The 47,285-nt window shown below is 56.8% G+C and carries 27 protein-coding genes and 1 pseudogene; 12 read left to right on the forward strand and 16 right to left on the reverse strand.

All coding sequences use genetic code 11. The annotated features are described in order from the left end of the window. Window positions 1-563: 563 nt before the first annotated feature. Window positions 564-1,184 carry a hypothetical protein gene (locus HDF16_RS26490; protein WP_184223350.1) on the reverse strand — a complete coding sequence of 207 codons (621 nt, stop codon included), beginning with the start codon at window positions 1,182-1,184 and terminating at the stop codon, window positions 564-566. Window positions 1,185-1,367: 183 nt separating this feature from the next. Between HDF16_RS26490 and HDF16_RS26495 the strand changes: the two genes are divergently transcribed. Both HDF16_RS26495 and HDF16_RS26500 read left to right on the forward strand, forming a co-directional pair. Continuing rightward, window positions 1,368-2,129 carry a class I SAM-dependent methyltransferase gene (locus HDF16_RS26495; protein WP_184223352.1) on the forward strand — a complete coding sequence of 254 codons (762 nt, stop codon included), beginning with the start codon at window positions 1,368-1,370 and terminating at the stop codon, window positions 2,127-2,129. Next, complete coding sequence (locus HDF16_RS26500; RefSeq protein ID WP_246410226.1) at window positions 2,126-2,698, forward strand: tyrosine-type recombinase/integrase; 573 nt, start codon at window positions 2,126-2,128, stop codon at window positions 2,696-2,698. Before HDF16_RS26495 ends, HDF16_RS26500 begins: the two co-directional genes overlap by 4 nt. Before the next feature lie 65 nt (window positions 2,699-2,763). On the opposite strand, the gene HDF16_RS26505 is transcribed toward HDF16_RS26500, so the two are convergent. Then, window positions 2,764-3,875, reverse strand: a protein-coding gene (locus HDF16_RS26505) for an IS3 family transposase (protein WP_432432292.1) whose coding sequence is annotated in 2 segments (ribosomal slippage) — window positions 2,764-3,629 and window positions 3,629-3,875 — 1,113 coding nt in all. Because the reading frame shifts where the segments join, the coding sequence is not laid out codon by codon here. Between the two features lie 729 nt (window positions 3,876-4,604). After that, window positions 4,605-5,507, reverse strand: coding sequence for a hypothetical protein (locus HDF16_RS26510; protein ID WP_184223356.1), 903 nt, complete (start codon window positions 5,505-5,507; stop codon window positions 4,605-4,607). Window positions 5,508-5,619: 112 nt separating this feature from the next. Between HDF16_RS26510 and HDF16_RS26515 the strand changes: the two genes are divergently transcribed. Both HDF16_RS26515 and HDF16_RS26520 read left to right on the forward strand, forming a co-directional pair. Next, window positions 5,620-6,525, forward strand: coding sequence for a hypothetical protein (locus tag HDF16_RS26515; protein ID WP_184223358.1), 906 nt, complete (start codon window positions 5,620-5,622; stop codon window positions 6,523-6,525). Between the two features lie 8 nt (window positions 6,526-6,533). Then, the gene (locus tag HDF16_RS26520; RefSeq protein WP_184223360.1) at window positions 6,534-6,698 is read left to right on the forward strand and encodes a hypothetical protein; all 165 of its coding nucleotides are present in this window, start codon (window positions 6,534-6,536) and stop codon (window positions 6,696-6,698) included. Here the strand turns inward: HDF16_RS26520 and HDF16_RS26525 are convergent. Then, window positions 6,695-7,630 (reverse strand): IS1595 family transposase, encoded by a 936-nt coding sequence (locus HDF16_RS26525; protein WP_184223362.1) that lies wholly within the window; start codon window positions 7,628-7,630, stop codon window positions 6,695-6,697. The genes HDF16_RS26520 and HDF16_RS26525 overlap by 4 nt on opposite strands. Before the next feature lie 356 nt (window positions 7,631-7,986). Between HDF16_RS26525 and istA the strand changes: the two genes are divergently transcribed. Next, on the forward strand, window positions 7,987-9,486 hold the full coding sequence (istA, locus tag HDF16_RS26530) for an IS21 family transposase (RefSeq protein ID WP_184223364.1): 1,500 nt from the start codon (window positions 7,987-7,989) through the stop codon (window positions 9,484-9,486). After that, window positions 9,483-10,283, forward strand: a complete 801-nt coding sequence (gene istB / locus HDF16_RS26535) for an IS21-like element helper ATPase IstB (protein ID WP_184223366.1) — start codon at window positions 9,483-9,485, stop codon at window positions 10,281-10,283. The genes istA and istB overlap by 4 nt, the downstream gene beginning before the upstream one ends. 127 nt (window positions 10,284-10,410) lie before the next feature. On the opposite strand, the gene HDF16_RS26540 is transcribed toward istB, so the two are convergent. The 3 genes from HDF16_RS26540 to HDF16_RS26555 all read right to left on the reverse strand — a co-directional run bounded on the left by HDF16_RS26540 (window position 10,411) and on the right by HDF16_RS26555 (window position 18,673). Next, on the reverse strand, window positions 10,411-13,179 hold the full coding sequence (locus HDF16_RS26540; RefSeq protein ID WP_184223368.1) for a TonB-dependent receptor: 2,769 nt from the start codon (window positions 13,177-13,179) through the stop codon (window positions 10,411-10,413). A 1,505-nt stretch (window positions 13,180-14,684) separates the two neighbouring features. After that, window positions 14,685-14,882, reverse strand: a complete 198-nt coding sequence (locus HDF16_RS26550; protein WP_184223372.1) for a hypothetical protein — start codon at window positions 14,880-14,882, stop codon at window positions 14,685-14,687. An 842-nt stretch (window positions 14,883-15,724) separates the two neighbouring features. After that, on the reverse strand, window positions 15,725-18,673 hold the full coding sequence (locus HDF16_RS26555) for a bifunctional YncE family protein/alkaline phosphatase family protein (protein ID WP_221313227.1): 2,949 nt from the start codon (window positions 18,671-18,673) through the stop codon (window positions 15,725-15,727). Between the two features lie 667 nt (window positions 18,674-19,340). On the opposite strand from HDF16_RS26555, the gene HDF16_RS26560 reads away from it, so the two are divergent. The 4 genes from HDF16_RS26560 to HDF16_RS26575 all read left to right on the forward strand — a co-directional run bounded on the left by HDF16_RS26560 (window position 19,341) and on the right by HDF16_RS26575 (window position 28,482). Further along, complete coding sequence (locus HDF16_RS26560; protein WP_184223374.1) at window positions 19,341-22,439, forward strand: TonB-dependent receptor; 3,099 nt, start codon at window positions 19,341-19,343, stop codon at window positions 22,437-22,439. Window positions 22,440-22,532: 93 nt separating this feature from the next. Next, complete coding sequence (locus tag HDF16_RS32225; protein WP_432432293.1) at window positions 22,533-23,756, forward strand: heavy metal response regulator transcription factor; 1,224 nt, start codon at window positions 22,533-22,535, stop codon at window positions 23,754-23,756. Next, on the forward strand, window positions 23,753-25,198 hold the full coding sequence (locus tag HDF16_RS26570) for a heavy metal sensor histidine kinase (protein WP_184223376.1): 1,446 nt from the start codon (window positions 23,753-23,755) through the stop codon (window positions 25,196-25,198). Before HDF16_RS32225 ends, HDF16_RS26570 begins: the two co-directional genes overlap by 4 nt. 251 nt (window positions 25,199-25,449) lie before the next feature. Next, entirely contained in the window at window positions 25,450-28,482 is a 3,033-nt protein-coding gene (locus tag HDF16_RS26575) for a PD40 domain-containing protein (protein ID WP_184223378.1), read from the forward strand. Window positions 28,483-29,159: 677 nt separating this feature from the next. Here HDF16_RS26575 and HDF16_RS26580 read toward each other — a convergent pair. After that, window positions 29,160-30,449, reverse strand: coding sequence for a ComEC/Rec2 family competence protein (locus tag HDF16_RS26580; RefSeq protein WP_221313228.1), 1,290 nt, complete (start codon window positions 30,447-30,449; stop codon window positions 29,160-29,162). Between the two features lie 89 nt (window positions 30,450-30,538). After that, entirely contained in the window at window positions 30,539-33,907 is a 3,369-nt protein-coding gene (locus HDF16_RS26585) for a TonB-dependent receptor (RefSeq protein WP_184223382.1), read from the reverse strand. A 385-nt stretch (window positions 33,908-34,292) separates the two neighbouring features. On the opposite strand from HDF16_RS26585, the gene HDF16_RS26590 reads away from it, so the two are divergent. Further along, complete coding sequence (locus HDF16_RS26590) at window positions 34,293-36,467, forward strand: PD40 domain-containing protein (RefSeq protein ID WP_184223384.1); 2,175 nt, start codon at window positions 34,293-34,295, stop codon at window positions 36,465-36,467. A 68-nt stretch (window positions 36,468-36,535) separates the two neighbouring features. Here HDF16_RS26590 and HDF16_RS26595 read toward each other — a convergent pair. From HDF16_RS26595 to HDF16_RS26605, 3 genes and pseudogenes are all read right to left on the reverse strand, one after another. Further along, window positions 36,536-37,241 (reverse strand): annotated as a pseudogene (locus HDF16_RS26595) (IS6 family transposase). A gap of 282 nt (window positions 37,242-37,523) precedes the next feature. Further along, window positions 37,524-38,543 carry an ABC transporter substrate-binding protein gene (locus HDF16_RS26600; RefSeq protein WP_184223386.1) on the reverse strand — a complete coding sequence of 340 codons (1,020 nt, stop codon included), beginning with the start codon at window positions 38,541-38,543 and terminating at the stop codon, window positions 37,524-37,526. 163 nt (window positions 38,544-38,706) lie between these two features. Continuing rightward, on the reverse strand, window positions 38,707-40,767 hold the full coding sequence (locus HDF16_RS26605) for a phospholipase C (protein WP_184223388.1): 2,061 nt from the start codon (window positions 40,765-40,767) through the stop codon (window positions 38,707-38,709). A 199-nt stretch (window positions 40,768-40,966) separates the two neighbouring features. Between HDF16_RS26605 and HDF16_RS26610 the strand changes: the two genes are divergently transcribed. Beyond that, entirely contained in the window at window positions 40,967-41,563 is a 597-nt protein-coding gene (locus tag HDF16_RS26610) for a helix-turn-helix domain-containing protein (RefSeq protein ID WP_221313229.1), read from the forward strand. Between the two features lie 353 nt (window positions 41,564-41,916). Here the strand turns inward: HDF16_RS26610 and HDF16_RS26615 are convergent, their stop codons facing one another. The 4 genes from HDF16_RS26615 to HDF16_RS26630 form a co-directional block, all read right to left on the reverse strand. Beyond that, window positions 41,917-43,722 (reverse strand): tetratricopeptide repeat protein, encoded by a 1,806-nt coding sequence (locus tag HDF16_RS26615; RefSeq protein ID WP_184223392.1) that lies wholly within the window; start codon window positions 43,720-43,722, stop codon window positions 41,917-41,919. Between the two features lie 117 nt (window positions 43,723-43,839). After that, window positions 43,840-44,403, reverse strand: coding sequence for a hypothetical protein (locus tag HDF16_RS26620; RefSeq protein WP_184223394.1), 564 nt, complete (start codon window positions 44,401-44,403; stop codon window positions 43,840-43,842). Window positions 44,404-44,779: 376 nt separating this feature from the next. Further along, window positions 44,780-45,154 (reverse strand): hypothetical protein, encoded by a 375-nt coding sequence (locus tag HDF16_RS26625; RefSeq protein ID WP_184223396.1) that lies wholly within the window; start codon window positions 45,152-45,154, stop codon window positions 44,780-44,782. A gap of 122 nt (window positions 45,155-45,276) precedes the next feature. Beyond that, complete coding sequence (locus tag HDF16_RS26630; protein ID WP_184223398.1) at window positions 45,277-46,980, reverse strand: ankyrin repeat domain-containing protein; 1,704 nt, start codon at window positions 46,978-46,980, stop codon at window positions 45,277-45,279. Window positions 46,981-47,285: the final 305 nt, after the last annotated feature.

Below are 47,285 nucleotides of genomic sequence, written 5' to 3' on the forward strand. Positions count from 1 at the left end.
AAGCCCATGTTGTCTCTCTCGTCTCATCAACACCACCTCTGAGAAATGATCTAAATCAGATGGTGTTGCATCGACCGGTTGAGACCGCCCCGTTTTTCAGGAATGAGAGAAAGAAAGCCCGTAACTGCCATCAGGCTCCGTGAGAATATCGCTCAATGCCTCTCTACACATACATCTTGAGCTATAAGGGTTCTCTCCATGCTGCACAGGGGCGACATAGCAACTTCAAAGGATTCGTCTCCAGTTGGGCGACGAACATCCCTGATGGTGCTCTTCCCAGTCTCACCCCGACCTTGAAAAAGGAATTCAACCCATATAGCGGTACATGGGAAGAAGTTCCAAATAGAACTCATGTCTGGAGGAAAACGGTAAAGATCGGTGGCGAGGATTTGGTCGTCTATGCAGTCCAGACGGAAAGCTGATTCCTCTGGTTGCCGCAAAGTCGATGTTATCGGCAATCACGCCTTCGGCGACCGTCCGGGCGGGTCGAAGTTTCCCAGAACACCGTTTTCAAGGAGCTTGGCTTGGTCTGGCCAAACCGAGGCGCTGCGACCTGACCAGATCTATGGCGCTGTCCAGCCGATTCCAGCGACGTAAGAGTCGCCAACTATAAGAGCCTTGCTTTCTTTCCGAAGCCTGTTCTGAACTTCTGCAGAGCTCATCATGCCGCCTGGCGGATAGGGGCCGACGATCTCGACTTCAACCGAATACTGGCTCAGCACATCCTTGTACGCGGTCAGAAGTGGGATTGGGCCTCGTGCAAGCAAACCGTTACCAGCGCTCAGCAATTGGCTGAGTTTCAATCCTCCATTGAGTTGAGTTTCAAGACCGAACCAGTCGTCTGTAGCGTGTCGATGCGCCTCATAGAGGGCTCCTGTTGCGGCGTATACGTCCGGAGGTGTCCCTTTGAAGAACGCTGAGGCAGTATCGTAAGTGAACCTCCAGAGCAACGGGTGGTTGCTCGTCAGGATGATGGATGAGGCAACCTCGTTCCTGACAGCGTAATCAAGTACCTCTTCACAACGAACTTCAATCTTTCGGGTGTTCTCCCCCAAATCGAAGGTCGATAACTCCAAATGGAGTTCTAACCCTTTGCCAATCGTCGTGACTGTCCCGATCCGAATGACGGTATCGTCATCGTCGGCGTCTCCGATCTCAGCGATGAGGTCTAGCAAGCTATCCATGCTTTCAGGATAAACGGGCTCAGCACACGTGAGTTTTCATCACGTTGATGGATGAAGGAATCTCGTTGTTCCTCGAAAGTCGGCGTTTTCGGCAACCTCGCCGCTAGCGCATCTGAGCCAGAGCTTCAATGCTTTTTCACGCATGATAATGCGCATTATCATGCGTGGTAGGGGATCTCGAAAATGACAATAACGGCGTTCTACGACGACCTGGCTGAGCACTACCATCTCATGTTTGAGGACTGGGATCGCAGCATCGTGCGGCAAGCGTCGATTCTGGGTCCGCTCTTAGAGCAGTACAGTGGCACCAAAGCTCCCCAGGTTCTCGATTGCTCCTGCGGCATCGGAACACAGACTCTGGGGCTGGCGCTCAGAGGTCACCGTCTAATAGCGTCCGATCTCAGTCGGAGCTCGGTAGCTCGCGCCCAACGTGAAGCCCGCAGACTTGGAGCGGAAGTACAGTTCCATGTGGCAGACATGCGCGGCCTCCGACTCATCCCCTCTCAGGGTTTTGATGTCGTTCTTGCCGCCGACAATGCACTACCCCACCTTCTCTCGAATGATGATCTCGACCTTGCGTCGCGGCAGATGTTTGGCAAACTGAGACCGGGCGGCGTCGTCCTTGTAAGCCTTCGGGACTACGACAGGCTGATTGAAACGAAGCCGACGATGCAGGCCCCCTCCTTTTTCGGCGAAGCACGCACTCGGAGGATTGTTCACCAGGTCTGGGATTGGGACGAAGGTGAGTACGACCTGCATCTTTATCTCTCTTTCCAGGCTTCTCGTTCATGGCTTTCTAAGCATTATGTTTCACGGTATCGGGCACTCCTGCGAGAGGACCTCAATACGGCGTTCAAAAAAAGCGGGTTCGTCGAGATCGAATGGTTGGAGTCAGATATGACCGGCTACTACCAGCCGATTGTGGTCGCTAGGAAACCGCTATGAGTACCGGACTTGTATTAGGAGCCGCTTCTCTGCCCTCTGTTTTTACGGGGCGGCCCGAAGCCCGGACGCGGATGCGCGATTTCTTCAGTTCGCACATCCGTAACCCCAACACCCGACGCGCCTACCGTGAGGCGGTTCGGCAGTTCTCGGCTTTCTGTGCCGAGCACGCCATCGTTGATCTCCCCCAGGTCGAGCCGGTCCATATCGCGGCGTTTGTCGAGGCGCAGCTTCAGCTCCACTCCAAACCTACGGTGAAGCTGCGGCTGGCCGCCTTGCGGATGCTCTTCGATTGGATGGTCGTCGGCCAGGTCATCCCCACGAATCCGGCCCACGCGGTGCGGGGTCCGAAGCACTCGCAACGCCGCGGCAAGACGCCAGTGCTACAGGCGGATGAAGCCCGCACGTTGATCGACGCGATCGATGCCACTTCCCTGCCCGGTCTTCGTGACCGCGCCCTGATCGGACTGATGGTCTATACCTTCTCCCGCGTCGGCGCAGCCATCTCGATGCGCGTTGAAGACTTCTATGTGCAGGTGGACTGCCCGATCTTTTGTGCCGCGGAGTGTTAGTGTAGCGCAGCTTCTTGAAGGGCCCAGCATTTCTATACCAAGGTCAGAGTTAGTCTTCGACCGGTTTAGGTTCCAGCCAGTACGCGGCTAGCCGCGTACTGGCTGGCGAACTCGCTTGGCGTCCTGTCCGCGAGAGATGCGTGAGGACGACTGTCACTATATTCGCGCCTCCAGGCTTCGATCAGATGCTTTGCCTCCTTCGGGCTCATGAACCAGTGGGTGTTCAGGCACTCGGCCCGGAAGGTCCCATTGAAGCTTTCTACGAAGGCGTTGTCAGTCGGCTTGCCAGGCCTTGAGAAGTCGATCTTTGCCCCGTTCTGATAAGCCCACAGGTCCATCGCATGACTGGTGAACTCGCTCCCGTTGTCACAGAACAAGACCTTAGGCACACCACGTTCGAGCTTCAGCTTGTTCAGTGTGCGCACTACATCGTCTCCCTCTAAGCTCTGGCCAACTTCGATCGCCACCGCTTCTCGTGTGTAGACATCGACGATAGTTAGCGACCGGAAGCGTGTGCCATCCTGTAACTGATCCGACACGAAGTCCATGCTCCAAGCTTCATCTGGTGCGGTTGGCTTGACCTTCTCTTCGCGCAGACGAGCAGCCTTGCGCTTGCCCGCCGGCTTCATCCTCTTCAGCATGAGCCCTTCTTCCTTGCACAACCGGTACACCAAATACTTGCCTACATCCCAGCCTTCGCGATTCAACAGCACGCGGATCTTGCGGTATCCGTAGCGCACTCGTGCTTGAGCGATCTCACGGATACGCATCCGCAGTTCAGTTCGTGGATCGAGGCAGCTCCGGTAGCGATACGTTCCGCGCGTCACACAAAGAACCCGACACGCATGCCGCTCACTCGCCCCATAGCTGCTCATCAGCCGATCGACCATCGGTCCACGCCGCGAAGGCTTCACCATTTTTTTGAGAGCACATCCTGCAGCATCGTCTTATCCAGCACCAACTCGGCCACAAGCTTCTTCAGACGAAGGTTCTCTTCCTGCAGTTGCGCCATATGCCGGACCTGATCCACTCCCAGGCCCGCATACTTCGCCTTCCAGCGGTAAAACGTCTGTTCGCTGATCCCCGCCTTGCGGATCACCTCCGCCACAGGAACTCCCACCTCAGCCTGCTTCAACACGCCGACCATCTGCTCAATAGAAAAACGCTTCTTCTTCATCCAAAAGCCTCCACCCTTTCAGGTCAGGTTTTGGTCGAAGACTAACATTTCACCTGGTACAAAAATACCGAGGCCGATCAGTCACAGGTCCTCCAGCATTGGTGAGCCGGAGAGAAGGGCCGACAGAATTCACAATCTATGTGCGAAAGCCCGGTGTTTTGTAAACGCATAGTTATTCTTTACCCGTTGTTGCTTCGTTCAGCGAAAACATCGGCTCTTCTTTAGAGTCAAGTTGTCCCTGCTTTTCGATCCTGAGGCCATCCGATCGCTTCAAGCCCCGAAGTCATTGCGGGATAAACCCTTCAACACTATTGCCCGTGTCTGACGACTTAAGGAACAACAGTTATCCTCCTAGGATCTCGCCACTCAATCGACTTCTTATGAACTGTGATCTCAGGCAAATACCGTCACCTCGAAACCGGTCGCGTTTCGGCGACTTCGTAATCTGTGCTGGATTCCGGACTCACTATCGTCCGCTGCGAGATGTGTAACAATCGACCAGGGACCATTTCCGTGGGCCTGGCTTCGTAATGTTTAAGCTGCGTCTCCTTAAAGCAAATTAGGGCAACTATATACAAGACTCACCTGAACCCAAGAAGTCTCCAAGGATGAGCAAGTTGTAGCCAACCAGAAAAGCCCCGAATCTCTCCGCGAACCCGAACGTGGAGAAATTTGAATGTCAAGAGTAAAAGTGTTGTTACAGGGTGTGGGGCTGTGAGGGGACTTGCCCTAGTCGGCATTCTCGTAGTCGGGATTGTCCACGGGTTCAAAACGTCTTCTAGCGGGAATGTACCTTCTACAAAAGTGAGTTGTGCGGACTATGCCGAGTTCGTCGACGTACACAACCTTCCCCATAACGTGCATCTTGAGGGTCTCCATGCTCATGGCCAATCTATAGGCTTCATCATGAGTAAGAGGATTCTCCATCCGAAAGAAGTATGGGATGGACGATCCAGGATGCAAGACAGTGTCTTCTGCACTACCGATCATCCCTTCATACGGGCGCTCTCCAGCAAGATTGTCTCCTCCTTCCAAGTGAACGATGCAAAGAACCTCTCTAATCTTGGCATCAGTGCCACCACTGTTTCCAATGTAGAACTGTCCGGCGGCCTCAGAACCTTCAGAGATGCCGTTTGGAACTTGTCTTCCAATGGCCGTCATCTTACTGAAGTAGAAATTTCGGGCGGAGATTCTGGGGCGCTGCGTGAACACAATCGTCTTCTCAGCAATCCTCAACTGATCTTCAGTGGCCTTGGTTTGCCGCTCAAGTTTAAGCAGGGTGGCGATAGCGACACCAATTCCTCCAAGTCCAACGATAGCTACGGCAAGGTTGCCACCCCAGACAGTCCATTCGCGCCAACCCCACGGTATAGGCACGGGAGCAGGATTGGTGATGTTTATGGTGGGTTGATTGAGGTCGGTGGAATGCTGATCGGAATGGGTTTCGAGGCTTGGGCCGTTCTTATCTTTTGTGATGGAGGCAAGAGCAGGAACGGATGGCTTCTCACCTGTATTAGCGTTCTGATTTTGAGTGTGACCATCACGAACGCCGTGGTTGGTTGCTTTCCCGGAAGTTGGCACAGGTGCCTGTGTGACGGCGAGGAGCACAGCGAGCGTACAGAGCAGGTTCATAGGGGTGTCCATACTCTACAGGACATCAGCAGGGTGCAGGTATGACCCTCAAAACAAAGCGATATCAAGAGTTCGTTGACTGTATAGCCGTCAACCTGCGACCATCTGGGTTATGGGCGACGACCAAGCGACAAACGACGGAATTCAAAAATCAGAAGGCTTCGTCAAGCCTCTCTCGTTTGAGTTCATCATTGCCGCCGTCCTTGCCCTCATCAATTTCGCTCTTGACCAAGCCGACATACACATCATGCTGATCACTTGGGTAAGCTTGCTAGCTTGTGTTGCCTTACTCATCGATGGACTTCGGAGAACTCAATGGGCAGTTCGTATTGGATGGAAATCAAAGTCGTTCGGATTTTGTAGCTTCGTAATTCTCCTCATTTTTTCTTTGTTTGGTTATTACTTGTCATCCCGAAAGAAGGCATTAGGTGACACACAGGGTAGTTTGGCCATCTCTAAATCTAGTGTTAGTGGCCAATCATCTAAGCGGCCTTCGTCTAATGATTCGGCCGAGACCGCCCTGCCTGCGTCTACTGCCCTCGTACGCAAAATAAAGTCTGTCTCTCCACAACACGAGCAAATTGCTCCGAGAGTGACTGATAGTAAAAAGCCCTCAAAGAATGGCTCATTATTTGCTAAAGACCCAAACTTCGACTGGTGTCCCGTTGGAGTCATGATTACAGGGCCTCGGAATCACATTTCGGATGTAACAGCAGTGGGATCAAAAATATCTATTGATGACACAGATGGTGAAATCAGCGGCCTGCATCAGGACTGCGATGTCAGGAACAGCGAACCAAGGCAGCAATACCTAGAACTTGCTAATGACCCGGCTAAGCTTGACGCATTCATGGCTAAGCGCAAGCGGGATCTCCATGAAAAATGGAGTTCTCTGGATTCCAGAGACGCTGGGGCAAACATGGAGAGTCTGTTGGCACTGGAAAAGGCGATCTCCGATACTCCCACAGGATCGGAACTTCAACTGCAATTGATATCACGCTTGACAACGGTCAAGTAGATAAGAACATGACAGACAAACCCATCAGCAGCGACTGGAACAACTTCAAAGAGTTCGTCCGCAAGGTCGTGACCGTTCCCAAGGAAGAGATCGACAAGATCAAAGCCGAAGAAGAAGAGGAACTGAAAGCTGCACCCAAAAAGCACTCAACTAAGGTCAAACCCAAACCTTAGTTGAGATCCTTGCCTGTAAGTTCATTCAATGTGAGCCGCTTGCCACCGATCTCACCGACCAGCTTTGCAAACCGCTGTCCATCTGTCATGCCCTTCCGGTTGTTGTAACGGAATGCTTGCTCGTCTAGGTAGCGTGACAGGTGGAAGGGTTCTACTGCAACATAGGTCCCGCTGATCCCGCGCTTGAGTAGTGACCAGAAGTTCTCCAGACCGTTTGTATGGATGCGACCGTTGACATAAGACACAGCATGGTCGATTACCTGATGTGCATAGTCTCCAGCGAGGCCCTCATAGGACAGGAGAGCGTCTGTGTACAGTGAAGTGCCGGCTGTTACGTGCTGTCTCACTTCGGCCTGTAGAACCTTCTTGCGGACGCTTGGAACAACTGTCAGGTGAACTTCTCCACCGCGCTCCAGGATGCCCAGTACAGCAACCTTATCCTTGCCACCTGTTGAGGTAATGCGACGGGCCTTGGTGCTGGCGTGCATGTTGCGTGCCTTGCCGCCAATGTAGGTTTCATCTACTTCTACTTCACCGGACAGCTTGAGGATTGATCCTGTCTTCATTGCGCGACGAATACGGTGATCCATGAACCAAGCTGACTTCTGGGTTACTCCGATGCTCCGGGCAATCTCACAGGAGCTAATGCCGTTCTTGCAAGATGACATCAGCCACATTGCTGTTAGCCATTTATCTAGGCCGATTGCCGAGTCTTCAAAGATGGTTCCAACCTTGACAGAGAACTGCTTGGTGCATGTCTTGCACTTGAACAAGCTGCGTGTTTTCAGGAAGGACCAACCGCCTCCACCACACCGTGGGCATTCAACTCCATCAGGCCAACGGAGTGAAGCAACAAACCAGATGCACTCTTGGGGATCAGAGAAGTATTTGACTGCTTCGATGAGTGTCTCTGGGTTGCCTTGGTTGTCCATGAGCTAAATATACGGCTTGGGTTCAGGTGAGTCAAGTATATAAGTGCCCAAATTAGCGGTTAGTAGTTATACAGACCGCATGTTAAGGTCACAATCTTGCTGCTTGACCAATCGAGTTCCGATGGCGCAGCGGCCAAAAGGATTAGCAAATCGTTAAATTATTGCTTTCTTTGTTGAAGAAATACCCTCCCCTCAACGTTTCTCTTGCATGCAGCGTGGTATGAGCGCCGGTGCAAAACTAGGCCACAGAGCGCCGCGCGAGCGACGTTCTGCGGCGGAGTAAAAGTAGGCCACCCGCCGGATCTTGATTTCGTGAGCTGTTGCCATACTGGCATGGTTCATGGAACACCGGAGGGATGTTTCAGGTGGAGATATACGGGCGTGTACGTCGTGCGGTTCGTGTTGAGGGCCGGAGTCAGCGAGCGGTTGCCAGGGAGTTCGGGCTTTCACGAGAGACGGTGCGGAAGATGCTGCAGTACGCGGTGCCGCCCGGCTACCAGCGGCAGCAGCCGATCAAGCGGCCCAAGCTGGGGCCGTGGCTGGGCGTGATCGACGCCATTCTGAGCGACGACAAGCAGAGGCCAGCGAAGCAGCGCCACACGGCGAAGCGTATCTTCGACCGGCTGAAGGAAGAGCATGAGTTCACCGGGGGCTACACCATCGTGAAGGACTACGTGCGCTCGGCGACGCTGCGTGGTCAGGAGATGTTCGTGCCGCTGACGCATCCGCCGGGGGAGGCGCAGGCGGACTTTGGCGAAGCGGTGGTGGTGATCGCCGGCGTTGAGCAGAAGGCGCACTACCTGGCGATGGACTTGCCGCATTCGGATGATTGCTTCGTGGTGGCGTTTCCGGCCGAGACCACGGAGGCCTTCCTCGAAGGCCATGTGCGAGCCTTCGCGTATTTCGACGCCGTTCCAACACGGATTCTCTATGACAACACGAAGATCGCGGTAGCGAAGATCCTCGGCGGCGAAGAGCGGCAGCGTACGAAGGCGTTCTCCGAGTTGCAGAGCTATTATCTCTTTGCGGATAAGTTCGGACGACCAGCCAAGGGCAACGATAAGGGCAAGGTGGAAGGGCTGGTCGGCTATGCAAGGCGGAACTTCATGGTTCCGATACCCCACTTCAACAGTTGGGAGGCGTTCAACGCATACCTCGAAGTGCAGTGCCGCAAGCGGCGCGAGCGGCGGCTGCGCGGGCACTCGGAGACCATCGGAGAGCGTTTTGAGCGTGACCGTGCGGCGATGTTGCCGCTGCCCGCAACTCCGTATGAGGCATGCGAGAAGGTCACGGTGCGAGTCACTTCGCTGTCGCTGGTGCGCTATCGCGGCAACGACTACTCGGTGCCGACTGAGTACGGGCACCGTCAGGTTCTGGTGAAGGGCTACGTCCATGAGGTGGTGATCGCCTGTGGCAGCGAAGTCATCGCACGGCACCGACGCAGCTATGAACGCGAGACAGTCGTCTTCGATCCGTTCCACTATCTGGCACTGCTCGAACAGAAGACGCGGGCTCTGGACCAGGCGGCTCCGCTCGCCGGCTGGAAGTTGCCGGACTGCTTCGCCGTCCTGCGGCGTCTGCTCGAAGCCAGGCTCAAGAAGCATGGCAGCCGCGAGTATGTGCAGGTGCTGCGGCTGATGGAGACCTTCGATCTCTCCGAAGTAACTCATGCCATCGAAGATGCCTTGAAGTTGGGCACGATCAGCTTCGATGCAGTGCGTCATCTCATGTTGTGCCGTATCGAACGAAGGCCGCCGCGACTCGATATGCAGAACTATCCCCACCTGCCGCTGGCCCAGGTGCACACCACGCAGGCCGCCGACTACATGGCGCTGCTGACGGAGGCATGCGCATGAGCAACGATACTTCGAACACCGCAACTCATACCTCCGACACGCCGCAGTTGCTGTTGGAACACCACCTGAAGGAACTGCGTCTGCCCACCATGCTGCGCGAGTACGATCACATCGCCCGACAGTGCGCGGTCGAGCAGGTCAACTATCAACGCTACCTGCTGCGCATGACCGAGCTGGAGTTGCTGGACCGCGAACGCCGCGCTATCGATCGCCGCATCCGGCAGGCGAAGTTTCCAGTCGTCAAGACGCTGGACAGCTTCGACTTCCTTGCCGTGCCTTCGGTGAACAAGACCCTGGTGCTGGAACTGGCGCGATCAGAGTTCATCGCTCGCCGCGAGAACGTGCTGCTGCTGGGCAACAGCGGTACCGGCAAGACCCACATCGCGCTCGCGCTTGGCCTGGCTGCATGCCAACAGGGACACCGCGTGCGCTTCACCACCACGGCGGCTTTGGTCAGTGAGCTGATCGAGGCCCGTGACGACAAGAAGCTGCTCCGTTTTCCGAAGCAGATCGCCAGCTATGAACTACTGATCGTCGACGAGCTGGGCTTCGTGCCTCTGTCCAAGACCGGTGCCGAACTGCTCTTCGAGATGCTCAGCCAGCGATACGAACGCGGTTCGACCCTGATCACTTCGAACCTACCCTTCCAGGAGTGGACCGAGATCCTCGGCTCGGAACGCCTTACCGGAGCCTTGCTCGACCGTCTCACCCACCACGTCCACATCCTGGAGATGAACGGCGACAGCTACCGTCTCAAGCAAAGCCGCCGTAAACGAAACCCGCCTCCAGAACGCTGATCCGACAAGACGCCTCTCAGGGGCGAAGGGCCTCTTCCGCTACGCTCCAGAGGCCCTTCGCCCCTGAATACTCAACACCTGACTGCCAACTACTGGCCTACTTTTACTCCGCCCCACTGGCATGGTTTTACTCCGCCCTTGACAGAACGTCGGTGTTGCCGCCGTCGTAGGTCTGCAAGGGCTCAGAGACAAGCGTGTTGCCGGCACTGTCGGTGGCATTATAACCGTAGCTGTAGGTCTGCCCGTTGACCGGCGTTTGAGGAGTGGCGACTAGAGGCTGGTTGAAGGGCAATGGCACCGTCTGATGCAGACCGTGGTTCCCCGTGTATCCGAGGCTAATTACAGTTTTGGGAAAAACCTGGTACTGGAAATCGAGGCTCCAGTTCTCGGTATAGGGAAGTTTGTTATTTATGCCGTAAGCGCCAAAGAGGTATGGCGACGCTCCGTTCTGAAGCGCGGCCTGGTTTGACAGGTTCTTGATGAAGTCGGCCGGATTTGTATCAACAGTTGGCCGAGTGGTTCCGAAAGGGTTTTCGGAGGTGCTGGCTGAGGTAGCGGAGACTGGCTGCACGAACGGTGGCTGCAGAGTCACACCGAATGGCCCGTTGAATCCATTACCGGCTGACGGCGAGAATTCGGTGAAGAACTCGCCGCGGTCGTAGTAAAGGCCAAAGCCGGCGCGCATGACCAACTTGGGATTGATGCTGTAGGCCATGCCCAGTCGCGGGCCGATGCCCCACTGGCGATTGGTGAGAGTGGAGTTGCTGGCACCAGGCGTTGCGTAAAGCTTATTGTTGCCTGCTACGACCAGGCCGCTGTTTGTGATGGTGTCGCTCGCGAGATCGTAGGAATATTTGCTGGCTTCGAAGTTTACGAGGTTCCCATACTTTTCATAAAGGCCGCCGTCGTCGTCGTAGCGGATGCCATAAGTGACCGTGAGCTGTGGAGTGACCTTCCACTGGTCCTGTGCGTAAGCCCCGATCTGGGGCGAGCGATAGTACCGATTGCTGGCACCTTGAAAGTAGACGCTGTTGCTGCCAGTGCGAAGCGGGCCGCCTTTGAGGAAGTTCGCACCGCTGTTGTAACTGAGCGTGGCGACCTGGTTGGCGCGGTTGATGATGTTCAACTGGGTGAAATCATAGTTTCCCCCGAACGAGAGCGAATGTCGACCGCTGATCCAGTTGAGGGTTGATGTGCCTTCGACAGTGTTTTGAGCAAATCCCGTGTTGGAAAAGTTTGACGTGGGGCCGATGTTGAGAGAGTGGCCACCGAAGCCTGTCGCATCGTTCGTGGCCCCGTCAGCATTGCGGATAGCGATGCCCGGAAGTAACGTGCTGCCGAAGAGGTTTATCCCGGGTGCTGAAGGTCCGAAGGGTTGGCCCGTGAACGAGTTGACGAGCATGCGGACAAGGCCGACCTTCTGTTCCCAGGTGAAGCGCGGGGTAAGAACGGTAGTGTTCTCCAACGAGAAAACTTGGCTGCCAGCGTTGAACTTCTGGGGGAAGCCTTCCAGCGAAGTGCTGCCGAATGGGCTCTCGGTCGGGTCGCGCTGATAGTAGTAACGGGCGTTCAGGGTGTCCTTGCTAGAGACGTTGTAGGAGAGATTGCCGTTGGCCTGATCGGCGAGAAATTTGGACGCCGGCCCGATGAAAGCCGCGGGTGCGCCGAGTGAGGCAGGCGATCGCAGCAGATATTGGCCATTCGGCAGTTTAGCCTGTAGAAAATAGAGCGCGACGGGATCAATCGCAGTCCCCACAGGCAACCCTTCGGCTGCAATCACCGACTGAAGGCCAGTTGCGCTGCGGTCATCGGTCAGTCCGAGGAGGGGATAGTAGGACGTCGAGGAGTTGAGCTGGTCGCGGGCTCGTGTGTACTGGTAACTTCCGTAGAAAAACAACTTATCTTTCTTAATCGGTCCGCCAAGTTCTGCCCCGGCCACATAGCGATGCAGGTCCGGTGTGGGGAGTAATGCTTGCTTGTTGAAGAAGGGATTCGCGTTCAGTTTCGATGTCTCCCAATTGCCATAGACCGAGCCATGCAGATGGTTGGAACCCGTCTTGGTAGTCACGTCGATGTGAGCGCCGGCGGTAGCACCTTGGGCCGCATCGAACATCGAAGTGTTCACTCGTTCCTCGGCGATGGTCTGCTGCGGTGGCGAGGGAAGCGCCTCGCCAATGGCGTCAAAGATCGAAGTGTTTGTGCGGATGGTTCCGTTCGACTGAAATGATTCGCCCGTATTGAGCACAGCACGGCCTTCAGTCACTTGCGAGGACGATGCGCCATTGAAGAGGTTATTGGTCATAACCCCGTTCATGGTGAAGGTGTTCGAAGAGAGACGCTGGCCGTTGGAGTAGATATTCTGGTTCCCTAGACCGGTGTTGGTGCCAGTATCGGCGAGGACGTCGGCCTGGACGCCGGGCGAGAGAACGGCGAGTTGGGTAAAGCTGCCGGTGCCGAGCGGAGTTCGCTCAATCTGCTGTGCATCGAGAACGTATCCGTTCGTCGTGTCGGTGGTATCAAGTTGCGGGGTGGCCTGCACTTCTACTGTCTGCGAAATGTCGCCGGCCTTCAGACGAACATTTTGGGTAGAAGTGCGGTCACCTTGAATGCGAAGGGCGGTAAAGCGGGCAACATTGAAACCGGCGGCATTCACGCTTAGGTCATAGGTGCCGGGTGTAAGGTCCGAGATCCTGTACTCGCCGCTTCCGTTGGTGGTGGCTGTTCGGCTGGCGGCAGTTTGATTGTTAATGACGGTAATCGTAGCGGTGGAGACGATAGCGCCGGTTGAGTCGGCGATCACGCCGGTTAGTCCGCCGAGCGTCTGCTGCGCATAGATCGGAAATGTGGAAAGGCCGGCCACAAAGAGACACAGCAGACGGAGGATTCTTTGCTTCATTGGGAATGCACCTTTCGTAAACGCCTTTTCAAACATCTGCAATGGATTTTCGCCAACTGTATCCCGAAAATGTGAAGTTACTGTAACAAAGTCGAGACCGGCTCGGACGGATTTAGTTATATGAAAGCGACCGGGACAGGCGGTAGAGACACCAATATTTCGACTCGCGTTAGCCGTGACGAGGATGAATCTGGAAGCGAAATGCAGGGAATTGCCCAGCAGTGTCTCGCTTCATTTGCCCCTGAGTTCGCTAAAGGCATCAAGACGCCCGCCCCGGTGGCTTGCCCGGAGATCGTGGATGTGACCCACAATCCACTGTTATCTTGCAGAGCTGTTGGGCTCCGCCCATAGATCTGTCAGTATCGCGCGACATTTCTTTTGCAAGGGCTAGTAGCCAGATTCTGGCAAAGTGGCGCTAGAGGAGTCCAGAGACAATCGAAAAGTGACAGCGGCCATCTGTCGCACCGGCAAACGTGTCAGCCACCTCGCTTATGAACCGATGCCTGGTACGTGGTGCGACAACGCACGGTTGAGCTCCAGTCCGAAACTTTGAGAGGCCGTCATACCTTGCGCGACCGCCACCGCTGATTACCGCACCGGCGATGGAGGCTCGACATTGCACAGCTTATACCGGGGCGTTCCAACGCAAAAGCTACAGGCTCAACGACTTGCGCAACGACGACATCAGCGTGAGTGAGGTTGAGAGGGTGGGAATTTGAAACGGCAGGAAGAGCGCCCGATTGACCATTTTTGGGAAACATTGACTACATTCGGAGCTAGAATCCAGAGAGAACCTTTCTTGTTAATATCCGCTGGGAGATAGCAATGGTGAATCTTACGAATGGCATGGTGAGAATCACGCGGGGCACAGAACTGCCGCCCTCTCTAGGCTCAACAGCACCAACTTACACACTTGAAGGGCTCGACGGCTTTCGAGCAACCTGCTACGGATTCGACAAAGTTGAGACAGCACTGAGAGATTCGTTCATCTTCAAGAACGAGGATCTCAAGGTGGCTCGCTTAGTGCTTGACTACAATCCACGCACGCAGGTCGCTCTAGACGCGACTCCTATCTAATCAGTCGGCAATCCTGAGGCGGGGTTTTCTGGGAAAGATGCTTGCAGTCTCCCGGACACGGCTGCTCGCGGTCGACATCAGCGATTAATTGCTCACGGAGATTGGTGTCTGGCGGCCCTCAAATACCAGAATAGTGCCACTCGGCATCCATTACTGCACCGCATCTCCGCACATCGCGAGACGTCTCTAACTCAAATACCGGATCGCCATTGCTTGAGATAAAGGAGTTACGTCCGTCTATGTGCTCAATAGCCGGACGAACTTCACCTGAACTTCGTCCGGCGTTGAGTGCAGCGCGACAATGAGATTGACCTTGGCGATAGCGTTGTTGGATTCGTCCCAACTAAGGAGTTTCCATTTACCACAACCGGTTTTAGTAGAGAGACTGCGACCTTGTCGCAGCCTCTTCAGCCGTAGAAGGTTCCAGATTACTTCTTGTGCTCGGCCGACTTGCCGTGGGCCTCAGTGGACTTGCCGTGCGCTGCAGTGGATGCTGTATGTGCGTGCTCGGATTGAGTGTGTGCTTCGTCATGGTTACCTGCATCGTGCAGGTGGGCTGCTTTAGTGTGCTGCTCCGCTGCTTCTGTGTGATGCTTCGCTGCTTCGAGATGCTCGTGCTTTGCCATAGGGATTCCTCTTCGTGGAGGGCTACTCCAGACGGCTAAGACGGAGTTGAACCTTCTGTCGTTATCTGACTAGAGCATCGATTCATCAACACTTAATTACACCTCTTACTCCAGCCGTCACTCCGATCGAAAATGCTCTGACGTTAAGAGTGTCGTGTTATTAATTATGTGGCGCATTTCGGTGCTAATTAATTGGCGCATCTGTTCGCGTGGAAGCACTCCGTCATCACGGTCGCGTCGCGCCGATCTCAGAATTTGGTGGAGCAAACATGGGCAGGAATCTGTCCTCAACATCCCCGCTTCATCTCCGGCACCAAGATTACGGGGCGCTCCACTTCGGCCTGCTTCAACACAGACACAATCTGTTCCACACAAAACTTCTTCTTCATGGCAAATCCCTCACGCACTCTCCGGGTAGGTTTTTGCCGAAGTACTAACTCTGAAATTGGATCAGTTCTAGCCGGGCCCTTCACCGGTCGAAGACTAACTCTGACCTTGGTATAGAAATGCTGGGCCCTTCAGGCCCATCAACACTAACTCTTCCAACGACACAAAAGATCTGGCACCCCAAGGCGGTCCGGTCGCTTCCTTCCTGAACGAAGTGACTCTCTCACCAGAGGCGGAAGTCTTGTTTGCTTAAGGCACATGGGGAGCGGCTGAATGAGTCAATTCGTCATTTCCTTGGCCCTTCTTTCTGAAGAGCCACCTGCCGTCCGAACGAAAATCAGGGAGACGAGTCTCTTCGGCTATGCCTTAGAAATTCTTCTCCCTGCTTTGTTTGCGACCCCTTGGACGACTCTCACTTCGTCCAAGGGTCTATTTCAGATTCACCGGCGACAAGCTTATTCCACGACGCCGTCCTTGCGGGGAGACTCTGACAATCTGCTCGTCGTAGTTGGCCTGTTGACGGGCACCCTACGGAGCGAGCGCTTCCACTGGTCAAGCAACGTGGCGCGATTCTTGCTCAGGTCTACCCCGCTGCGCAGAGTTGGATAACGGAAATCGCCCACGGTCCCGGTCCAGAGGATGCGGTTGAACTTCGGCGTGTCGAGCTTGTCTTCGACGGTGAAGTTCATCCCCTTGGTCTGTTCGGCCCACCAGTCGGAACCGTGCAGCGGGTAGTACGCTACCGTTTTGGCTGGGAAGGTGATCGGCAAAGTGGTGCTGGCGAGGTATTGCGAAGGAACAGCAGTGAACTTCCACTCCTTCTTGCGCAGGTCGAAGGCGGTCGACATGGGTTCGGCGTGCGCGTCATTGAGGTTCAGGTGTGGAATGCCGAGGACATCTTCAATCGTGCGGACGAAGTTGACCGTGTTGTATCGCTTCGAATCGACAAAGCCATGCTTGACGTAGGGTCCGATGATGAAGGCAATGCTACGATGCGCGTCGACGTGATCGGCGCCATCCTGGGCATCGTCCTCGATGACGAAGATCAGCGTGTTGTCCTTGTACCGGCTGTTGGCGACCGCCTGGGCCACGAGACCCACCGCGTAGTCGTTGTCCGCCATCTGCAACTCCGGCGTGTTGACGCCGTTGATCGCAGTGGAGAAGTTGCCCGTATGGTCGTGCATCAACCGGAGGAGCGTCAGGTTCGGCAAGCCACCTTGCGTCACGTAGTTCTGGAACTCACGGTTCCACTCGGTGAAGCGGAAGTATTCAGGGAAGCTGTTGTCGAATCCGCGGAAGTAAGGATCGGTAAACGGAGTGAGGGCGGGGTTGGTGGAGAAGGCCACCTGCACCGGCGGAACCAGTGTGGCGGGACTGGTAAAGAGCGGGATGCCGCCCAGCGACGGAGGAGCGATGTAGCGAACGATATCGTTGAACATCCCGTAGTCGCGCACGGTGAGACCGGCTTTGAGCGCCGAGTTCCAGAGATAGCCCTGGCCGGGCTCGTCATCGTCGCTATCCGGAGCGGCTACGTTGGCGGTGCCGGGCAGGAGGTTGGGGTCCGGGGTGAACTTTGGCCCCGTCACAATGAGGGCCGGATCGGCTGCGGTGCGCGCAAGGATGTTGCCGATGGCGACGTTGACGTTCCGGTTGGTTCCCTCGGAGTCGTTGGAGAGACCGCCGTGGGCCCCGTAGTTGACCGGAATCTCCTTCTCAATCACGTCCGTGGAGCGAGCTGAAGTGGACCAGGGCCAGCCGTCGCCGCTGACGTCGGAGGTGTCGTAGAAGTTATCAAAGTCGACGAACTTGCTGGCGATCGCGTGCAGGTTGGGGGTCGTTGCCGCGCCGTACATCGTCAACGAGGGGTCGCCGTTGCCTTGCTCCAGGTCGCCGAGGATCTGGTCGTAGGTGCGGTTCTCTTTGATGATGTAGATCACGTGCTTAATCTTCTCGTGCAGCTCCGCCATGACCCGTTCCTGCTCGCGGTCATTTCTGGGATGAAAGTGGTCGTTCTCCAAAACCTTCAAGGTGAGCGCCTGAAGTTCGAAGCGTTCAGGTGCGGGCACAGTCTGAAATCCGGCCTTGGTGAGCTGCCAGATGTACTGGTTGGCGCTCCCGGTCTCTTCCTGCGGATTCGGGCCAGAGGCGCTCTTGCCGTTGACGATGTAGAGGGTCTTGCCATCGCCGCTGACCGAGACGGAGTTGGGATACCAGCCGGTGGGGATGAGGCCAATCGTCCGGCTATCATCAGCGTCTCTGTCGAGCTTGACCACGGCCACCGCGTTCTCTCCGCCGTTCGTGACGTACAACGTCTTTTCGTCTGGAGACAGGGCCAGGTTGTTTGGATTCGCGCCCTTGTAGCCATGCTTGTTCTCGTAGAACTCGAAGGGTGCCGTCACCGGAATCTCGGCCAGAACAGTGTTCGAACCTGTGTCGATCACAGCGACTGAATCGCTGTTGTCCTTGGCGACAAAGAGCCTGGACTCGTCCGCGTTGAGCAGCATCTTGTTGGGTTGACCGGGGACTTTGATGCGGCCCGTGACCGTTGGCGTTCCGGAGATGTCGACGACGTCGATCTCACGGTCGCGGATGCTGGAGATGTAGGCGGTCTTGTTGCCCTTGATCGAGACCCAGAACGGGAACTCGCCGCCGGGAACGCCGGTCTGCGCTGCGTTGATGACTCCTGGACGAAGGTCGAGTTCACTGGCTACTGTCCATACTCCCTTGGTCTTGGAGAGCACGGAGATGGAGTCGTTCTCATAGTTGGTCACGACGAGTTTGCTGCCGTCGGTGGTGGTAGCCACGCCTGCCGCTTCAGCCTGGATAGCGATGCCAAGTCCACCGAACTGGTCGAGGGCCGGGGCAGCCTTGGCAATATGGCCAAGCGCAATGGGGGAGCCGGCTTCTTCGGTCCACACACCTGCCACCTTGGAGTAGGCGTGGACGTTGTCGCTGACGCCGCCGCCGACGAAGAGCTCCGTGCCAGCGTGATTGAAGGCGATGCCGTTGTACGTGTTGGGAACGAGGATCACTTGCTTCTGGACAGCCGTGGGGCGAGCTACGTCGAAGACAAAGACATACTCATTCGAGTCGGCTGGATCGGAGGCACCGGTGCTTGGATTCGCCTCGGTGTTGTAACCGCTGGTGAGAACGACGAGCGTCTTCTTGTCTGGGCTGAGGGTCGTCTGAACGGCTTGCCCGGCAGTGAAGGCCGGGTTGTCTGTGAGTCCCGGGTTGAGCGCCTGGAAGCTCGAGCCGCGAGGGAAGAGCGGGGTGATGTGCTGGCCTGTCGAGAGAATCTGCGGTTCTCCGCTATTCAGCTGGGCAAGTGCCGCAGTGGCACCGCCGAGGATCGTTGACAGTACGGCAGCGGTGATCGCTGTTTGAGTCAATCTCTTTCGCACTTTTAACCACTCCACGGGTCAGATCTGTGAGTTTCTTCGAACAAAATGAACCCAGCGATATCTGCGCCGGGTCTTGAAGCGCGTTGGAGAAAATTGAGCGGGCGAAGTGTTCGGCCTGCCTTTTGGGATATCGCTCTGGATGAGGAAAGAAGCCGGGCGTGAAACCGTTCATCGCCAGCGATCCCAAGCTAGCGGAACAAAAGGGACGCCAACATGACACGAAGATGACGTTTTTGTCATCTTCCAGGAGTGTGGCGCGCATTCGGGCGAGACCGTAATCGAACGGAGAGAAAACTTTCACCCTGTGAATCTTCGATTTCGTTAACGGGATTTCACCGGAACATTACAGATTTGTCATCGTTTCCCTGTTGGCTGATCTGCGCAGCACAAACTCCGTTCTGTTGGGCGACTACAACATGTGCTCCTCCACTTCGCGTGGGCGCGTTGGCCCCGATGCTTTCGCTTTGATAAGGCAACGTACGCCTTCTGCCGGTCCACATGCCCGGCAGAAGGCAAGTCATACGTCTGAAAGCTCTTCTTCGGCCCCGTATTCGAGCAATTACGAACGATCTATCCAAATTGCAAGATGCCCAAACCGAAACAGGTTTTAGTAAACGCAAGCAGCCGGCGCGATTGGCGCGGTGAACGTCTTTTGGGAGACCACAGTATGCGATTGTCATCATTTCCTTCGATAGTCCAGCGAGGCTTGGCCTTTCTGCTTTTCGTCTGCGCTGCGTCCACGGTCTTCGCGCAGGTCGACCGCGCCAGCCTCACCGGCACAGTCACCGACTCAACGGGGAAGGTCGTCCCTGGGGTACACGTCGTGGCCTTCATGCGCGATACGGATCTCCGCCGTCAGGCGGTCACCTCGAATTCAGGGACGTACGATATTCCCGAGCTTCCGGTAGGGATCTACACGGTCTCTTTTACGGGGGACGGATTCTCGACTCTCAGCTTCGATCAGGTAGTGCAGACCGTGGGCCGTACGCGCACTCTGAACGCGACCCTGCGTGTGGCAGGCGGCGAAGAGCGTGTGACTGTCTCGGCGAGCTCGCAGCTTCTTGACCGCAACAGCAGCGCGGTGACGGCCTTGATCGAACGCAAGCAGGCCGACGAGCTGCCTCTGAATGGCCGCAATTGGGCGGCACTGACGGCCTTTGTGCCGGGTGCCATTGACACCGGCGGCAGCAACCAGCGGACGATTCGCTTCTCCGGACGCGGACTCGACGACAGTAACTTCACCTATGACGGCGTGGACTCCACCAACATCGTGAATCAGACGCAGCGAGCCTGGGTGCGGCTTGCGGTGCCGCTGGACGCGATCTCGGAGTTCCGCGTCGACTCGCTGACGGCGACCGCCGAGGAAGGCGCGACGGGCGGCGCTCAGTTGGCCATTACTTCACCCTCGGGCACAAACGCATTTCATGGACGCCTCTTTGAGTACCTGCGCAACGACATCTTCGACGCTCCCCAGCCGGAGTGGGCCTCCAACGGCCAGACGCAGCAGCCACTTCGTCTGAACCAGTTCGGCGGATCGCTGAGCGGCCCGGTCGTGCATGACAAGACGTTCTTCTTCATTGCTTCGGAAGCGTACCGGCAGAACTGGGGCTATCCGGTGGCCAGTGATATTCCGAGCGCTTCTCTCATTGCGACCGTTCCGGCTTCGTCGCCGGTCTATCCGATCATCACAGCCTTCCCAACCGCGGGCCCACGGAGCATCGTGACGCCTTACACGCCGGCCGACGACCCCAACGATCCGCACTACGCCGACTATGAACGGCTGACCTGCTCCTGCACGCAAGTGGTCAACGAGAACTCGGTAGTCCTGCGGTTGGACCAGACATTCTCATCGAAGACCACAGGCTACATGCGGTTCAACTACGACCGGTCGGTCGATACGCAACCGCTTTCAGCAGCCTCGACGGACCTGCAACAGAAGGTGTCAGCACCGGTCAATGGCGCGGTCGAAGTGTTGCATCTCTTCAGTTCCAACCTCGTAAACGAGGCCAAGTTCGGCTTCAACCGAGCTACGTCCAACACCTACAACAACAGCAAGACCGGCACTATCTATCTGATCGTGACCTCCGGTGGCCCCGGGCCGGGGTTCGGGGCTCAGAACTACAACTACAACAGCATCTATGTGGGCAACACGTTTTCTGGAATCGACAATCTGACCTGGTCTCGCGGGCGGCAAACGTTCAAGTTCGGCGGGGAGATTCGCCGCGTTCAACTGAACCAGGAGTACGGACAGCACGGAAGCGTTACCTTCTCCTCGATAGAGAACTTGGCGAAGAATGTGGTGAAGAAAGCAAGCCTGACAGGCGCGCTGCCGGTCAACCACCTGCGCAAGTTTGATACATTCTTTTACGCTCAGGACGAGTACAAGGTGCGGCCTAACCTCACGTTCAACCTCGGTTTGCGGTATACCGTCTATCAGATCTTCACCGAGGAAAATGGCCTGGCGAATCCTTTCGACTTCGACACCTGCGGACCGCAGGGGTTCTGCGGCGTGGGCGCGAGCTTCGGCAACCAGAACTACGGCGATGTCGATCCGCGCGTGGGCGTGATCTGGTCGCCTGGCAATGGCGGAAAGACCGTGGTTCGCGCTGGATTCGGGACCTATCACGAAGACGGGCAGTTGGACGATCAGAACCTGCCGGCCAAGAACGAGGTGCCGTCGTACAAGGTCACAAGCAGTTCAAGCCTGCCTGTCGGCTATCCGGTGGCTTCCTACTTTACGGGTGCGGGAACCATCTCGCCGAATGCGGAGCAGCGGAACCGCAAAGACTCGTATGTCGAGCAGTGGAGCTTTTCCGTGCAGCGCGAGTTGCCGGCGGAGTTCGTCAGCACGATCTCTTATCTGGGCAGCCACGGCGTCCATTTGTTGGACACCAATGTCGTGAACCTGCAAGATCCGACGACGAAGATTGCCCAATATCCCGCCTTTGCTCCCGCAATCGGATGGCGCGGATCGATCGGAATGAGCTCCTACGAGGGGCTCTCCCTTTCGTTGAGGAGGCCGTTCACGCGCAACCTTCTGGTGGCGGCAAACTACGCTTACTCGCACGAGATCGACGATGGTTCCAACGGCAGCGGCGACGGCGACGAGATCTCTCCACAGAACCCGCTCTGCCTGTCCTGTGATCGCGCCAGCGGAGCGTGGGACGCACGCCATGTCTTCAACGGCAATGCCGTCTATACTCTGCCCTTCGGCGTTGGCCAACCGATGCTTAACCAGCGTGGCATCGTCGACGCCGTCGCCGGTGGCTGGCAGGTGACGACCACAGCTCTTGCGCGCACCGGCTTTCCGATCAACGTGCTGCTGCCCAGCAGTTATGTGGCGGCCGATGGGGCAACCGGCACCGAACGCCCCGACCTGGTTCCCGGCGTCTCTCTCACCCCGCCCGGAGGCAGGACGATCGCTCATTGGATCAACCCTGCGGCGTTTGCTGCCCCGGCTGGAGAGTTCGGCACCGCGCCGCGCAATCTCTTTGCCGGTCCGGGGACGTGGCAGTTCGACCTCGGCACCGGCAAGACGTTCACGTTGAGCGAGCGGGCGCGACTGCAGTTCCGTTCGGAGTTCTACAACCTGTTCAACCATCCGCAATTGGGTCAACCGCAGGCTACATGCAACCTGTCGGCCTCTGGTTGCGCTTCGGGCTTCGGAAGCATCATCAACTCGGTGAGTCAGACCCTATCGCCGATTACCCCGGTTGGATCGGGAACGCCGCGAGCCATCCAGTTCGCGTTGCGGCTCGAGTTCTAGACCAGAAGCTGCAAGCAAGCGGCGACCCCGAAAAAAGAACGGGTTCGCCGCTTGAATCAAGGACCGAAGTCGCGAAAGAGGCTGGATGTGTGGATGCATTTAGAGACCGCAAGAGTGCTCTTACTGGTGGTCGCGGTCTTCACTGCTCAAGCCCTGCCGGCGCAAAGCCTCCCTTCGTTCTCCGGAGTCTGGAAGCAGAGCGACGACCGTAGCCAGCCCGCGCGAAAAGGAGACATTACGCTCAAGATCGACCATCGCGATCCCGAGTTAGCCGTTGAGACGACGATCCTTCGCGGTTCCGGCGCGCCCCGCGTTGCAAAGCAGCAATACACCACCGACAGCAAGCCATCCACGAGCACAGGCGCGGATAACGATGAGTTTCTTACGTCCATTGCCTGGAAGGACAACGAGCTCGTCGTCAGCATCGAAGAGCATGAGGATGGATGCACCCTTCGATCCAGTGAGACCTGGAGCTTGATCGAAGGATGGAGCCGCACTCAAGCGAGTTCGGGAGCGGTCTGCCGGCAGCCAAAAGCAGACGTTCATTTACCTACGCCCGGACACAAAGGGAGCCGCCCGGGCACCGATATCGAAGCAGAACACAAGCAAAGCAGCACTGGTGAATCGCGGATGAGAGTTCTCGTTATCGAAGATGAGTCCAAGACAGCGAAGTTCCTCAAGAAGGGGCTTTGCGAAGCCGGGTTCCTCGTTGAGGTTGCTACCGACGGCCTCGATGGACTGGAGCAAGCGCAGGGCGGCGAGTTCGACCTGATCATTCTGGACGTGATGCTCCCGCGCCTGGATGGCTGGCATGTGCTTGCGCGGATGCGCGAATCGGGTTCGGTCTTGCCTGTCTTGTTTCTGACTGCGCGCGATGCGGTCTATGAACGGGTAAAAGGCTTCGAACTAGGGGCAGACGATTACCTGGTCAAGCCCTTCGCCTTCTCGGAGTTGCTGGCGCGGGTGCGGTCGTTGTTGCGACGTGCGCAGCAGCGGCCGCACTCCGGCCAGCAGGAGACCCTGCGCCTGGCGGATCTCGAGATCGACGTTCCGCGGCAACGCGCGACGCGCGCCGGTCACCGGCTCGACTTGACCGCGAAAGAGTTTCTGCTGCTCTCGCTGTTTGCCCGCAGGCCAGGCGAGGTTCTTTCGCGAACACTGATCGCGGAGTCGGTATGGGACATGAACTTCGATAGCGACACCAATGTGGTGGACGTAAACGTGCGCCGCCTGCGCAGCAAAGTGGACGATCCATTTCCCGTCAAGCTGATCCATACGCGGCGTGGTGCCGGCTATGTAATGGCGCACGACCAGTGACTCCCAGCCAGGGACTCGCACCTCCGCCGCGGTTCTGGAGATCGCTGGCGTTTCGGCTGTCGGCAGGGTACGCTCTCGCGGGTTTTGTCCTTGTCTCGCTCGCGGCGGCGAGCCTTTATTTCATGCTGCTCTCGGGATTGGAGCGGAGCACCGATGAGTTCCTTGCGGACAAGCTACATGTCCTGCGTACGATGCTGCGCGAGCGGCCCGACGACCTCGATGGACTGCGGGAAGAGATCGAGCTCGAATCCGCTGCGCGGCGATACGAGCACTTTTATATTCGCTTGCTCGACGAAAAGGGCGACCCACTGCTGACGACTCCGGACATGGCCGAGGAAGTTGACCTGACGCAATTTGCCCGCGAGACCCAGGGCACACCGGAGCGCACGATTCCGGTGAAAGGAAGTCACGGACAATCGTTTCGCATCGCCAAGGCGCAGGCGCAGGTAGGAACGGTCGGCTCCCATAGCGACACGATTCAGATTGCGATCGACGTCTCCCAGCAGGAGAAGCTGCTCGCGCGTTTCCGGCTTTGGTTCTGGTCCATCCTGTTGGCGACGTCGGCCGTGTTTCCCGTGGTGGGCTACTTCCTCGCGCGCCACGGGACTCGACCGATGGAGGAGATCGCGGCGACCGCGCGCCGGATCAGCTCGACTAATCTCAAGGAGCGCATCGACGCGGAGGGGTTCCCGCTTGAACTGTCGTCACTGGCTGGGACGTTCAACAAGATGCTGGACCGGCTGCAGGAATCGTTTGAACGCATCTCACGCTTCTCAGCCGACATCGCCCACGACCTACGCACGCCAGTAAACAACATCCGCGGCGAAGCCGAGGTTGCCCTGGCACGGGCCCGCACCGTCGACGAATACCGCGAAGTGTTGGAGTCCTCGCTGGAAGAGTCGGTACGGCTGTCCGACCTGATTGGCAACCTGCTCTTTCTGGCTCGAACAGAAAGCCCGCTCGTTCATCTGCGATGGGAGCAGGTGAACGTGACCGAGCTTCTCGAAGGGCTGCGGGAGTACTACGAAGCGCCGGCTCTGGAGGCGGGCATATCGCTGCGAACTAGAGCCGGCGGCGGCCCGGTGGTTGCCAGACTGGATCGCATACTGATGCAGCGGGCGGTCGACAACCTGATCTCGAATGCGATTGTGCACACCCCGCCCGGCGGGACGGTGGAGCTGGCAACCTGCATCGAAGGCGCAATCATTCGCATCGACGTCCGAGACACTGGGGCCGGGATTCCGGCGGAGGCATTGCCGAAGGTCTTCGACCGATTCTTTCGCGTCGATCCCTCACGCTCGCAGGCATCAGGCGGTACAGGACTGGGCCTTGCCATCGTCCAGGGCATCGTCTCGTTGCATGGCGGCAGTGCCGAGATCACCAGCCAGCCAGGCCTTGGGACGACAGTCACCCTGCGCATTCACAGGAATGCAACGTCATGACGAAAGCGTCATCTTGACGCAATGCTGGCGTCATTTCTGCCCCGTTAGTGTTAGTGCGGGTTTCCTGTTGAGTCTGTTCTGCGATCAGTTCCCAGTGCGGCGCCAAACCGGCCGGTATGGTTCTCGATTTAGTGCCGCCTTCCGAGCTGTAATGTATCTGGCCTCCCAAGCAATGCCAAGCTGTGCAGCCAGTCCTCCGGTTGCGCGAGGAAAGCAATCAAAGCACCACCAAAGTTCCAAGGAGAATCTCGATGACTCGAAATATTTCCAGAACTCGTCTGCTCGCCGGCCTGGTTGCCGTCGGGTTCAGTGTTCCGGTAGTCGCACAATCCGTGCCGTATCCCACCTACCAGGTAGGAGAGAACAAAACCGGATCGCAAGGCCCTGACTATCCGTCAACCCTTCCAACGCCTTGGGTCGTCAGCGATGGTCAGATCATCACCCCCGCCGGCACCCAGGTCTATCTTGGCATCACGACTCGCGCAAAGGCCGTCGCGCTCAACCCTACCGGCAATAACACTGCCGCTGTTCTTCAGATGGGAGTCCCGCAGCCCGTCACCATCTTCAACACCAAGACCGGCGCAGTCCTGCAGACCTTCACCATCGCGGCGAGTGCCGGCGGCAGCGAGGCCGGCATCAGTTACACTCCTGATGGCAAATATCTGGTGTTTAGCCAGGACGGCAACTACGGTCCTGCCAACATCGGCGTCGCTTCGGTAAGCCCGGCGGGTCTGCTCTCCAACTACGTCAAAGTCAGCGTTCCGCTCGATGTCGACAGCAACGGCGTCCTGACCACCGTCAAGTGTTTCCCCAACAGCCCTTCCGGAACTACCGGCAGCGCTGAGATCCCCTGCGGTCAGACTGTATCTCTCTTTGGAGACGGAGCACCGACTTCCTATCCGCTCGGCCTCGCGGTGTCCAAGGATGGCAAGACCGCATACGCTGTGCTGGATAACAACGACACGCTGACAAAGATCGACCTGACCCAGTCGACTCCGGTCGAGGGCAAGGAGATCCGCGTCGGCAACGTACCGCAGAGCGTCATCCTCTCACCGGATGGCAAGACAGCGTACGTCTCTAACGAGGCCGGACGAATTGCTACCAAGAACGACTTCCAGGAGTACTCCAACGGCACCCCGGTCGTTGCTGCCAAGAACGGGGCAACCTCAACCGGCACCGTGTCGGTGGTCGACCTGGCCAAGTTCGAGGTGATCGGCTCAATTGAGACCGGCCTTCATCCGACCGGTATGGCCTTCTGGGGCAAGAAGCTCCTGGTCGCCAACACCTACAGCGACACCCTCTCCGTGATCGACACGAACAATAACGTCGAGGAGCGCAAGATCGATCTCGCCCTGCCAATCGGAGTGCCTGACGATCACAAGCCCGCCTATGGCGCCGGTCCGAACTCGATCGCCGTCGACACCGAGAAGGAGCGCGCGTATGTCGCCCTCTTCAACGCAAACGCAATCGCCGTAGTCGACCTCCGCCCCTATGCGGAAAAGGCGATCATCGGCTACATCCCGGTCGGTTATGCTCCAAGCTCGGTTGCCTTCGACGAGGCCCATCAGACACTTATCGTCGCAAACGATAAGGGAATCGGCACCACGGGTTTCGGCGTCGTCCCTCCTCCGGCAAGCTCGGCTGAGAATTCGTACGCAAACCACTACGGCGTCTACTCTCTCAACACCCACGAAGACCTTGGCACCGTCAGCATCATTCCGGTACCGGACCACGAGAAGCTGGAGAGATACAGCAGTCAGGTTGAGAAGAACAACCACTGGGACCTGCTAGAGAACATCTTTGCAGCCTCAGGCGGCGACGCCGACGATAAGCCGGTCGCAATTCCGCGCAAGATCGGAGCTCCCTCGAAGATCAAGCATATCTTCGTGATCATCCGTGAGAACCGGACCTACGATCAGATCCTCGGCGACGTCACCCCCGGCAATGGCGACCCGACGCTGGCGGTCTTCGGTGACGGCACGGCGGCCGCAGCCTATGCAGGCTACAAGGTCACGCCCAACGCCCACGCGCTGGTACAGCGTTTCCCGCTCTTCGACAACTTCTACGACCCCAGCCGGCAGTCGGCAGACGGTCACAACTGGATCGTGCAGGCCATGGCGCCCTACCACGATGACATTCAGGCACCCGACTTCCTTCGCGACTATCCCTCGAACGGCGGCGACGCGATCGCTTACCAGAAGAAGGGTTTTCTTTGGGATTCGGCTGCGAAGCAGGGTGTCTCGTTCAAGAACTTCGGCGAGTATGTTGAGTACAACACCTTCAAGACGCCCACCGGTTCAACCAACGAGCCGCAGTGGATCGACTTTTACAACGACACCCGAGCCTACGAGACGGGAGCTGAGAGCCAGCTCTACAACATCAACACGGTTGCTTCGCACACCCCGCTGCCTACCCTGCTGAAGTCCACTGTCCAGAACTACCCTCAGTTCGATCTGGGCATTCCCGACCAGTTCCGCTTCGATGTCTGGAACCAGGACTTCCAGAGTGACATCGCCGCCGGCACTGTGCCGAACCTGGAGTTCATGTGGATCAGCTCTGACCACACCGGCGGCCCTCCGACCGCTTACGCCATGCAGGCAGACAATGACCTGGCCCTTGGCCGCTTCGTAGACGCCATCAGCCATAGCTCGATCTGGAAAGACTCGGCGATCTTCGTTGAAGAGGACGACGCGCAAAACGGCGTCGACCACGTGGACGGTCACCGCAGCCCGGGTTATGTCATCAGCCCCTACGTCAAGCAGCAGGTGAACACCGACGGCACCGGAGCCGGAACTGTCGCGGACAGCACCTTCTACACGCAAGTCAATATGACTCGCACCATCGAGCAGATCCTCGGTCTGAAGCCGATGAACCAGTTCGACCTGGTGGCCTCACCCATGCGGGAGATCTTCACCGACCACCCGCCGGTCGAGAACTTCCTGCCCTGGATGCATGTACCGAACGATGTTCCTCTCAACCTCGGTGTCACACAGACCCCTGTTCAGCCCATACCGGCCCCGGCTGGTGTCTCGGCGCTTCAACCTCACACCGTTATGCCCGACAGCCCGGCGGTCAAGGCCCTGAGAGTTGGCTGGATGCTGAAGAAGGCGCAGGTCTTCGCCGGCAAGCAGCACCTTCCCGACTCCGAGGATCCGGACACCGTCAACCATCTCGTTTGGTACGAAACGACCGGCTTCGCCAGACCCTATCCTGGCGAGAAGACCGTTCGCCCAGCAAGCGACTTCAACCGCAAGGTAACCGCGAAGACTGATGTAGACGACTAAGACTCGTTCCGCCGCAACAGCCCTCTCTCCGGTCAACTGGAGAGAGGGCATTTTTTCTGCTCAAGTTCAAGGCCCACCGCCTGTGCCGGTCTCGCCGATCGCCGGGACACTAGCCAAGCTGGCCTCGTAACGTTCATTCACAGAATCGACTTCGGTCTGCGGCCACCAGGGTCTTCGAGATGGCGCTTCCTGGAAGGGCGCATAAGTAGATTCTGGTTGTCATTCGTTCATTCATTGATCGATGCCATCTTGAAGTTGGCCAATAGACGGAGACTGGAGTCGCAATCCGACGATGCCATCAGTCTTGGTGCTGCGTTAACTCGCGCATTCGGAATGGATCTGGTGTCGGAGACTTCCGATGTCCAAATACTTCTGGTCGTCAAAGCGCCGAAGAGATAACGAGGGCATCATCAGCGTTATTCATGACTCATACCGTCAGCAGCGCTCGACTGTTGGTATCAGGCCAATGCACTCGTCGAGGTATGCGGGGCGGTTTGGAACGGTCTTCAAAAATACGCTTTTCCGCCGTAATGTGCTGCCTGTGCGCCAGCCGAGACGAGTTGAGACCCGCAGGGCATCCGCTTGTACCGGATTCCAGGACACAGTGGCGTCTCCGGTAACACCCTGGCGAAGCGAGCCGTCCTGCGCCGTGGCCTCTTCCCGTCTTCGTTCAATGTTCAATTGCAAAGAAATGGGCCGAACCTGGAAACGACTTTCCCGTTCTCTGTCCCACTATCTTTGACGAAGACCTCAAACGAATCTCCACTTGGTGCAACCCTGAAGATCACATGCCCGTTCTGGCTTGTGATCTCTGCGATGCGGCGAAGAGCGATGACGCTTTCAGGCTTCATCGCGGTCGAGAAGACCATTCGTGGACCTGGATAGAGTTCCTTGCTCAGCATGTTGTTGAGAGACGTCATGGTGGGATGGGCGGAGTCCCAGGCGTTGATGACATATACCTGGGCTCGAAGCGCCTGGACCCACTCCGGGCCACACGCATCGACCCAACCGTGATGGTCGGCTACCGCGACTTCAACCGGTCCTGAGGCTTTTGCAACGACCGATTCGATATCTCCCCAGGGCAGGTGGCCGTATCGGATTTCGTGGTCCATGTCTCCAGCGGAGAAGTAATCGAACTTGCCGTAGCTGAGGCGAATTGCGAGTGAGCACTTGTTCTCTGTCGGGTAGTCTTTCGCATTGAGTGAATCCAGACGGGGAAAGTAGTGGCGTGTCTCTTCGCCAACTCCTGTCCAGACTTCACCGTTTGCCGCGAGATTGCGGATCGAGAAGGACGGAAACTTCGCTTGTTCCTGAGTTAGCGTTATCTGGCTCGTCGAGCCGGGAATGATGCGCTCAATTTGGCCTCCGCGTTGGATGAAGGAGCGTCCGAACTCCTGATAGTTCTTGTCCTGCGGGCTGTTGTGCGGCAAGGGATAGTCGTAGGAGGGATAGTTCCTGTCGATGATGGTCTTGATCGGAATCAACTCCGCGACATCCGTAACTCCTCCTAACTGGTAGTTGCCAAAGCGTGACTTCGGAGAAAGCGTGAAGTTTCCTGGGGCGATCTCACCCATGTGGTCTTCATGGAAGTGGGTGAGCAGGAAGTAGTCAATCTCGTTCCGGTTTGCTTCGGCGAGGCAATGTTGGACGTAACGCGCAATCCACTGTCCGGGTCGGAGAGATTCATTCGGGCGTGGATCGATGAGGAACTTGTCGCGATACGGTTCGATGTGACTCAGGATGGAACCTGCATCGATCATGAGTGTGGTGCCATCCGGACACATGAGGAAGGCGCAGCTGCCCCGACCGGTAGAGATGTGATGAATGTCCAGTGTTCCCGGGCTCCAGGGAGCGAGGCTCAGAGCCGGTTGGGTTGCGGCAGCGAGCTTCTCTAAATGAGAGAGCGGTGCGAGCGCTAGCATGCGGCTGGCAAGGGAAAGTAAGGTTCGACGGCTGTAAGACGGCATCCGGATCGCCACTCCTCGGCGTATGGGACCAAATGGGACGTGGAGCCGGCGCTCCCAAAGAGAAGAGCGCCGACCGACCGCGTAGAGGGTTAGAAGTTCAGCTTGCCGGTGATGCGCAGGACGCGTGAGTCTGCTGCACTTCCGAAGGTGGATGTGATGCGCCCAAAGCTGCTGGACGACACGTTGTTTCCGGGCAGTGCGAAGTAGGGCGTGTTGGTGATGTTGAAGCCTTCACCCCTCAATTCCAGGTAGGCTCGCTCCGTGATAGGCAACGTCCGTGAGATGCCCAGATCGAGATCGGTATGCCCTGGGCCACGCAGGGAATTGCGTTCCGCGTTGCCGAATGTGGCGGTGGTTACGGGCGCAAAGGCTGTGGTATCGAAGTACGTCACAAATTTGCCAATTCCGCCTGAAGTGGCGACCTTGGGGTTGATCTGATTCGCAACCTGCGTGTTGAATGCGGCGTTCAAGGAGGTGGCAGATGCAATGGGGGTGAAGGGTAGCCCGGTGAACTTCGAAACCACGCCATTCATGTTCCATCCGCCAGCTATGGCGCTGGCTACGCCTCCGTTGTGAAGAAACAGATGCCCGGCGCCGAAGGGTAGCTCTGCCGTGAATCCCGCTTCGAAGTTCTGCTTCCGGTCGAAGTCGCTCACTGCGTAGTTGCGATATTGATAGGCTGCGGCGTTGAAGAGTGGAACGCTGTCATCGTCGCTGGTCTGGTCCATCGACTTGCTGAAGGTATAAGCGGCGGTCAGGAGCACGCCGCCCTTGAAGGCATGTTTGAGATTCATCTGGAGGGCATCGTAGTGAGCACCACCGGCGGGTGCGATGACCTGCGTTTCGGCGTTGCGTCCGAAGAGCGGAAAGAGCGGCTGACCTGCCGCACCGAGACCTGGAGTCTGTCCTGCGTTGGCTTCGAGATAGAAGATCTGCCGGATGGTATGTGCACCGACGTAGCTGGTCGTGAGGTCGAAGCCGTAGGGCAACGCACGCTCGGCGGTGACGTTGAAGGATTCGATGTAGCCGCGGCGGAATGTGCCGGGCAGAAGAGTTTTCGTGTAGGCACTGAGCGGAAGTTGCGCCACTCCGTCTGAAATTGCTGGCGCTACCGTGGAGTAGCCGGGGATTCCGGTAACGAAGCTGCCTGCAGCCACGTAGGAGTTGTTCGCGTTGACGGTCTGCGCGATGGTAATGGGGTAGGGATCGCGCATGGCTCGGGAGAACGGATAAGGATCGATGCTGATTCCGAAGCCCCCACGTAGGACCGTCTTGTCGTTCACGCGGTAGGCGAGTCCGAAGCGTGGAGCAAACTGCATCTTGCTTGCAGTGGTACCGGCGTTGTCGGGCTGGTTGCCAACGCCTCCCAGGATGACGTTGTTAGTCGTCATGTCGTAGCGTTCGATGCCCCGGCCATCGCGGGTCATGATGGGGTAGTACTCCCAGCGGAGACCGTAATTGAGGGTGAGCTTTTTCGAAGCCTGCCATTGGTCCTGGGCGTAGACGCCCATCTGATTTTCGTTGCCCGTGATCGGGTTCAGGTACTGGTAGCTCTTGCCCAGGGAATCGGGAAGGCCCAGAAGGAATTGTCCAAAGGCATTCGCGAAGTTTGACGATGCGCCACCCTTCAGAGCGGTGGCTCCGCCGGTGAAGGTAAAACCGCCACGCGGTCCGAAGCCACGCTGAGGCTGATATTCATTAAGGCGATTTGTAACGATCTGGGTGCCAAATCGAAGAGTGTGCCGGCCCAGCGAATAGGTCAGATTCGCAGTGTAGGTGAAGGTGAAGTCATGCTTGATCTCCGGCGTATACGCGTCCGGATTGCCGAAGGTCTCGCTTCCGGTGATGGCGAAAGAGGGCAGGCCCTTCTGATTTGGATCAGCACCATAGGCTCCATTGCCATCCGAGTTGGTGCCGGGTATGCCAAGGCCAGGTCCCAGATTTGAGGCATAATCGTTCTCGAACCAGTTGAGCTGATTGTGGCCGACGCCGAAGTTGGCATCGAAGAGCAGTTTGCTCGTGATCGTCCTGGTGTAGCCGACACCTCCCACAAAGATCCGCGTCTCACTATAGCCGGAACCCGAGTTGCTTCCTCCTGGACTCAGGCCTGTGCCGCCACCGGTTCCAAGGGTGCTGGGCGATTTAACGTCGGCGGAGAGATAGCTCAACTTGCCGAATGCGGAGGACTTTGGATCGACCTGCCAGTTCACTTTTTCGTCGAAGCTGAAGCGGTCAAGGCTGTAGGTTCCGGCGATCGAGTAGTTATTCGACGTGCCGGGGAGGTTTGCGTGCGGGATAAGGGCCAGCACCTTCAGCGCGGCGGGACTGATGCCATTTTCGATCGCATTCTTTCCATCGGCGTTCTCACTGGCAAAGGTCCTGCGTCCCGTTCCGTCGGCGTTTCCTGTGGCGGGATCGTAGAGCGTTGCCAGACCGGTAAAGTCTCCCGCTCTCTCTGCGTCTGTGGGGAGGGAGATCAGGGTCGGATAGAGCTGCCGCTGCGATAGACCTTCGAAGCCGGAGAAGAAGAAGAGCCTGTTCTTCAGAATGGGGCCTCCGATGTTCCCGCCGAACTGGTTCAGAATGTTCTTGGGGACGGAGTCGCCAGCAGCAGCGAAGTATGTCTTGTTGTAGAAATAGTTACGCGCTGCGAAGGAGGAGTTGGTGTGCTCCTCCCAGAGGCCGCCATGAAACTGATTGGTACCCGATTTGGTGAGGACGGTCACAACTGCGCCGGCGGCGATTCCCTGCTCCGCAGTAAAGCTGTTGGTCACGATGTCGACTGACTGGATGTCTTCTGTAGGCGGGTTGTAGAGAGTGTGATGGGGAAGATAGACCTGTTGGATCGCGGCACCGTCTATGAGAGTTGCATTGCCGTTGCGGGATCCCCCGTTGATGTTCGTGGTGAGCGATCGGGAGGGCGTGTCCATCACCGCGTTCTGGAATCGTGAGGGAGTGGCACCTGGAAGCAGGCTCAGAAGACTCTGATAGTTATTGAACCCCCCGATGGGGACGTTAGTCAGCTCTTCAGAAGAGAGTTCGCCGTGGATCGATCCGCTGTCGGTCTGCATTTCGGCGGTCGAGGCTGTGACTTCGACGGTCTCCTTCGCGCTGGCAAGGGAGAGTTGCTGGTCGGCCCGTACGATCAGGTTCGCGCCTACGACGAAGCCCGCGGTCTTGAGGTCCGGAAATCCCTCCGCATGGGTGGTGATGATGTAGGTACCGGGTTGGAGATTGCGCAGGCTGAACTCTCCCGCGCCGTTGGTCTTCTCCTGGTGTTGAATGCCTGTCTGGACCTCGGTGGCCATGACGCTTGCCGCCGGCACGACTCTTCCAGCTGGGTCGACGACACTTCCTACGATCGTGCCGTACAGCACCTGAGCTAGCGCCGCGTGGCCTCCAAAGAGGATCGCAACTGCAAGGGCTACAATGTCTATCTTCCGCATATCCATCTTCATGACAAGCTCTCCTTGAAAGTGCGAATCTGTATCGCCCTGGCGGCAGAACTCTTCCGAAATGCCTTTTCAAACAAAAGGCCGGATCTGGCAACCCCGGGACGTGAACTCACTTTCCAGAAATCGGAAGGGTGGAACAAGTGGGCGAAAGGGTGTGAAACATGCCCGTATTCGAGGTGAGAAGTTTCTTCCACCTTGATGTATCGAACTCATAGTAAAGGCCTTGTGAGAAGGCTTCGTGTATGCAGGGAGGGTTGTTAAATGAAGGTGAATGTGCGCCACGGTCGAATAGTTGGAATCATCCTGCTCATCAGCCGTAATAGATTTGAAGTGGGTGTCCCCCGAATGCCTGATCGAAAGAAGGTCTGGCTCCCTAAAGGCATCTGCGATGAATCTCAATCACGATAAAATTCGAGCGCAGCTCGAACGTCTGGCCGCCGGCCCAGAGTTTGCACGCACCGACCGCATGACGCGCTTCCTGCGGTTTGTGGTTGAGAAGACCCTTGCCAGGGATACAGCGGCGCTTCGGGAGCGGCAGATAGGCATCGAGGTCTTCGATCGTCCGGACGACTGGGACCCCAAGCTGGATAACATCGTTCGAAGCGAGGCACGTCGTCTGAGAGCAAAGCTCGACGCCTATGCGGAGACCGCCAGCCCGGACGAGACGGTCCGCATCACCATGCCCAAGGGAGGGTATACGGTCGAGTTCCTCGACCTGCGACCGAAGCGTGAACCCGATCGGCCTGTCAGGATGGAGGATGAAGTTTTGCCTCAGGCGGCGGTGCCACCGATGCAACGGCGGTCGTTCCTCGGATGGCGGACGTCGCTTCTGCTCGGGGCTTTGATGGTTGTTCTGGTGACTTCCGTCGTTGTGTTCAGCCTGCGGCATCGGCGAGCGGTACAGGCGAAGAGTGAAAACTTTGAGATCGTTCCGTTCTCCACGGAGGTTGGTCAGCAATTCAGCCCGTCGATCTCGCCGGATGGAAGCAAAGTCGCCTTCGTTTGGAACGGAGACGGAACTCATTTCAACATCTACATTAAATCGGTCGAGGGCGGCACACCCGTACGACTGACGGACGGCGCAACCCCGGACCTGCATCCCCTTTGGTCTCCCGATGGGAGGCGGATCGCGTTCTTACGAAAGTCCGAAGCAGAGACGGACCTGGTCGTGAAGAATCTCTCCGGAGGAGCAGAACGAATCCTTCGGCGCATGCGGGATCCGCTCGCCCTGTGGTCGTCGGTGAACCAATTCTCCGGATGCCAAAGCCCTTCGTGGACTCCTGACGGCAAGGAGATCGTTCTCACCGATTCCCTGAGCCGGGATAAAGGATATGGTCTCGTATCCATATCCAGTACAACCGGAGAGGAGAAAGTCATCACGTCTCCCCCTGGAGAGGACCAGGACTGCTACTCTCGCGTCTCTCCAGATGGTAAGACGATTGCGTTCGTACGCTATCTCAGCCATTGGGTAGGGGACATTTATACGATGGGCCGCGACGGGGGAGACCTGAAGCGGGTGACCTTCGACAGTCGAGACGTGCGCGGTCTGGACTGGACCGCCGAGGGACGGCAGATCGTCTTCGCGTCGAAGCTGCGCGGAGCCTATGAACTGCGTGTGATCGATAAGAGCGGTGGAGAGTCGACTCCCATCCCATCGGACAAGGCGTCGATCGCGGACCCGAACGTGTCTCCCAGGGGCGGCTTCATTGCCTTCGTCGAAAGTGAGGAGAACTGGAACATCTGGAGGGCCAGCATTCACGACGGGCAGGTCGGGACGACGGAGCGGTTTCTGGCTTCGTCAGGCCAGAATCACTCGCCCAGCTTTTCACCTGATGGCAAGACGATCGCTTTTGTCTCAGATCGTTCCGGCAATCCGGAGATCTGGTTTTCCGATGCAGACGGGACGAATCTTCGGCAACTGACGCATTTTGGCGGTCCTTGGCTGGGGACGATCCGCTGGTCGCCGGATGGAAAGACGATTGTCTTCGATGCGCGGCCCAATGGCCATTCAGCAGTCTTCACCATGGCTGTTGCTGGAGGGGAGCCAAGGCCGTTTCAGCGAGAGGAGTTTGAAGTGAGAAGACCGTCGTGGTCGCGGGATGGCAAATCAATCTACTTTGATTCGACCCGCGATGGCAGACCTGGGATTTGGAAGCGAAATCTGGCGACTGGCGAGACTCACCCGATCGCACCGGCCGGATCTTTGCAATCGCTCGAATCGCTCGATGGGAGCCGGGTATTTTTTATCGATTGCGAGACGCATGACCTCTGGGCATCCAATACGGATGGCAGCAATGCAGCCAGGTTGGAAGGGATGCGCCCTAGTCCGGATCTGGATTGGTCCCTTGGATCAGCGGATCTTTTTTACTCGGTAAGCCATGGATCGTCTGCCGATGTTTTTGCGTACCATTTGGCAGACCATCGGTTGAGGAACATCGGAAAGCTCGACCAGTTACTTTCCCCGGGTACGCCAAGCCTTGCGGTCTCGCCGGATGGAAGATGGCTTTTGTATGCCGTGGTCGACCACACTAGGAGCGACATCAAAATTCGTAAGGAAGAATAAGGGCATCGTCAACTTAACGTTGCGATGTGCATCCTCGATCCGGCAAGAGGTTGTTGCGAGGCGATGTTCTACGGAAGTGCCACGCCAAGAGCCGTAGCGCGCCAGAGTTGAAGTGCATGCGTGAGCCGATGTCGATAGCAGGCTGCTGAGAGCAGATGACGACGGAAGCGGAAAGCGTTGTTGATGGATTTGAAGGTGGAGAGAAAACATTGTGCCTGTTCGGGGCTCTGGAAACGCTTCATCTACCTTTCGCGTGTGCGTGTAGGCTGATGTGAGTTCTCGCATCGATTGTTCAGATAGCGACTCTGCCGGTGTTCTACCTGGGGCAGGATCCGCCTCTTGGCTGCAGCGTAGCTTCGGAGCTTGTCCGTAATGATGACGCGCGGAGCACCTCCCGCCGTGCACAAAAGCCTACGAAAGAAGCGCAGCGCCGCCCAGCGATCCCGCTTCGGCTGGACCAGAATGTCGATGGTGACACCGTTCTGGTCCACACCCCGCCAGGTAGTGCTGAACGCCGTTCATCTTGACAAAGACCTCATCCAGATGCCATTTCGAACCGATGCGAGGCCGACTCTTTCGAAGCTGCGAAGCATAGAGGACGCCGAACTTCTGACACCATTCCCGGACGGTCTCATACGTCACGCGCACGCCGCGAACAGCCATCATCTCTTCGATATTGCGATAGCTCAGAGAGAAACGAAAATACAGCCAGACGCAGTGCTCCACTACTTCGATCGGAAAACGATGACGGCGATACCGCTCAGAGCTGCTCACCTCTTCAGCTTCTCACACACGTTAAGTTGACGATGCCGTCGACCGGTATAGGTTCCAGCCATTACGCGGCTAGCTGCGTACTGACTGGCGAACTCTCTTGATGTCCTGACCGCGAGTGATGCTAAGAACGAATGTCACTCTAATAGCGCCTCCAGGCTTCGATCAGATGATTTGCCTCCTTCAGGCTCATGAATTAGTAGGCGTCTAGGCACTCCGCCCAGAAGGTCTCGTTCAAGCTTTCTACTAAGGCATTGGTGGCCAGCCCATCGTGGTGTCGATTCATCAGCGGATTGGGTCGGCCAGCATCAGGCCACCATGGGTGGAGAGGTTATTCGGGCCGCGATCAAGGCGCATGGGTGAGGCTGTGCCGAGGGTTCGTTCGAAGATTTCGCCGTAGTTGCCAACTGCCTCGATGACATGGTAAGCCCAGGTGTCGTCGAGCGAGAGAAACTGGCCGTAGCCTTTGATGGAGCCTAGGATGCGCTGGGTGGGGATGTCGTCTGAAGACTTATGCATGGCGATGATGTTCGACTGGGTGATGCCGGACTGCTCAGCTAGGATGAGGGCGCTGGCGGTCCAGTTGACGATGGAGGACCAACGCGGGTCCGTTGCGCGGGTGGTGAGGGCAAGGGGATCGTTAGCGATGACGTCGGGAAGGATCTCGCACTTCTGAGCGAAGCCTTTGTAGGCGATGCGTTCGAAACCTAGCTGGGTGACATCGGCGGTGATGGCGGCGCAGTTACCGGTGACGAAGGCGGCTTCCATCTCTCCCTCTTCCTGGAACGAGAAGGGGAGCCACTTGATGTTTTCGCGCTTCATGTAGGCCTGGAGCTGGTCTTCGCTCTCGGTGCCGCCGATGAAGCAGGTCTTCTTGCCGGCGAGATCTTTTGCGGAGTGTATGTTGAAGGCCTTGTTGACGAGGAAGCCCTGGAAGTCGAAGAGGACGGGCCGGGAGAAGGCGAAGAGGCCGCTGGAGGTGTTGACGAAGTTTGGTGTGGCGGTCGCGAGGACGTCAATATCGCCGTCTTTGAGCCCGTTGAGGGCGTCCGCTTCGGCGCGATAGGGGACGGCGGTGAAGTGGGCTCCGGGCCCGAGGGCGGCTACAGCTACGGCCTTGCAGAGATCGAGATCGAAGCGGGAGTGGTTGCCGTGTGCGTCGGCGGTGGAGTACTCGACTTCTTCGAAGTCGACGCCGCAGTTGAGGGAGTTGGCGGCGCGGACTTTTGCGAGTGTGGTGGATTCGGCGGGCTTTTGGGCGACGGCGGTCGAGGCGATCAGGAGAAGAACGATGAGAAAGCGCATAGGGTCAAATCAGGGGAGCGGTAGTGCGATACAGGTTAGTGAACGAGCGGAACGCGTTCCTGCAGGGTAGAAGCAAATTCTACGGCTATGCGGATCGCGTTGAGACAGCGATCCGCACTTCCGTAGGATGACAAGGTTCAATACAAAGTGAAAAGGTTAGGGATTAGTTGGTGGGCCAGGTCCCGGAAGTCGGAAGGCCGGGGTTGGTGCTTGGGCGGGGGTTGAAGTCCGCCGGCGCAGGGTCGATGAGGGTGCCATTGACGACGTCGGTCGGAGTGATCTGAAGAGCGCGGCAGCCCTGGGCTCCGACGTGCGGGAGTGTGGTGACCTGCGCCGCTGGAATCAGGGCGTAGGAGGCCGGGAGCGGCGGCGCGCTGCCGGTGAGACGGGCATCGTCGAAGGCAGAGAAGAGGTTGCCAACGTTGGGCGTGGAGTTTGCGCCGGTTCCGTCGGAGGGTCCGAGGTACCGTTGGTTGAGGGTCTCCTTCCCTTTCTGGCGGGCGGCAGCTTCATCGGGAAGATCGCCGAGGGGCTCGAGGTTGAAGAGCGCGTCGATGAACTTGATGATGGAGCCGTGTTCGGTAGGCTCATGCGAGATGGCGTGGGCCTTCGCGTATGGGCTGATGACGATGGTTGGGATGCGTGGGCCCTGATCGAGACCGAGGCCGTTAGGATCCCAGCTGCGGACGATGGGGGTGGTGTGGTCGAAGAGGCCGTCGGTCTCATCGTAGGTGATGATGATGGCGCTTTCGGGCCAGTACTTGCTACTGGCGATGGCATTGATGGAGTCGGCAAGGAGCGATTCGCTGATTTGCGTATCGGAGTAGCCGGGGTGGTCGTCGTTGCCCTTGAAGGCCGCTTCAACAGCCGGGCTGGGCGAGCGCGGGGTCAGGCCGTCGAGGTTGCCGTAGCCGCCGCGGACGTAGAAGACGCCGCCGTAGGGAAGCTCGTTGTACTTGAGGGCTGTATAGAAGTCGCCGAGGCCCTTGAGGTGACGCTTCGACTCATGTGGGTTATTGGCTACGTAGCCAAAGTACTGTGGAGCATTGTGGTGGGCGATATAGTCCGCGTTGGAGATGGTGCCTTTGGCGTCGGTGGGCTCATGGTTGTAGCCCTCCTGGAACCAGCTCCAGGACACGGGGACGTTCTGATCGCCGGCGATCTTGGTGATGTCCTGCTGGACATCCTGGAGATCGAAGGTGGGATCGTTGTCGTAGGAGGTGGCGATCTGTACGTCCTTACCCATGAAGGTGAGGGGAAGAGTGGCGAAGGTGAGATTGGAGGACGGGTTGGAGCTGACGCCGCCGGGATTGTCGACGGGTTGCTTCTCGCCTGCCGGAGTGAGGAAGTCGAGCGAGGAACCCCAGAAGGGCTGGGGGTCGGCGGTGACTGGAAGCTGCGCGCCGGTGGTGTTGACGTTGCTGGCTAGCTCGGGATGCTTGATCCACTGAGTCTCGCCTGACTGGCCGGCGATCATGGCGATGGCGTTTGGGGTCGACGGTCCTATGACGGTGTCGAAGAAGTTATCGAAGAGGGTGAAGCGGTCGGCATAATTCCAGAGGAAGGGAGCGGTGTCGCAGTCGACGTGACCCATAACGAGTTCGCCTTTCTGCTTCTGCTGGAGAGTGGGAGCGGGGCCGGTGTACTTGGAGCCGTCGGCGCTCAGGGTCCCCTTCAGACCTTCTTCGGTGAAGGCGTAGCGATCGTTGTGTGCAACGTGGTTCGCATCGAGATTGAGCTTGGCGTCGATCGCGGTGTGTGCGTGGTTCACGGAGTCGACGTCTTCCGGGTAGAGGAGGACGGAGCTTCCGCTGATGGTCGAGACGGTCTGAGGGATTTTGAAGGGCGAGATCTTGCCGACGGAGCCATCGGTAAGTACGATCGGCTGATTGAACCCGGGGGTGTCCTGTGGTCGCTTCGAGAAGAGCCCGTGCGCTCCGGGATAGGTGCCGAAATAGAAGTCGAAGGAGCGGTTCTCCTGGAAGAGGACAAACACATATTTGATCTTCTTCTGGAGGAGGAGTTTCTTGGTGGCGTCGTCAAGGCTCGGAACGGCGTCGAGGCTGACCATGTGGCTGGCAACTGAGGGGCTGGAGCGCGGAGCAAGTTCCACCATGCCGTTGGGCCGAGCTGTGAGTGGCTGCTGGGCCAATCCAAACTGAGGTTGGAGAAGAGCGCTGATGGCCATGGCGGCGCACGCCTTGGTCCAGATACTGTGATTCATAAGATTTCTCCTTGTAGCGGAAGCTGGATGGAGTGTGAGTTTGTCCAACGTTAGCGATGTGTGAGGAAAGGTCGCAGTACGAACGTGTTATGACCGCTCACCAGTCTTAGTCGCAAATTGTTAACAGAAAGTTCTTCGGATCGAAGTGTGAAGACTTATTCTCTTTGTGTTGATGGCATCAAAGCCAAGCAGGTCGGCCGTGAAGAGCCCAATGCTCTCGTTTTGCCAATTATTTGGCAAGCTTTTGTTCGAATTAAGTGGCACACTCGTCCGAATGGATGAGCTTTCCGCCATTCCGCAAGCATTGCGAGAACTTGCTCTCCAACGTTTTCAATTGCTTCGACCGCACTTGGAAGGAGACCGTACTCTGCGGGCAATCGCTTCCGATGCATCGATTCCCTATCGAACCGCCTATAGATGGGCAAGTGGATACCGCAAGGATGGACTGGCCGCTTTGGCCCGTAAAAGCCGGACCGATCAGGGACAGCGGAGACTAGCATCGTCACAGTTGATACAGGCCATCGAGGGCCTTGCTCTCGAGCGGCCACCGCTTCCGATCAGCTCCATACATCGGCAAGCGCGTGCGATGGCGGAGACGCTTTGGGAGCACAAACCGAGCTCTGCCGTGGTTCGGCGGATCGTAAAAAGCCTGCCGGCAGGGCTGCTTATGCTCGCCCACCGCGGCAACAGAGCTTATAGCGAAGGCTTCGATCTTGTTCATCGACGAGAAGCGTACTGCATCATCTTCCGTACCGTCTCCCGCGACAACCCGAACTCCCTGGCTACCGCTCGCTGACTCCGGCCCTCAACACGAACCACACGCCCGTATATCTCCACCTGGAACATCCCTCCGGTGTTCCATGAACCATGCCAGCAAAGCAACAGCTCACGAAGTCCAGGGATAACAATGACTTATGTTGAAGCCGACGACCATGGACCGCGAGTGGACTTGTGCTGGCTAAGCTGACCGGGCAATGCCCCCTGACAACCGGAGTTGTCGTGGGTTACAGAGAATCGCTCAACACAAAGGTGTTCGTCTGCTCCAGACGATTGGGTCGACTCCGAAAGAGCCATCGAGCCGGGCTCGTTCAACGCATGTGCGAGTACACGGTCATGCCTTCTCAAGATCCCGGCCTCGGACCTCGACAATCATGGCGCAGGCGATGGCAGCGCTTGACGCGAAGACTCCCGCGCTTGAGCGATCTGACCAAGTGCTAACGCCATTCGCTCAACCACTGGTTCCCATTCCTGGGGTGCACTCTGTCGGAACAATCGAGCTGTTGGATACCAAGGACTATCCTCTCGCTCCAGCAGCCATCGAAAATCCACATTTGTTGACAGAAGGATCCAAACTGGTTTTCCCAGAGCGCCCGCCAAGTGAGCGACCGATGTATCGACGGTTATGACGAGATCCAAACTGTTGATGTAGGCGGCAGTATCACCCATGTCTTTAATGAACGGGGCAAGATTAGTTATAGGCATATTTGCAACAGTGAGGTCGTCTGCGGCTTTCCCGTATTGCAAAGAGAAGAACTTGACATGCTCAATATTCATCAATGGTTTGAGCAGTGCGAGAGGTATGGACCGAAACTGATCTCGCGCATGCCCTGGGTTTCCCGCCCAGACAAGCCCAACAGAAAGATCCTCAGTTTTGCTCGCAAGAGGTTGGTCTGTGCCCTGTGTTATCGCTGGAACAAACAAATACGGAACCTGTGCAGGTATGCTCTCAAGCGTTGTACCGAAGGCCAACGGAAGACTCATGAGTGGGCAGTGCCAGTCAAAAGCAGGAAGCGGTTCATCTGGAACAGCAACTTCAATATTGCCGGTCAATGAACTGAGGGCGAGAGTCCTCAAGGTAGCTGGGATCTTTAGAACAACGCGACCGCCCGCTGCTTGAACCTTAGATATGTAGCGGAGGAATTGGATGCTGTCGCCGAGCCCTTGTTCACTATGGAGTAATATCCGTGATCCATTCAACAGTTCGCCACGCCATATGGGTTGCTCAAATATAGGCTTGTGCGCATGGAACAGCGGTGTCTCCCAGCGATACTCATAGTTTAGCCATCCTGTGCTGAAGTCGCCCTCAAGCAGCTGGAGCACACTAAGATTTGAGCGGGCCTCAGCATAGCGTGGCTCTATTCGGAGGGTGCTTTCGTAGCACCTGCGCGCTTCATCAAATTCGCCCCACTGAGAATAGCTAATCCCAAGATTGTTGTACGCCGCAGCGTATAAGGGCTTGAGTGAAATAGCTTTCTCTAAACATAAGCGCCCTTCTTTCACTTTTCCGAACGCAATCAGAGTGTTCCCAAGACCATAAAAAGCTTCAGCTAACCCTGGATTGATCGATAAGGCTTGTGTGTAATGAGACACTGCTTCTCGAAGTGACCCCATTTGTTCGAAAGCCGCACCGAGACTGTTATGTGCTTCGGCGTAATCGGGTCGGATCTTTAATGCTGCCTCGTATTGCTGTATGGCTTCAGCAAACAAACTCTTTGCGGAAAGAACATTTCCAAGATTATTGAATGGCTCCGCTTCATCTGGTTTGCAAATCTGAGCGTAGCGATACTGTTCCGCTGCCTCATCCAGTCTGCCCAATGCCTCGAATGTTACTCCCAGATTGTTTAGCGCGGCGACATACCCTCGCCTTTGCCTCAAGGCCTCTTGATAGCTAGGGATGGCTTTTTCTAATTGCCCATTGAGCCGCAGCGCATCGCCGAGATGGCAGTGAAGTTCTGCAATGTTTGGTCGTAGATGAACTGCTCGTTCAGAGCAGGGAATTGCGTCTTCTGGTCGTCCGATAGCGAGAAAGGCGACGCTTAAGTTGTGTAATGTATCTGCAAGCTTTGGGTTGATAATCAGCGCCCGCTCGTAATGTTGTACAGCCTCACGATAGTTTTGCTGAGCGCTGAGCTTATCGCCTAGGGCGGCATGACGAGCAGCTTGCCGAATTTTCATTTCAACTTCTCGCGGGCGTGTGAAACAAGCCGGGAGCTCGGTCTTAGGGCGAACTCCCGGGAATAGCTTTCTCACTGAACTAGGGCAAAACTATATGCCGTAGCCAAGACAAAGGGGCTACAAGGTGGCACTTAAATTATACGTCGTGGTGCCGCTCGGCACACCGGAGATATATCCGCCTACAACAACAAATTGCTGGCTGAACCTGGTTTCGGCAGCCTGGTTTGTCCCAGTTGGATTTACAATATAGAGTTGGTAGCTCAAATTTACATTGTCAACGCCAGGCAATTGCAGGGTCCATGAGTACGGAATTGAGGCGGTGCAGGAGGCAGTAGTGCCGCTTATGGTTGCCTTGCCCGACCCTCTCTCTTCAATCTGGTAGTTTAGAGTACTGCTATTGTGCTCGGTGGTGCTTGCTAGAAGTACACATAGCACCGCCGAACCCGACGGAACGGGGGTAACGAGCTTGATTGTGAAATTGGTCACAAATGTTCCAGTCACAGGCGTTACTGAGGCAGCGGCTTCCATCTGAGCTGCGTCGCGCACAGGCAGCTTCTGCTGTGGTGAAGCGCTGCTGCTGAGTTGGCTCGCAGCCGCAAGTTGGCCTGATGCATGTCTCGCGACAGTCGAAAGACTCAATACTGATACAGCAAAGACAAGTGCTCGCAGTTTCTTATACATTGGCTCTCCGTTTGTTGAGGTGCTCGACATGATGAGCCTAAAGCAGGCCGATCACGAGTACCTGCGTTAGGCTATGAAATTGTGGGTGCTGTTTCTCTTCAGCGAACCCGGACTGGTTAATAACGCGCTGCTCCGTTTCCCACGCCTATTGAGGAGAAAGCGCATAGAAAACTTCCTGAGATGGGTCAGGCACCACCGTGACTATAGTCACGTTACGGCAAGCTCGATGTAACCCAAAAGTGCCATTTAGGCGCTCTTGATCTGTTCTGTACCATTGCGGCCACTTCCCTTACCTGCTTGCGCTCTCTGAAACGTCCGTTTAAGCGTTGATCCGCCACGCTTGTACTCTCTGAAACCACCGTTTCAGCCGAGTACCTCAGTGCACGCGCCTTACAGCGCGTTCCGCTGCAAAACACAGAACGATCATCAAAGGCCAGGTAATCATCAGGCTGTATGCATGCCACCTGCTGTAGTCGAAAACGGCTTGGCTCACTTCATGGAATGCCTTCCCCCCATGGTAGGGCCCATAAAGGTAGTACCGGCCTCCGTCGATTTTGCCATTTACGGCGTCGCCGCCAAGGTAAGAAGCTCCTACCAGGAACGATATGAAGTCCAGCAGGCCTATAGCAGCGACGACAGCAGCAAGCTTAGACAGGAAGCCACTTCCTGTCGTAAACATCCTTCGTCTGGAGTCCTCTCGGATCGCTTGGGCAAGATCCCTGGATTCCTCCGCTTTGGCCGCTTTCGGCATAGCAGCATCATAGCTTCACCATGAAGCCGGAACGGCTGCAGGCAGAAATGGCCAGTTTGTTACTCCTGAAACGGACGTTTCAGCCGGTACCCGTCACATTCGGTCGCATAAGATCAGTCCGCCTATTCGACACTCCAAACTTTGCGCTCCACATCCAGAACAAAGACCTTTGCATTATGCGAATGAGCTTCCTCGCCGCCCTGTATGGAGAGAATTTCTCCTCCAGAAACGCGTATCGCACCAGTCGGCGATGCTATGGCGCGATGTCTATATATCCATCCTGGGCATTCACCCGTCGTCTGTAGAGGCTCCATCTCAAATGTAGTTGTGTCTAGACGGTAGACAGGCGTCAGCCCATGCCGACGTGCGGCGGGATATCCCAATGACCCAATCAAGTAGATTGCGTCGCCAACAGCCGTTGCTGTGTGAAAATCCGTAGGCGGGAATACAGAGTCTGGATAGCCATAGATCACAATGCTCCCGTCGGGCGAATGGACGAATACGTCGTTGTAAATACAAAAGTCAGGGTCGTAATGGTCTTCGTGCTCCCCCGCGATTTGCAATATACGACCGTCGGGTAGGAACGTAAGGGATTGCCCAAACCTTTGAGCGCACCAGACCTCTGTGTATCTCCCGTAAAATTTCTCTTCGATTCCAAGCGCCTCTCTCGCCTCATGCGCACTGGCCCCCGAGCGAATCATCCCCTCCCAGAACGAATTGTTCATGACTTCCGGGTTGTGCTTGCCGAAGCATCTAAAGCGATAAGAGTCGAGGTCACTCTGCGAAGGCTTTAGCAACTCCATTTCGGTGTCCGTCGAAAATCCCAGAATAGCCCGCCGTCCGTCGCTGCTAAGCTCTTTCGGGTCGGCACCAGCTTCTAGAAGCTTCATGACGATGTTCCGCGTACTTGCGTCACCTAGTGCAGTCCCTGTTTTGATTTGTCGATCTACGTTTGCTCCAGCGTTCACGAGAATCGAGACAATCTCTTCGTTGCAGTGCTCAACGGCAAACCTCAGCGCAGTGTTGCCAAAATCATCGGCTTGTTCGATATCGATTCCGATTTCGAGCAGCCATTTGACCATTGGCGCATGGCCATTCTCGATGGCGTAAAACATGGGAGGCTTCCCACAGCGGCCCCTCGCGTTCTTGTCCACGCCGTGTTCGAGTAGAAATTGTGCCTTGCCTATATCACCTGTCTGAATTGCGAAGAGCCAAGGTGTTCGTTCCCAGTGATCACGAGTCTCCAGTGCCATTCCGCTTTGAACCAAAGCCTCTATGTCAGTGAGAGTCCCGAACGCAACTGCTTCGATGAGGGGAGTGAGTTTAACGTCTTCAGGGTTGGCTCCCGCTCTCAGCAGCAGCCGAACGGCATCAAACCGGCCAATGCGAGACAAGACTCGTACACAAGACTCACCGTAGCTGGTCATACCCGTGAGCGACACACCGTTCGCGATGAGTAAGTTCAAAATGTCCAGCAATTGCGGATTGTTAAGGACATCATCGCCGTATGCCGCATTGATCAGGGCGTCATAACCATGCTCCTTTTTATAGCGGATGTTCGCTCCGCCATCTATCAACTCGGTCAGCTTTTGCAGATCGCTGAGCGCATACGACACGCTGGTCTGATCGATGGTTGCGCCATGACGAATCAATGTACGCAATAGTTCTACGTCCGCTTCGGGGTAGGCCACGGCGTACATCAGCGGCGTCCACCCCTCATTGTCGGCTTCGTTTATGCCTGTCGCTAAAGAAGGATCTTTCAGAAGCTCGCTGACGCCGCGCAAGTCTCCATTTTTGACGGCATGATGTAGTGCGTGAGAGGCCATCTGATTCTCTTACACGGTGGATCGAGATAAAGCAAAAGAGTTGTAATGAGACCGTTCGTACTACGCATGATAATGCGCATTATCATGCGCGAAAGCGGCGGATAGACGATCCGTTGGTCTGCGGCGCGAGATTGCCGAAAACAACGGCGATCTCAACCGGTCGATGCAACATCATCTGATTTAGATCATTCTCAGAGGTGGTGTGTATGAGACAAGGAAGGCAGCATGGGCTTTCTGCTGAGCAGAAGGCTGACATCTGGAGGCGTTGGAAGTTGGGCGAGTCTCTCCAAGAGATTGGTCGTGCC

Origin of the sequence: Granulicella aggregans, assembly GCF_014203275.1 — a bacterium.
In the GTDB taxonomy this organism is placed as follows: domain Bacteria; phylum Acidobacteriota; class Terriglobia; order Terriglobales; family Acidobacteriaceae; genus Edaphobacter.

Excerpts from the sequence above, each read along its gene's own strand:
- HDF16_RS26490 (WP_184223350.1), bottom strand. The coding sequence starts at position 1,184 with ATGGATAGCTTGCTAGACCTCATCGCTGAGATCGGAGACGCCGACGAT.
- HDF16_RS26495 (WP_184223352.1), top strand. The coding sequence starts at position 1,368 with ATGACAATAACGGCGTTCTACGACGACCTGGCTGAGCACTACCATCTC.
- HDF16_RS26500 (WP_246410226.1), top strand. The coding sequence starts at position 2,126 with ATGAGTACCGGACTTGTATTAGGAGCCGCTTCTCTGCCCTCTGTTTTT.
- HDF16_RS26510 (WP_184223356.1), bottom strand. The coding sequence starts at position 5,507 with ATGAACCTGCTCTGTACGCTCGCTGTGCTCCTCGCCGTCACACAGGCA.
- HDF16_RS26515 (WP_184223358.1), top strand. The coding sequence starts at position 5,620 with ATGGGCGACGACCAAGCGACAAACGACGGAATTCAAAAATCAGAAGGC.
- HDF16_RS26520 (WP_184223360.1), top strand. The coding sequence starts at position 6,534 with ATGACAGACAAACCCATCAGCAGCGACTGGAACAACTTCAAAGAGTTC.
- HDF16_RS26525 (WP_184223362.1), bottom strand. The coding sequence starts at position 7,630 with ATGGACAACCAAGGCAACCCAGAGACACTCATCGAAGCAGTCAAATAC.
- istA (WP_184223364.1), top strand. The coding sequence starts at position 7,987 with ATGTTTCAGGTGGAGATATACGGGCGTGTACGTCGTGCGGTTCGTGTT.
- istB (WP_184223366.1), top strand. The coding sequence starts at position 9,483 with ATGAGCAACGATACTTCGAACACCGCAACTCATACCTCCGACACGCCG.
- HDF16_RS26540 (WP_184223368.1), bottom strand. The coding sequence starts at position 13,179 with ATGAAGCAAAGAATCCTCCGTCTGCTGTGTCTCTTTGTGGCCGGCCTT.
- HDF16_RS26550 (WP_184223372.1), bottom strand. The coding sequence starts at position 14,882 with ATGGCAAAGCACGAGCATCTCGAAGCAGCGAAGCATCACACAGAAGCA.
- HDF16_RS26560 (WP_184223374.1), top strand. The coding sequence starts at position 19,341 with ATGCGATTGTCATCATTTCCTTCGATAGTCCAGCGAGGCTTGGCCTTT.
- HDF16_RS32225 (WP_432432293.1), top strand. The coding sequence starts at position 22,533 with ATGCATTTAGAGACCGCAAGAGTGCTCTTACTGGTGGTCGCGGTCTTC.
- HDF16_RS26575 (WP_184223378.1), top strand. The coding sequence starts at position 25,450 with ATGACTCGAAATATTTCCAGAACTCGTCTGCTCGCCGGCCTGGTTGCC.
- HDF16_RS26580 (WP_221313228.1), bottom strand. The coding sequence starts at position 30,449 with ATGCCGTCTTACAGCCGTCGAACCTTACTTTCCCTTGCCAGCCGCATG.
- HDF16_RS26585 (WP_184223382.1), bottom strand. The coding sequence starts at position 33,907 with ATGAAGATGGATATGCGGAAGATAGACATTGTAGCCCTTGCAGTTGCG.
- HDF16_RS26590 (WP_184223384.1), top strand. The coding sequence starts at position 34,293 with ATGAATCTCAATCACGATAAAATTCGAGCGCAGCTCGAACGTCTGGCC.
- HDF16_RS26600 (WP_184223386.1), bottom strand. The coding sequence starts at position 38,543 with ATGCGCTTTCTCATCGTTCTTCTCCTGATCGCCTCGACCGCCGTCGCC.
- HDF16_RS26605 (WP_184223388.1), bottom strand. The coding sequence starts at position 40,767 with ATGAATCACAGTATCTGGACCAAGGCGTGCGCCGCCATGGCCATCAGC.
- HDF16_RS26615 (WP_184223392.1), bottom strand. The coding sequence starts at position 43,722 with ATGAAAATTCGGCAAGCTGCTCGTCATGCCGCCCTAGGCGATAAGCTC.
- HDF16_RS26620 (WP_184223394.1), bottom strand. The coding sequence starts at position 44,403 with ATGTATAAGAAACTGCGAGCACTTGTCTTTGCTGTATCAGTATTGAGT.
- HDF16_RS26625 (WP_184223396.1), bottom strand. The coding sequence starts at position 45,154 with ATGCCGAAAGCGGCCAAAGCGGAGGAATCCAGGGATCTTGCCCAAGCG.
- HDF16_RS26630 (WP_184223398.1), bottom strand. The coding sequence starts at position 46,980 with ATGGCCTCTCACGCACTACATCATGCCGTCAAAAATGGAGACTTGCGC.